This is a genomic window from Polaribacter haliotis, assembly GCF_014784055.1.
GTDB lineage: Bacteria > Bacteroidota > Bacteroidia > Flavobacteriales > Flavobacteriaceae > Polaribacter > Polaribacter haliotis.
Window position 1 is genome coordinate 1,733,015 of record NZ_CP061813.1, and the last position, 57,671, is coordinate 1,790,685.

At 29.5% G+C, this 57,671-nt stretch carries 54 protein-coding genes (2 of these 54 running past the window's edge); 17 read left to right on the top strand and 37 right to left on the bottom strand.

Annotated elements, in window-relative coordinates; translation table 11 throughout:
- From rplP to rpsL, 12 genes are all read right to left on the bottom strand, one after another.
- Positions 1–336 carry the 5' portion of a 50S ribosomal protein L16 gene (gene rplP / locus H9I45_RS07440; RefSeq protein WP_088354716.1) on the bottom strand. Its footprint begins 96 nt before the window's first position, so 336 of the gene's 432 nt are visible here — the first part of the coding sequence; the start codon lies at positions 334–336; its stop codon lies beyond the left edge, outside the window.
- A gap of 22 nt (positions 337–358) precedes the next feature.
- The gene (gene rpsC, locus H9I45_RS07445; RefSeq protein ID WP_088354717.1) at positions 359–1,081 is read right to left on the bottom strand and encodes a 30S ribosomal protein S3; all 723 of its coding nucleotides are present in this window, start codon (positions 1,079–1,081) and stop codon (positions 359–361) included.
- 11 nt (positions 1,082–1,092) lie between these two features.
- Positions 1,093–1,497 (bottom strand): 50S ribosomal protein L22, encoded by a 405-nt coding sequence (gene rplV, locus H9I45_RS07450; RefSeq protein WP_088354718.1) that lies wholly within the window; start codon positions 1,495–1,497, stop codon positions 1,093–1,095.
- A 6-nt stretch (positions 1,498–1,503) separates the two neighbouring features.
- Positions 1,504–1,782, bottom strand: coding sequence for a 30S ribosomal protein S19 (rpsS, locus tag H9I45_RS07455; protein WP_015482224.1), 279 nt, complete (start codon positions 1,780–1,782; stop codon positions 1,504–1,506).
- 6 nt (positions 1,783–1,788) lie between these two features.
- Entirely contained in the window at positions 1,789–2,613 is an 825-nt protein-coding gene (gene rplB / locus H9I45_RS07460) for a 50S ribosomal protein L2 (RefSeq protein ID WP_088354719.1), read from the bottom strand.
- 12 nt (positions 2,614–2,625) lie between these two features.
- Positions 2,626–2,916, bottom strand: a complete 291-nt coding sequence (rplW, locus tag H9I45_RS07465; protein ID WP_088354720.1) for a 50S ribosomal protein L23 — start codon at positions 2,914–2,916, stop codon at positions 2,626–2,628.
- A 9-nt stretch (positions 2,917–2,925) separates the two neighbouring features.
- On the bottom strand, positions 2,926–3,555 hold the full coding sequence (rplD, locus tag H9I45_RS07470) for a 50S ribosomal protein L4 (protein ID WP_088354721.1): 630 nt from the start codon (positions 3,553–3,555) through the stop codon (positions 2,926–2,928).
- Positions 3,555–4,172, bottom strand: a complete 618-nt coding sequence (gene rplC, locus H9I45_RS07475; RefSeq protein WP_088354722.1) for a 50S ribosomal protein L3 — start codon at positions 4,170–4,172, stop codon at positions 3,555–3,557. Before rplC ends, rplD begins: the two co-directional genes overlap by 1 nt.
- A gap of 285 nt (positions 4,173–4,457) precedes the next feature.
- A complete protein-coding gene (rpsJ, locus tag H9I45_RS07480) occupies positions 4,458–4,763 on the bottom strand; it encodes a 30S ribosomal protein S10 (RefSeq protein ID WP_075342599.1) in 306 nt (101 codons plus the stop codon).
- Between the two features lie 18 nt (positions 4,764–4,781).
- Positions 4,782–6,899 (bottom strand): elongation factor G, encoded by a 2,118-nt coding sequence (fusA, locus tag H9I45_RS07485; RefSeq protein WP_088354723.1) that lies wholly within the window; start codon positions 6,897–6,899, stop codon positions 4,782–4,784.
- A 3-nt stretch (positions 6,900–6,902) separates the two neighbouring features.
- Entirely contained in the window at positions 6,903–7,382 is a 480-nt protein-coding gene (rpsG, locus tag H9I45_RS07490; RefSeq protein WP_036825675.1) for a 30S ribosomal protein S7, read from the bottom strand.
- Positions 7,383–7,408: 26 nt separating this feature from the next.
- Positions 7,409–7,783 (bottom strand): 30S ribosomal protein S12, encoded by a 375-nt coding sequence (gene rpsL, locus H9I45_RS07495; RefSeq protein ID WP_018943587.1) that lies wholly within the window; start codon positions 7,781–7,783, stop codon positions 7,409–7,411.
- Between the two features lie 176 nt (positions 7,784–7,959).
- On the opposite strand from rpsL, the gene H9I45_RS07500 reads away from it, so the two are divergent.
- From H9I45_RS07500 to rlmB, 5 genes are all read left to right on the top strand, one after another.
- The gene (locus tag H9I45_RS07500) at positions 7,960–9,624 is read left to right on the top strand and encodes a ShlB/FhaC/HecB family hemolysin secretion/activation protein (protein ID WP_088354724.1); all 1,665 of its coding nucleotides are present in this window, start codon (positions 7,960–7,962) and stop codon (positions 9,622–9,624) included.
- 252 nt (positions 9,625–9,876) lie between these two features.
- The gene (locus H9I45_RS07505) at positions 9,877–12,987 is read left to right on the top strand and encodes a SusC/RagA family TonB-linked outer membrane protein (RefSeq protein WP_176397583.1); all 3,111 of its coding nucleotides are present in this window, start codon (positions 9,877–9,879) and stop codon (positions 12,985–12,987) included.
- Positions 12,988–13,005: 18 nt separating this feature from the next.
- Entirely contained in the window at positions 13,006–14,481 is a 1,476-nt protein-coding gene (locus tag H9I45_RS07510; protein WP_088354726.1) for a RagB/SusD family nutrient uptake outer membrane protein, read from the top strand.
- A 68-nt stretch (positions 14,482–14,549) separates the two neighbouring features.
- On the top strand, positions 14,550–14,993 hold the full coding sequence (locus tag H9I45_RS07515; RefSeq protein ID WP_088354727.1) for a hypothetical protein: 444 nt from the start codon (positions 14,550–14,552) through the stop codon (positions 14,991–14,993).
- A 127-nt stretch (positions 14,994–15,120) separates the two neighbouring features.
- On the top strand, positions 15,121–15,864 hold the full coding sequence (gene rlmB, locus H9I45_RS07520; RefSeq protein WP_088354728.1) for a 23S rRNA (guanosine(2251)-2'-O)-methyltransferase RlmB: 744 nt from the start codon (positions 15,121–15,123) through the stop codon (positions 15,862–15,864).
- Here rlmB and H9I45_RS07525 read toward each other — a convergent pair.
- Entirely contained in the window at positions 15,861–16,544 is a 684-nt protein-coding gene (locus H9I45_RS07525; protein WP_088354729.1) for a rhomboid family intramembrane serine protease, read from the bottom strand. The two genes, rlmB and H9I45_RS07525, sit on opposite strands and share 4 nt — an antisense overlap.
- Before the next feature lie 76 nt (positions 16,545–16,620).
- Between H9I45_RS07525 and H9I45_RS07530 the strand changes: the two genes are divergently transcribed.
- On the top strand, positions 16,621–17,892 hold the full coding sequence (locus tag H9I45_RS07530; protein WP_088354730.1) for a replication-associated recombination protein A: 1,272 nt from the start codon (positions 16,621–16,623) through the stop codon (positions 17,890–17,892).
- Here H9I45_RS07530 and H9I45_RS07535 read toward each other — a convergent pair.
- The 4 genes from H9I45_RS07535 to H9I45_RS07550 are packed head-to-tail and all read right to left on the bottom strand — an operon-like array spanning position 17,889 to position 21,284.
- Positions 17,889–18,656 carry a hypothetical protein gene (locus tag H9I45_RS07535; protein ID WP_088354731.1) on the bottom strand — a complete coding sequence of 256 codons (768 nt, stop codon included), beginning with the start codon at positions 18,654–18,656 and terminating at the stop codon, positions 17,889–17,891. The genes H9I45_RS07530 and H9I45_RS07535 overlap by 4 nt on opposite strands.
- A gap of 3 nt (positions 18,657–18,659) precedes the next feature.
- Positions 18,660–20,030 (bottom strand): DUF5723 family protein, encoded by a 1,371-nt coding sequence (locus tag H9I45_RS07540; RefSeq protein WP_088354732.1) that lies wholly within the window; start codon positions 20,028–20,030, stop codon positions 18,660–18,662.
- 1 nt (position 20,031) lies between these two features.
- On the bottom strand, positions 20,032–20,568 hold the full coding sequence (locus tag H9I45_RS07545; RefSeq protein ID WP_088354733.1) for a hypothetical protein: 537 nt from the start codon (positions 20,566–20,568) through the stop codon (positions 20,032–20,034).
- 32 nt (positions 20,569–20,600) lie between these two features.
- Complete coding sequence (locus tag H9I45_RS07550) at positions 20,601–21,284, bottom strand: YjjG family noncanonical pyrimidine nucleotidase (protein ID WP_088354734.1); 684 nt, start codon at positions 21,282–21,284, stop codon at positions 20,601–20,603.
- 76 nt (positions 21,285–21,360) lie between these two features.
- On the opposite strand from H9I45_RS07550, the gene H9I45_RS16420 reads away from it, so the two are divergent.
- Positions 21,361–22,494 carry a glycosyltransferase family 4 protein gene (locus tag H9I45_RS16420; RefSeq protein WP_088354735.1) on the top strand — a complete coding sequence of 378 codons (1,134 nt, stop codon included), beginning with the start codon at positions 21,361–21,363 and terminating at the stop codon, positions 22,492–22,494.
- Positions 22,495–23,751, top strand: coding sequence for an MATE family efflux transporter (locus H9I45_RS07560; RefSeq protein WP_088354736.1), 1,257 nt, complete (start codon positions 22,495–22,497; stop codon positions 23,749–23,751).
- On the opposite strand, the gene H9I45_RS07565 is transcribed toward H9I45_RS07560, so the two are convergent.
- The 5 genes from H9I45_RS07565 to radC all read right to left on the bottom strand — a co-directional run bounded on the left by H9I45_RS07565 (position 23,748) and on the right by radC (position 28,865).
- Entirely contained in the window at positions 23,748–24,851 is a 1,104-nt protein-coding gene (locus H9I45_RS07565) for a hypothetical protein (RefSeq protein ID WP_088354737.1), read from the bottom strand. The two genes, H9I45_RS07560 and H9I45_RS07565, sit on opposite strands and share 4 nt — an antisense overlap.
- Complete coding sequence (locus H9I45_RS07570) at positions 24,851–25,831, bottom strand: polysaccharide deacetylase family protein (RefSeq protein ID WP_088354738.1); 981 nt, start codon at positions 25,829–25,831, stop codon at positions 24,851–24,853. Before H9I45_RS07570 ends, H9I45_RS07565 begins: the two co-directional genes overlap by 1 nt.
- A gap of 7 nt (positions 25,832–25,838) precedes the next feature.
- Entirely contained in the window at positions 25,839–26,711 is an 873-nt protein-coding gene (locus tag H9I45_RS07575) for a hypothetical protein (protein ID WP_088354739.1), read from the bottom strand.
- 3 nt (positions 26,712–26,714) lie between these two features.
- On the bottom strand, positions 26,715–28,019 hold the full coding sequence (locus tag H9I45_RS07580) for a polysaccharide deacetylase family protein (protein ID WP_088354740.1): 1,305 nt from the start codon (positions 28,017–28,019) through the stop codon (positions 26,715–26,717).
- A 159-nt stretch (positions 28,020–28,178) separates the two neighbouring features.
- On the bottom strand, positions 28,179–28,865 hold the full coding sequence (gene radC / locus H9I45_RS07585) for a RadC family protein (protein ID WP_088354741.1): 687 nt from the start codon (positions 28,863–28,865) through the stop codon (positions 28,179–28,181).
- Between the two features lie 162 nt (positions 28,866–29,027).
- Between radC and trkA the strand changes: the two genes are divergently transcribed.
- The 5 genes from trkA (at position 29,028) to murI (ending at position 35,469) form a co-directional block, all read left to right on the top strand.
- Positions 29,028–30,374, top strand: coding sequence for a Trk system potassium transporter TrkA (trkA, locus tag H9I45_RS07590; RefSeq protein WP_088354742.1), 1,347 nt, complete (start codon positions 29,028–29,030; stop codon positions 30,372–30,374).
- A 1-nt stretch (position 30,375) separates the two neighbouring features.
- Complete coding sequence (locus tag H9I45_RS07595) at positions 30,376–31,875, top strand: TrkH family potassium uptake protein (protein WP_088354743.1); 1,500 nt, start codon at positions 30,376–30,378, stop codon at positions 31,873–31,875.
- 100 nt (positions 31,876–31,975) lie between these two features.
- Entirely contained in the window at positions 31,976–34,417 is a 2,442-nt protein-coding gene (locus H9I45_RS07600; protein ID WP_088354744.1) for a T9SS type A sorting domain-containing protein, read from the top strand.
- Between the two features lie 26 nt (positions 34,418–34,443).
- Complete coding sequence (locus H9I45_RS07605; protein WP_176397584.1) at positions 34,444–34,611, top strand: hypothetical protein; 168 nt, start codon at positions 34,444–34,446, stop codon at positions 34,609–34,611.
- 66 nt (positions 34,612–34,677) lie between these two features.
- Positions 34,678–35,469: a glutamate racemase gene (gene murI / locus H9I45_RS07610; RefSeq protein WP_088354745.1), complete on the top strand. Its 792-nt coding sequence runs from the start codon at positions 34,678–34,680 to the stop codon at positions 35,467–35,469.
- Here the strand turns inward: murI and H9I45_RS07615 are convergent.
- Positions 35,466–36,452 carry a PorP/SprF family type IX secretion system membrane protein gene (locus tag H9I45_RS07615; RefSeq protein ID WP_088354746.1) on the bottom strand — a complete coding sequence of 329 codons (987 nt, stop codon included), beginning with the start codon at positions 36,450–36,452 and terminating at the stop codon, positions 35,466–35,468. The two genes, murI and H9I45_RS07615, sit on opposite strands and share 4 nt — an antisense overlap.
- A 320-nt stretch (positions 36,453–36,772) precedes the next feature.
- Between H9I45_RS07615 and H9I45_RS07620 the strand changes: the two genes are divergently transcribed.
- The 3 genes from H9I45_RS07620 (at position 36,773) to H9I45_RS07630 (ending at position 40,953) form a co-directional block, all read left to right on the top strand.
- Positions 36,773–39,808 (top strand): sensor histidine kinase, encoded by a 3,036-nt coding sequence (locus H9I45_RS07620; RefSeq protein WP_088354747.1) that lies wholly within the window; start codon positions 36,773–36,775, stop codon positions 39,806–39,808.
- Positions 39,805–40,452 (top strand): response regulator, encoded by a 648-nt coding sequence (locus H9I45_RS07625; RefSeq protein ID WP_088354748.1) that lies wholly within the window; start codon positions 39,805–39,807, stop codon positions 40,450–40,452. Before H9I45_RS07620 ends, H9I45_RS07625 begins: the two co-directional genes overlap by 4 nt.
- Positions 40,453–40,587: 135 nt before the next feature.
- A complete protein-coding gene (locus tag H9I45_RS07630; protein WP_217896864.1) occupies positions 40,588–40,953 on the top strand; it encodes a response regulator in 366 nt (121 codons plus the stop codon).
- A gap of 315 nt (positions 40,954–41,268) precedes the next feature.
- Here H9I45_RS07630 and H9I45_RS07635 read toward each other — a convergent pair whose 3' ends face one another.
- The 12 genes from H9I45_RS07635 to H9I45_RS07690 form a co-directional block, all read right to left on the bottom strand.
- Positions 41,269–41,778 carry a hypothetical protein gene (locus H9I45_RS07635; protein ID WP_088354749.1) on the bottom strand — a complete coding sequence of 170 codons (510 nt, stop codon included), beginning with the start codon at positions 41,776–41,778 and terminating at the stop codon, positions 41,269–41,271.
- A gap of 229 nt (positions 41,779–42,007) precedes the next feature.
- Positions 42,008–42,439 carry a hypothetical protein gene (locus H9I45_RS07640; RefSeq protein WP_088354750.1) on the bottom strand — a complete coding sequence of 144 codons (432 nt, stop codon included), beginning with the start codon at positions 42,437–42,439 and terminating at the stop codon, positions 42,008–42,010.
- A 235-nt stretch (positions 42,440–42,674) separates the two neighbouring features.
- Complete coding sequence (locus H9I45_RS07645; protein ID WP_088354751.1) at positions 42,675–43,373, bottom strand: sulfite exporter TauE/SafE family protein; 699 nt, start codon at positions 43,371–43,373, stop codon at positions 42,675–42,677.
- A complete protein-coding gene (locus tag H9I45_RS07650) occupies positions 43,373–43,819 on the bottom strand; it encodes a FixH family protein (protein WP_088354752.1) in 447 nt (148 codons plus the stop codon). Before H9I45_RS07650 ends, H9I45_RS07645 begins: the two co-directional genes overlap by 1 nt.
- Positions 43,820–43,964: 145 nt before the next feature.
- A complete protein-coding gene (ccoG, locus tag H9I45_RS07655) occupies positions 43,965–45,386 on the bottom strand; it encodes a cytochrome c oxidase accessory protein CcoG (RefSeq protein ID WP_088354753.1) in 1,422 nt (473 codons plus the stop codon).
- Between the two features lie 38 nt (positions 45,387–45,424).
- The gene (locus H9I45_RS07660; RefSeq protein ID WP_088354754.1) at positions 45,425–46,348 is read right to left on the bottom strand and encodes a cbb3-type cytochrome c oxidase N-terminal domain-containing protein; all 924 of its coding nucleotides are present in this window, start codon (positions 46,346–46,348) and stop codon (positions 45,425–45,427) included.
- 11 nt (positions 46,349–46,359) lie between these two features.
- A complete protein-coding gene (locus H9I45_RS07665) occupies positions 46,360–46,527 on the bottom strand; it encodes a CcoQ/FixQ family Cbb3-type cytochrome c oxidase assembly chaperone (protein WP_088354755.1) in 168 nt (55 codons plus the stop codon).
- Between the two features lie 5 nt (positions 46,528–46,532).
- Positions 46,533–48,728 (bottom strand): cytochrome-c oxidase, cbb3-type subunit I, encoded by a 2,196-nt coding sequence (ccoN, locus tag H9I45_RS07670; RefSeq protein ID WP_088354756.1) that lies wholly within the window; start codon positions 48,726–48,728, stop codon positions 46,533–46,535.
- A 10-nt stretch (positions 48,729–48,738) separates the two neighbouring features.
- Positions 48,739–48,915: a cbb3-type cytochrome oxidase assembly protein CcoS gene (gene ccoS, locus H9I45_RS07675; protein ID WP_088354757.1), complete on the bottom strand. Its 177-nt coding sequence runs from the start codon at positions 48,913–48,915 to the stop codon at positions 48,739–48,741.
- 83 nt (positions 48,916–48,998) lie between these two features.
- Entirely contained in the window at positions 48,999–50,363 is a 1,365-nt protein-coding gene (hemN, locus tag H9I45_RS07680; RefSeq protein ID WP_088354758.1) for an oxygen-independent coproporphyrinogen III oxidase, read from the bottom strand.
- Positions 50,364–50,365: 2 nt separating this feature from the next.
- The gene (locus tag H9I45_RS07685) at positions 50,366–50,701 is read right to left on the bottom strand and encodes an AraC family ligand binding domain-containing protein (protein WP_088354759.1); all 336 of its coding nucleotides are present in this window, start codon (positions 50,699–50,701) and stop codon (positions 50,366–50,368) included.
- A 6-nt stretch (positions 50,702–50,707) separates the two neighbouring features.
- The gene (locus tag H9I45_RS07690; protein ID WP_088354760.1) at positions 50,708–53,083 is read right to left on the bottom strand and encodes a heavy metal translocating P-type ATPase; all 2,376 of its coding nucleotides are present in this window, start codon (positions 53,081–53,083) and stop codon (positions 50,708–50,710) included.
- Between the two features lie 103 nt (positions 53,084–53,186).
- On the opposite strand from H9I45_RS07690, the gene H9I45_RS07695 reads away from it, so the two are divergent.
- Positions 53,187–53,879, top strand: a complete 693-nt coding sequence (locus tag H9I45_RS07695; protein ID WP_088354761.1) for a Crp/Fnr family transcriptional regulator — start codon at positions 53,187–53,189, stop codon at positions 53,877–53,879.
- 55 nt (positions 53,880–53,934) lie between these two features.
- Here H9I45_RS07695 and tamL read toward each other — a convergent pair whose 3' ends face one another.
- Both tamL and H9I45_RS07705 read right to left on the bottom strand, forming a co-directional pair.
- Entirely contained in the window at positions 53,935–56,220 is a 2,286-nt protein-coding gene (tamL, locus tag H9I45_RS07700) for a translocation and assembly module lipoprotein TamL (RefSeq protein WP_455566649.1), read from the bottom strand.
- 18 nt (positions 56,221–56,238) lie between these two features.
- Positions 56,239–57,671, bottom strand: the final stretch of a protein-coding gene (locus H9I45_RS07705; RefSeq protein WP_088354763.1) for a translocation/assembly module TamB domain-containing protein. It continues 3,586 nt past the right edge of the window; only the last 1,433 of its 5,019 coding nucleotides appear in the window; its start codon lies beyond the right edge, outside the window — the gene reads right to left on this strand; it ends in the stop codon at positions 56,239–56,241.

Consider the following 57,671-nt stretch of genomic DNA (forward strand, 5'->3'; position numbering starts at 1 on the left):
TGGCACTCCACCAACTTCGAACAAAATCCTACCTGGTTTAATAACTGCAACAAAATGGTCTGGAGCTCCTTTACCCTTACCCATACGTACCTCTAAAGGTTTCTTTGTAATAGGTTTGTCTGGAAATATCTTGATCCATAACTGACCTTCTCTTTTCATATGACGAGTTGCCGCGATACGAGCTGCTTCAATTTGACGAGAAGTTAACAAGTTCTGATCGATAGATTTGATACCAAACATTCCATTAGAAAGTTGATTTCCTCTACCAGAAATACCTGTCATATTCCCTTTCGCCTTCTGTACCTTACGGTATTTTACTCTTTTTGGCTGTAACATTTTTAATTTCTAATTTTAAAAATTATTTTCTTCTACGAGGTTGACGTTTAGCTCTATCACCTCCACCTTTAGAACCTGATTGTTTCTTAGACAATCCAACTAACGGAGATAATTCTCTCTTACCATACACCTCACCTTTCATAATCCATACCTTAACTCCTAATCTTCCGTATGTAGTATGAGCTTCTACTAATGCATAATCGATATCTGCTCTAAAAGTAGAAAGAGGAATTCTACCTTCTTTAAAATGCTCTGAACGTGCCATCTCAGCTCCGTTTAAACGACCTGAGATTTGGATTTTAATCCCTTCAGCATTCATACGCATTGTTGCAGCGATTGCCATTTTAATAGCTCTCTTATAAGAAATTCTATTCTCAATTTGACGAGCAACACTAGTTGCAACTAATCTTGCATCTAGTTCTGGACGTTTAATTTCAAAAATGTTAATTTGAACTTCTTTACCAGTAATTTTCTTAAGTTCTTCTTTTAACTTGTCTACCTCTTGACCACCTTTACCGATAATAATACCAGGTCTAGCAGTAGTGATAGTAACGGTTACAAGTTTTAAAGTACGCTCAATAATTACTCTTGATACACTTGCTTTAGATAATCTAGCATGTATATACTTTCTTATCTTATCATCTTCAGCAATTTTATCTCCGTAGTCATTTCCACCATACCAGTTAGATTCCCAACCTCTGATGATTCCTAAACGATTTCCTATTGGATTTGTTTTTTGTCCCATATCTACTTCGATTAATTACTTAAATTTTTACTTCCTAACTCTAAAGTAACGTGATTAGAACGCTTACGAATTCTATGAGCACGCCCTTGTGGAGCTGGTCTTAATCTTTTTAACATTCCTGCGCTATCTACACATATAGTCTTAACGAATAGTCCAGCATCTTCAATAGTTGCATCTTCATTCTTAGCTTGCCAGTTTGCAATTGCAGACAATAACAATTTCTCTAAGTTAATAGACGCTTCTTTTGGACTGAATTTTAAGATTTGTAAAGCTTTTTCAACTTCAACTCCTCTAATTTGATCCGCTACTAAACGCATTTTTCTTGGTGATGTAGGGCAGTTAGTAAGCTTCGCGAAAGCACGTTGCTTTCTGTCTGCTTTTAACTGATCTGCCATATTTTTTTTACGAACTCCCATTGCCTACTATTTTTTTCCTTTATTTTTTGCACCAGCATGTCCTCTAAAAGAACGAGTTGGTGAAAATTCGCCTAATTTATGCCCTACCATGTTTTCTGTAACATATACTGGTACAAACTGACGTCCATTATGAACTGCAATTGTTTGTCCTACAAAATCTGGTGTAATCATACTTGCTCTAGACCAAGTTTTAATTACTGTTTTGTTACCAGCCTCTACATTAGCTAACACTTTTTTCTCTAATTTATAGTGAACGTAAGGTCCTTTTTTTAATGATCTTGCCATAACTTATTATTTCTTTCTACGTTCTAAAATATACTTATTACTAGCTTTGGTTTTAGATCTAGTCTTGAATCCTTTAGCAGGAATACCATTTCTTGATCTTGGATGCCCCCCAGAAGCACGACCTTCACCACCACCCATTGGGTGATCGACAGGGTTCATTCTTACTGCATTTGTTCTAGGTCTCTTTCCTAACCATCTAGATCTACCAGCTTTACCAGAAACTAATAATTGGTGATCTGAATTAGATACAACTCCAATTGTAGCCATACAAGTTAACAAGATTAATCTTGTTTCACCAGAAGGTAATTTTACTGTTGCATACTTACCATCTCTTGCCATTAATTGAGCAAAAGAACCAGCAGAACGCGCCATAACAGCACCTTGACCTGGACGTAATTCTATACAAGAAATTGTAGTTCCCAAAGGAATTTCATTCAACGTCATTGCATTTCCAATTTCTGGAGCAACATTCGTTCCTGCTACAATAGTTTGACCTACTTTTAAGCCGTTTTGTGCAATTACATAACGCTTTTCACCATCAGCATAACTAAGTAAAGCAATAAATGCTGTACGATTTGGATCGTACTCTATAGTTTTAACTGTTGCAGGAATACCTTGCTTATCTCTTTTGAAATCGATAATACGATATTTTTGTTTATGACCACCACCAATATTACGTGTTGTCATTCTTCCCTGATTGTTTCGACCTCCAGATCGTTTTTTCGGAGCAAGTAAACTTTTCTCCGGCTTATCAGTTGTTATGGTGTCGAACCCATTTACAACTCTAAAACGCTGACCTGGTGTTATTGGTTTTAATTTTCTAACTGACATTTTTGTCTTTTCTTAAAGATTGTTATAAAAATCAATGCTTTCTCCTTCTGCTACTTGAACGATAGCTTTCTTATACCCACTCTTTACTCCAGTTACTAAACCTTTTTTAGTAAATTTTGTGTTTCTTTGAATTGGATAATTTAAAGTCTTAACGCTTAAAATAGAAACTCCATATGCTTTTTCAACAGCATTTTTAATTTCTAATTTGTTAGCTTTCTTTTCTACAACAAATGTAAATCTATTAAATAACTCACTATCGTTTGTTGCTTTTTCCGTAATAATAGGTTTTATTAAAATACTCATTTTGAATCCCTATTTGCTTAAGTTTGAATTAATTCCTTCTAAAGAACCTTCAGTAATTACAACTTTATTAGCGTTTAAAACACCGTAAGTATTAATTTCTGAAGCTTTTACTACTTTAGAGTTTTTTAAGTTACGTGATGATAAATACACATTTGCATTTTCGTCACTTAATACAAACAAAGATTTTTTAGTATCCAACTCTAACGCTTTTAACACATCTACAAAGTTTTTTGTCTTTGGAGTATCAAAATTAAAATCTTCGATTACTACTAAATTCTTATCGTTTGCTTGAATACTTAAAGCCGACTTACGAGCCAAACGCTTTAAGTTTTTATTCAATTTAAAAGAATAACTTCTTGGTCTAGGCCCGAACATACGTCCACCACCTCTAAAAACACCAGACTTGATAGAACCTGCTCTTGCAGTACCAGTTCCTTTTTGTTTTTTTATCTTTCTTGTTGAACCTGCAATTTCTGCTCTCTCTTTAGATTTATGCGTTCCTTGTCTTTGATTCGCCAAGTATTGCTTTACATCTAAATAAATTGCATGATCGTTAGGTTCTACACCGAATACATCTTTAGAAAGTTCAACCTTTCTACCTGTATCTTTTCCTGTAATATCTAAAACTGCTACTTTCATTATTTCTGAATAGTTACAAAAGCATTTTTGTGTCCAGGAACTGCTCCTTTAACAACAAGTAAGTTCTTTTCAGCAACTACTTTTAATACTCTTAAGTTTTGTACTTTCACTTTATCTCCACCCATTCTACCTGCCATACGCATTCCTTTGAATACTCTTGCAGGATAAGATGCAGCACCAATCGAACCAGGAGCTCTTAATCGGTTATGTTGACCGTGAGTAGCTTGACCAACCCCAGCAAAGCCGTGGCGTTTTACAACTCCCTGAAAACCTTTTCCCTTTGATACACCCGATACATCAACAAATTCTCCTTCAGTAAAATGATCTACTGTGATAGAATCTCCTAATTTATACTCTTGTTCAAATCCTTGAAATTCAACGACTTTTTTCTTAGCAGTGGTGCCAGCTTTTTTAAAGTGACCGTCTAACGATTTGTTAGAACTCTTCGCCTTTTTGTCATCGAAACCAAGCTGCAACGCATTGTAGCCGTCAACCTCTTCGGTTCTGACTTGGGTAACAACGCAAGGACCCGCTTCGATTACTGTACAAGGAATATTTTTCCCGTTTTCGTCGAATAAACTGGTCATTCCAATCTTTCTTCCTATTAACCCAGACATTTTGTTAATTTTAAGACGATAGATTTATTTATCCAGCGCGTCTATTAATAAATTTTGTTTGAAACTAATGTTTCGATTTAAAATCCTTTGAATTTTGCTCAAAAAAAACAGCGCAAACAAATTCAACGCTGATTTTGTTTTTTCCGTTTTTCCGTTGCGAAACGCTCTGGACATGTATCTATTATTGAATTTAACTTCAAAAATAGGCTCACCCTACTCTATTTCGGGTTGCAAAAGTAAAAAAAACTTTCGGTTTAACAAAATTAAACCGAAAGTTAGTTTTAATTATACTTTAATTTCAACTTCAACACCACTTGGTAACTCAAGTTTCATTAAAGCATCGATAGTTTTCGAAGAAGAACTATAAATGTCTAATAATCTTTTGTAAGCAGATAATTGAAATTGCTCTCTAGATTTTTTGTTTACGTGTGGAGAACGTAATACTGTAAAAATCTTTTTATGTGTTGGTAATGGTATTGGTCCGTTTACTACAGCACCAGTACTTTTTACCGTCTTTACAATTTTTTCAGCAGATTTGTCTACTAAGTTGTAATCGTAAGACTTTAATTTAATTCTAATTTTTTGACTCATCTTAATTTATTTAGTAGATTATCCTTTTGCTTTAGCAATTACTTCCTCAGATACATTTGATGGAGTTTCTGCATAATGTGAAAATTCCATTGTAGATGTTGCTCTACCAGAAGACATAGTTCTTAAAGCAGTTACATAACCAAACATTTCTGATAATGGCACTAATGCTTTTACAACTTTAGCTCCAGCTCTATCTGACATATCGTTAACTTGACCTCTTCTTCTGTTCAAATCTCCAACGATATCTCCCATGTTTTCTTCGGGAGTTAACACTTCTAGCTTCATTAATGGTTCCATTATTTTAGCTTTTGCAGATTTCGCAGCAACTTTATAACCCATTTTTGCAGCTAATTCAAAAGATAATGCATCAGAATCCACAGCGTGGAAAGAACCATCTTTTAATGTAACTTTCATAGAATCCATTTCGTAACCAGCTAAAGGACCGTTTTTCATAGCTTCTTTGAAACCTTTCTCTACTGAAGGAACAAATTCTCTAGGAACATTACCACCTTTAATTACAGATTCAAACTGTAAACCTTGCACACCTTCGTCTGCTGGCTCAATCGTAAATACAATATCAGCAAATTTACCACGTCCACCAGATTGTTTCTTATAAACCTCTCTATGATCTGCAGATGCAGTAATAGCTTCTTTATATTCAACTTGTGGTTGACCTTGATTTACTTCAACTTTAAATTCTCTTCTTAAACGATCTACAATTACATCTAAGTGCAACTCCCCCATTCCAGAGATAATAGTTTGTCCTGAAGCTTCGTCTGAACGTACTGTAAAAGTAGGATCCTCTTCAGCTAATTTACCTAAACCAATACCTAATTTATCTACATCAGCTTTTGTCTTAGGCTCTACAGCGATACCAATTACTGGATCTGGAAAATCCATAGATTCTAAAACGATAGGATGTTTCTCTGCTGATAAAGTATCTCCTGTTTTAATAGATTTAAAACCTACGGCCGCACCAATATCTCCAGCTTCGATATAATCAATTGCATTTTGCTTATTTGCATGCATTTGGTAAATACGTGAAATACGCTCTTTCTTTCCAGAACGATTATTTAACACATAAGAACCTGCGTCTAAACGACCAGAATATGCTCTAAAAAATGCTAAACGACCAACAAAAGGATCTGTAGCAATCTTAAATGCTAAAGCAGCAAAAGGCTCCTTTACATCTGGTTTACGTAATTCTTTTTCATTAGTATCTGGGTTTACACCAACAATACCTTCCTTATCCATTGGAGAAGGTAAATAACGACATACAGCATCTAAAAGAAACTGAACACCTTTATTCTTAAATGCAGAACCACAAATCATAGGAATAATAGCCATATCCATTACAGCAGCCCTTAATGCTTTATGCACTTCTTCTTCCGTAATAGAATCTTCATCTTCCATGAACTTCTCTAAAAGGTTCTCGTCGTAACTTGCAACCTCTTCGATTAATAAAGCTCTATATTTTTTTGCTTCAGCTTTTAACTCTTCAGGAATTTCAATAACATCGAAAGTTGCCCCTTGAGTTTCGTCATGCCATACAATAGCACGATTCTTTACTAAATCTATAATACCCTTAAATTCATCCTCGTCACCAATGTTTAAAACGATTGGCACCGCATTTGACTTTAACATATCTTTTACTTGTTGACAAACTGCTAAAAAGTCTGATCCTTGACGGTCCATTTTGTTAACAAAACCAATTCTTGGAACCTTATAGTTATCTGCTAATCTCCAGTTCGTTTCAGATTGAGGCTCAACACCATCAACTGCTGAAAACAAGAAAACTAAACCATCTAACACACGTAAAGATCTGTTTACTTCAACAGTAAAATCTACGTGACCTGGAGTATCAATAATATTAAAGTGATATCCTTTTGTTTCTGGTGTTTTTTGAGCATTCTCTAAAGGGAATTCCCAAGTACAAGTAGTTGCCGCAGAAGTAATTGTAATACCTCTTTCTTGCTCTTGCTCCATCCAGTCCATTGTAGCTGCACCATCATGAACTTCTCCAATTTTATGAGAAACCCCTGTGTAATACAATACACGTTCTGTAGTTGTGGTTTTACCAGCATCAATATGAGCTGCAATACCAATATTTCTTGTATATTTTAAATCTCTAGCCATTTCTTAAAATCTAAAGTGAGAGAATGCTTTGTTAGCCTCTGCCATCTTGTGAGTATCTGTACGTTTCTTAACAGCAGCTCCTTCTTCTTTAGCCGCAGCTAAAATTTCAGCAGCTAAACGCTGCGCCATTGTTTTTTCGTTTCTCTTTCGAGTATACAAAATCATCCATTTAATAGCCATAGACACCTTACGATCTGGTCTAATTTGCATTGGAATTTGAAATGTTGCTCCACCAACACGACGAGATCTTACTTCTACGTGAGGCATTACATTAGACAAACCATCTTTCCAAATTTCTAAAGCCGATTTCTCTTCGTCTTCTCCTTTTCTTTCTTCTACGATCTCTAAAGCATCGTAAAACACTTTGAACGCTACTGACTTCTTACCACTCCACATTAAGTTATTAACGAAACGAGTTACTAACTGGTCGTTAAATTTTGGGTCTGGTAATAAGACTCTTTTTTTTGCTGCTCTTTTTCTCATGTCTTTACATTAAAAAAGTTACTAAATTACTTTTTTGGGCGTTTTGCTCCATACTTAGATCTACGTTGGGTTCTACCCTCAACTCCTGCAGTATCTAATGCACCACGTACTACGTGATATTTAACTCCTGGCAAATCTTTTACCCTTCCACCTCTAACTAATACTATCGAGTGCTCTTGTAAGTTATGTCCTTCACCTGGAATGTACGCGTTTATCTCATTACCATTTGTTAATCTAACTCTGGCAACTTTTCTCATTGCTGAATTAGGTTTCTTTGGCGTAGTAGTATAAACTCTAGTACAAACTCCACGTCTTTGAGGACAAGACGACAAAGCAGCCGATTTACTCTTCTTAGTTATTTTGGTTCTTCCTTTACGAACTAATTGTTGAATAGTTGGCATACTAAAAATTACTGTTTTACGTTTATATTAAACATTATCTCTTTTTTAAGAGTCTGCAAATGTACAATTAATTTCTAATTATTCAATTATCAGCAAGTTATTTTTTTTGAAATGAGTTATTAATTATATTCTTTTCAAGTTTTGAGTTACATTTGAACAACTATTAATCATAAGTTTTGAAGCAAAAAGTTACGCTATTTATTCTTTTATTTTCTACAACAATTTCCCTTAACTCTCTTTTTGCCCAAAAATACACCTTAACCTTATCCTCAAAGACAGCTGCTGAGCTTTCTGTATTACATAAAATCGATTATCAAAAAAAACACAAAGACAGTTTAAGTATATATAATGAGTTAGATAGAGTTTCTTCTTATTTAAAAAAAATAGGCTATTTCTCAAATACAATAAATAGTGTTTCGAAAGATTTAAATAATTTTACCGTAATATTTCAATTAAATGAAAGGATAGAGAATGCTGTTTTAATTTTCAAGAACCCTTCTTCTTCATTATTGAAAGAATTTAATTTTGAAGGCAATTCTATAACCATTCCTATTGAAAAACTTCAACAAATATTATCCACCTTTTCTAAAAATCTTGAAAAAGACGGAAAATCGTTTTCCAAAGTCCAATTAACAGATGTAAGCATAAAAAGCAAAAAACTTTACGGAACTCTAATTATTGAGGAATCTAAAAAAAGAATTATCACTAAGACAATCGTAAAAGGTTATAAAGATTTCCCTAAATCATATTTTAAAAATTATTATAATATAAATAGAAACACTATTTTTAATAAGCAGAAATTGGAAACTATTAAAAGACTCTCCAACAACCTATCTTTTGTTGAAGAAATTAAACCTCCTGAAATTTTATTTACAAAAGATTCTACCTACCTATATATATATCTAAAAAAAAGAAACTCTAGTAGCTTTAACGGACTAATTAATTTTTCTTCAAATGAAAGTGGGAATTTGATTTTTAATGGTCACATCGATTTAAAACTAAATAACATTTTTAATACCGGTGAAAATTTAAACTTATTCTGGAATAGTATTGGTGAAGAAAAACAGGAATTTGAATTATCACTTAACACACCTTATATATTAAACTCTAAAATTTCTCCAGATATTTCTTTTTCAATTTACAAGCAAGATTCAACTTTTATAAACACAAAGTTTAATACGAATATAAATTATTCTATAAATGAGAAATCAAAAATTGGATTAACCTTTAGTTTAGAAGATTCTGAAAAGTTAATTAATGACTCAAAAAACAATGTATATACGTTTAACAATTTCTTCCTTGGAACAACATTTCAATTTAACATTCCCAAAAATGATTTTTTTAGAAATGATAAATTTTCTTTTGACATTAATCCCTCAATTGGTAAAAGAACTAGTTTAATTGAAAGTTCTAATCAATTTAAAATCCACTTAAATACTTCTTATATTTTTGACATTAATAATAGGAATTCGATTTTTATTAGAAATAACACAGGTTATTTGAATTCTACAAATTTTATCGAAAATGAATTATTTAGAATTGGGGGATCAAAATCTATAAGAGGTTTTAATGAGCAAAGTATCTTTGCGAAAGATTATACGTTCTTTAACATAGAATACAGATACGTAACTTCTGAAAAATCCTATTTATATTCAATTACAGACATTGGAAAAATCAACACAACAATTAAAAGCGAAGACCTTTTAAGCATTGGACTGGGATACCTATTTACTTCAAGAAATTCTCAAATTAATCTAAGTGTTGCATCCATATTAAACACCAATACTAAGATTGACTTAAAAAGCACACAATTATCACTTAACTGGAAAAATTTTTTTTAAAAAAATAACAACCTCTGTAAGTTAACCATAAACATAACGACTTAGTTAATGAAAGATGTAGAGAAAATAAGGAAAGTAAAATTCTAATTAATAAATATAAAATTAAAAAATAACTCTAAACAACTAATTATTAAGTAGTTATGTAAATATTAGTTATCTGATTAACAAATTATTAACTTTTTTATGTTAAAAAATTGGTTAATTAAGTTTTATTTAAGACTTTTGGGATTAATTAATTCAAATAATTTTACAATGAAAACAAAGTTTAAAGGGATTTTAACGCTGTTATTAGCGTTTGTTATGCAAATGAGTTTTGCTCAGGAGAAAACAATTTCTGGAACGGTGTCAGATGATTCTGGCGTATTACCAGGAGTTAGTATTCTAATTAAAGGTACCAATAAAGGTACTGAAACAGATTTCGATGGTAAGTATTCTATTAAAGCAAAATCTGGAGACAGATTAGTTTATAGATACTTAGGTTACAAAGTTGTTAATAAGACTGTTGGTAACTCGAATGTAATAAATGTTACTTTAGTTCAAGATGCTAATGTCTTAGACGAGATTGTTGTAACAGGAGTTGCAAGAGGAACATCAACAAAAAAACTTGGATTTTCTTTAGCTAAGGTTAGCACAAAAGAATTACAAGAAGTACCTGCAGCAGATCCTGCAAATGCATTAAGAGGTAAAGTAGCTGGTGTAAGAATTGTTCAACCATCTGGTAACCCTTCTTCAGCACCTCAAATTAGATTAAGAGGATCTACATCTATTAGTGGTTCTCAAAGCCCATTAATTATTGTAGATGGTATTATTACAAATGGTAGTTTAAGAGATGTAGCAGTTGAAGACATTGCTAGTATGGAAGTTGTTAAAGGTGCTGCAGCAGCATCATTATATGGTTCATTGGCAGCAAATGGTGTTATACAAATTATCACTAAAAAAGGAAAAGGTAAATTAAATGTTACTCTAAGAAGTGAATATGGTTTTTCTGCTTTAACAAGTAACTACCCAGTTACAAATAAGCATTCTTATTTAAATGACCCTTTAGGTGTAAGAGATGGAGATTGGGATAATGATCCTGCAACACCAAATACTAGTAATTTTGGTTTTGATTTAAGTTCTGGAAATAGAGTTTTAGACCCAGATGGTCTTTTTGACAATAACTATTTAAGTACTTTATATGACAATGTAGATAATCTTTTTGAATCTCAAGATTTTACAGTTAATACTCTTTCTTTATCAGGTTCTGAAGATATTTATAATTATTATTTATCTTTTCAAGATATGAAACAAGGTGGGGCATTAGAGCCAGTACCTCCTTATAAGAGACAAAGTATAAGAGCTAATTTTGGTGTAAAACCATCAGAAAAATTTGAAATTAAATTTACAGGTTCTTTAACTAAAACAGATGGGCAGTCTATTACAGAACAAGGTCAAGGGGCTAACTATTTTTACAGTGCTTTAACTGTTGAGCCTTTTATTAATTTAACTGCAAGAGACGCACAAGGAAATTTTCAAAATTCTGGGATTCCTGGTTATGATGTTCAAGCAGGAAACTTCCAAAACCCATTATATGTGGCTCAGGAACAAATTAGAGATTTTTACAGAAACAGGACTTTGTTAGGTGTTGATCTTTTGTACGACTTAACTGAAGATATTCAATTTAGTTTTAGTCAAAGTATGGATAGAACAAGTATTAGAGGGTTTTCTTATAATCCAAAAGGATTTGAAACGCCTACTCCAAGTGCAACATTAAATAATGGATTTATTGGAGAGAGCGAAACAAAATTTCAAACAAATGTAACTGGTTTACAAGGTATATATAGTAAAACTTTTGGAGATTTAAATTTTGCTGCTACAGTAAAATATTTATTTGAAAGTAGAACTTACAATGCATTATCTGCTAGTGGTTTTGATATCATAGCTTCTGGAGTATTAAATGTAGAAAATACTTTAAGAGATAACCAAAGTATTAGTTCTCAAAATGAAAGAGAAATTGCAAGAAATTACTTTGTTAATTTAGATTTTGATTACAAAAACAAATTAATTTTAAATGTATTAGGAAGAAGAGATGAATCTTCTTTATTTGGTTCTGAAGAAAGATCTAAATATTATGGAAGAGGTTCTTTAGCATATAGGCTTACTGAAGATATTGAAATTAATAATGTTCAAGAATTAAAATTCAGAGCAGCATATGGTACATCTGGATTAAGACCTCCAGCTTGGAATGCACAATATGAAACTTACTCAGTAACAACGTCTGGAATTAGCCCAGGAGTTTTAGGTAACAACAAGTTAAAACCATCTGTTTCTGCAGAATTGGAATTAGGTTTAAACGCAGTTGTTTTTGATAAGATAAATGTAGAATTCAATTACTCTGATACTAAGACGAAAGATGCAGTAGTATTAGTACCATTACCAAGTGTAGCTGGTTTTTCTGCTCAATATCAAAATATTGGAGAAATATCTAGTAAATATTTTGAAGTTAGTATTAATGGAAACATAATAGATACTGAAGATTTTAAATGGAATTTTGGTGTTAATTTTGATACTGGTACTCAAGAAATCTCAAATTTAAATGGTGTTCCTGCTTTTACAAGAGGTGGTCTTGGAGCTGTTAATTTATTTAGAGTTGAAGAAGGTCTTCCTTATGGAACAATGTATGGACAAAGTTTTGTGACTTCTGTAGCGGATCTTTCAACAGATGCTAATGGAGAAGTTTTAAACTTCGGTGGTTCTGGAACTGTACCTGGTGGATCTACAGGAGATTACAGTGTTAATTCTGATGGATATGTTGTATTGACAAGCGCGATAGGAACAGCTGCTGAAACACCTGTGTTATTATATGATGAACAAACAAGCCAAAATAAAGTAAGTGCTATCGGAGATACAAATCCAGACTTTAATGTAGGATTTAATACTTCATTTAATTACAAAGGTTTTAGCTTGTATGCATTAATTGACTGGCAAAAAGGTGGAGATATCTACAATTATACAAAACAAAACTTATATTTTAATGAAAGACATAGTGATCTAGAAAGTTTTGGAGCTGCAGGAAAACATTTACAATATGCACAAAACATCTATAATAGAGCAGAACCAACAAGTTATTTTGTAGAAGATGGTTCTTATGTAAAAGTTAGAGAAATAGCATTAGGATATACTTTAAACACTAAAGAAATTGGTGTCGATTTTATCGATAGTGTAAAATTCTCTGTATCAGGTAGAAACTTATTTACTTTTACAGATTATTCTGGATGGGATCCTGAAGTTGCCATTGCAACAAACCCAACTAACTTTAGGTTAGATGAGTATGCATACCCTAATTTAAAAAGTTTCTCTTTTACAGCAGAAATTAAATTTTAATAAAAAAAAATACAAAAAATGAAAAAAATTATTAGTTATTTAGTTTTTTCTACAATGTTGTTTGTATCATTCACTTCATGTGAAGATTTAAATGTAGAAAATATTAACCAAGCAGATAGAGAAAGAGCTCTAGCTGAAGATTCTGACGTTATAAGTTTATTAGACGGAGCTACAACAAACGTGTTTGCACACATTATAGGTTTTTCTGGAATTTATATGGACAATTTGGCGGATCAGTCGACAACTACAAATGCATATGTAAGTTTTTGGAGTTTTGCAAACCAACCTAGGGAGCAAATTAACAATAGTCCTACAAATGCAGATTTAGGAAATCACGTAGGGAATTCATGGGGTAGTTTAAACTCATATATTAACTCAGCGAACACCATTATTACTTTAATTGAAATTGATGGAAAACAATTATTTAATGAAGGAGTTGATGTTACAAATCAAAAATTATCTGCAGCATACTTTGTAAAAGGTTTAGCTCAAGGTTATTTATCTTTAATTTATGATAAAGCATTTATCGTAAATCCTGATACTGATTTAAGTGCATTAGAGTTTTCTACATACCAAGAAGTAATGGCTGCTAGTATTACTAACTTAGAAAAATCTGTACAATTAGCAGGTAACTCTGCAACTTTAAGATTGCATGATAGTTATACTTTACCAAATGCTTTGTATAAACAAGTTGCAAACTCGTTTATGGCTAAAATTACAATAGGAAATGCAAGAACTAAAGCTGAAGCAGCAAATACTGATAAAGCTAAAGTTTTAGCTTATGTAAATGCAGGAATAACTGCAGACTTTACGCCTCCAACAAAACAAAGTGTTTTGTTTAATAACTTACAAGATTGGAGAACATTTTTTATCTCTGGGCAAGGTTATTTACCAACGGACATTAAAGTAATGCATTTTTTAGATTCTAACTACCCTGTAGATTATCCGACAGATCCAAACATTATTTTAGATCCAGTACAAAGTAACGACCCAAGAGTAGACTATTTTGAATATAATTCAGCATTTGGATTTTTAAGAGAATCTAGAGGAAGGTATTTATTTACAAACTATTTTAATGTTAGAAAATTCTCTGGAAATAATAGAAATGTTGAAGGAATTCCTTTAGATATATTTACTTTAGCTGAATTACAATATATAAAAGCAGAAGTTAGTTCTCCTGCAGATGCGGCTGCTATCTTAGATGCATCTCCTAGAGGAACTGTAGGTAATATAACTACACCAGGAACTGCTACAGAAGTAGAAAAAGCTTTATTGTATGAATATTCTGTTGAATTAGATTTAAATGCTTCAATTGGTACACATTGGTTTTACATGAGAAGAAATGATATGCTTCAAGAAGGTACACCTTTACATTACCCAATTCCAGCATCTGAACTAGAAATTATTGGAGAAGAGTTTTACACTTTTGGTGGAACTGCTAATATTGGAAGTGAAGGAACTGCATCTGGAGCGAATTCATGGAAAAATTTCTAATAAACTATTTTTAAAAATATTTAAAACTACCCTATTAAATAGGGTAGTTTTTTTTTACTTTATGATATATGAAAACTAAATTAATTTTATTAATACTTTTAACCTTATCTTTTGTAAACTGTACAACAAAAGAAAATAAAGAACATAAAACTATCTGTTTACAATATAATATCTTTAATATTAAAAATATAAAAGATGGAGATACTCTTAAAATAGACAGTTTTGTTTTTGTACATAAAGATAATATTACTAAGGAAAATAGTTCTTTTGTACTTCCCTCTTTCGAACCAACATTAATTTCTGAAGGAGATAAAAAATTAAAAGAAAAAATGAATAATATAGACATGGCAGTAATATTGGTAAAACACTTAAATACAACTGGTTTATATGAATTCTCTAACTTTAATCAAACAAATGTAAATGGTATTATAAACATAAAAAGAAAGGATGGCGAAAGAATTTCTATTGAAAAAAATGACGATTATCCACTTAAAATTTTCTGTTTAGACTAGCTTTTTTTTACATATAATTTAAATAAATAATACCCATAATTAAATAAATATTTAGATTTATTTTTAATATGAACCATCTCTTTTGAGATGGTTTTTTTTTGCTCTTTATTTAGCATACATTTGCAAAATGGAAAACGACATGACTAACATATTTGGGATTAGGGCTATAATTGAAGCTATTGAAAGTGGATCAACAATAAATAAAATATACTTACAAAAAGCATTAAGAGGAGATCTTTTTTATCAGTTAGATAAACTGATAAAACAACATCGCTTAACTACAAGTATTGTTCCTGTAGAAAAACTGAATCGTTTATCCAAAAACAGTAATCACCAGGGTGCAGTTGCACAAATTTCTCCTATCGAATTTCATGATTTAGAAACTTTGATTGAAAAAACTATGGAAAGTGGAGATGTTCCTCTATTTTTATTGTTAGACCAACTTTCGGATGTACGAAATTTTGGAGCGATTATTAGAACCGCAGAATGTACTGGAGTTCATGGAATAATTATTCAAAAAAATGGTAGTGCTCCAGTAAATGCGGAAACCATAAAAACCTCTGCAGGTGCTGCTTTTAAAGTTCCTATTTGTAAAGTAGATCATATTAAAGACGCCTTATTTTTACTACAAGCATCTGAAATTAAAACTGTGGCTGCCACAGAAAAAACAGAAGACTCTGTTTTCGATGTTAATTTTAAACAACCATTAGCAATTGTTATGGGATCCGAACATAGAGGTGTTAACCCTTCTATACTAAAAATGGTAGATTATAAAGCAAAATTACCCTTGTTAGGTGAAATAGCATCATTAAATGTTTCTGTTGCTTGTGGAGCCTTCTTATATGAAAGTGTAAGACAAAGAATTAGTTAAATATTATTAATTTCTTCTTCCTCAACTATTACATCTTCTTTGGGTGGAGAAAAATTTCCCTGTTCATCAAATAATAAATCAAATTCCGTTTCAGAAAATTGATGCTCTTTCTTTACTATTCCTTTTTTTCTATAAATAACAGCAAGAATAAGACCTGTTAAAAAACCTGATAAATGTCCTTCCCAAGACATACCATCTTTAATTGGTAAAACATACCAAATCATACTTCCATAAAGAAAAATGATAATAAAAGAAAGTGCAACTAGTCTGTAATGTTTTTTTATAATACCACTAAAAAAAACAAAACTAAAAAGTAAATACACAATACCACTTGCTCCAATATGATAAGATTCTCTTGCAATTATCCATGTTAAAAATCCAGTAAAAAAACCTCCAAGTAACAATATTTTATAGGCAGTATCTCTATAAAAGAAAAAAAGAGAAGACAGTAAGACAAAAAGAGGAATAGAGTTATTAAATAAATGGCCTGCATCACTATGAATAAAATGTGTTAAAAAAACACCTCTAAAACCAATTAAATTTCTTGGATATACACCCCATTTATTAAAATTATATCCAAAATAAATCTCTACCCAATATACCAACCAAATACAAACAATATAAATTGTTGGAATTAGAAACACATTTTTTGATAGCTTTAATTTATTGTCGATATCCATTACTTTAAAAATAGCAAAAATTCAACCAAAATAAAAAACTACAACTTCTGTCATAAATCTTTATTATTTTTACAAAATGAATGAACCTTTGGCAGAAAGAATTAGACCTAAAACTTTAGAAGATTATATTAGTCAACAACATTTAGTTGGTAAAAAAGGAGTTTTAACAAATTTAATTAAACAAGGGATTATTCCTTCTTTAATTTTGTGGGGTCCTCCAGGAATTGGAAAAACTACCCTTGCAAATATTATTGCCACAGAATCTAAAAGACCTTTTTATACTTTAAGTGCCATTAGTTCTGGAGTAAAAGATGTTAGAGAGGTAATTGAAAAAGCCAAAAAAAGTGGTGGATTATTTACAGCAAAAAACCCTATTTTATTTATAGATGAAATTCATAGATTTAGTAAATCGCAACAAGATTCTTTATTAGGAGCAGTAGAAAAAGGTTGGGTAACATTAATTGGTGCAACTACAGAAAACCCAAGTTTCGAGGTAATACCTGCCCTACTCTCTAGATGCCAAGTATATATTTTAAATTCTTTCGATAAAAACGATTTGGTGGCTCTTTTAGAAAGAGCTATGAGAACTGACGAATTTTTAGCTTCAAAAAAAATAATTTTAAAAGAAACTGAAGCATTATTGCAAGTTTCGAGTGGAGATGCCAGAAAATTATTAAACATTTTCGAATTGTTGGTTTCTTCTGAAGACGAAATAGAAATTACCAATGAATTGGTGCTTTCTAAAGTTCAAAAAAACACGGCTAGATATGATAAAACTGGCGAACAACATTATGATATTGTTTCGGCTTTTATAAAATCTATACGTGGAAGCGACCCAAATGCGGCTGTATATTGGTTAGCAAGAATGATTGAAGGTGGAGAAGATGTAAAATTTATCGCTAGAAGAATGCTAATTTTAGCTTCTGAAGATATAGGAAATGCAAATCCGACAGCATTAATTTTAGCCAATAATACATTTCAAGCAGTTTCTGTAATTGGAAATCCAGAATCTCGAATTATTTTAAGTCAATGTGCAGTATATTTGGCAAATTCGACAAAAAGTAATGCTTCTTATATGGCTATTGGAGAAGCGCAAAACTTAGTACGAAAAACTGGAGATTTATCTGTACCTCTTCATCTTAGAAATGCTCCAACTAAATTAATGAAAGATTTAGATTATGGTAAAGAATATATGTATTCACATAACTACCCTAATAATTTTGTAGATCAGGAATTTTTACCACATGAAATTTCTGGAACAAAAATTTATGAGCCAGGACATAACCAAAGAGAAAATCAATTTAGAGATCTTTTAAAAGAAAAGTGGAAAAATCGTTACGACTATTAAAATTTAACTTGATATTCTTCTGTAACTAAGCTTTCGTTTTTATAATATTCTGCAACCCAAATATTCCCTTTTTTATATAAAACTCCATTTTTATCCTTTAGTATATAAACATCTTTAACCTTAGTCTTAAATAATAAAAAAATTACTTCTGGTTTCGTGTTTATTAACTGGAAACCATTTTTATTTGGTTGTGCATACAAAACTTTGGTATTATAATTTGCAGTTTCTACAACAGGTTTTTTATTCTTTGCAATTACAGCAACAGCCCCATTAGTAGTTAATTCCTGTGGTTTTTCTTTTAAAATCTCTTTTTTTATTTCTTTATTCTTTGATAAAGGCATGTATTGTATATCACTCATATTACTATAAGCATCTCTAATTGCGTCTTGATATGATTTTTTGTATTCTTTCTCTCTACTTTCTCCTATTTTAGAAATATAAACTACTTTATTAAAACAATCTTTTAACCTTATTTTTAATTTTGTTTTAAACATACTAGACTCACTTACAACATCTACAAACAAAGCAGAACATCTATCCGCTTTTATCTCTAGAGGTAAACTTTCGGAACTTAAATACACATCAAATCCATTTTTCTTTAATAAAAACTTTGTTAAAGAGCTTGTTTGATATTGATCTGTTTCTTTTAAAAAATCGAATTTATCTGATACAATAATATATTTGTAGTTATTTACTTTTTTCTCTTGGCTGTTAGAATAAAGTGACACCAAAAAAAGTGCGATTAAAAAGATGTTTTTTTTCATTATTTAATTAAATATTAGATTAAACCCCAATTGAAAGGATATATTATTTGCTGATGATAAATTTTTATATTGAATAATATTATCAAAAATACCATAAAAATTTATCTTCCAAATTTGGGCGGAAAGTCCAAACCCAACATTATATGCAGAATAATCGTCTATGGTATAAGTTACTTTTGCATGCAAATTTTTATTGAACGATTTTTGATAAAAACCTGTGAGTGCAAATTGCTGACTCAATGGTCTAAAAACAGAATATAATTGTGCGCCAATAGCATCTGTATAAAAGTCTTTATAGGTATTATCGTAACAATATTTACTTCTTTTTTCTCCGAAACTATATTTTATTGCAGCATTTAGTTTTGCAGGTCTCCAGGAAGTGTAAGAATCATTATTTTCTTGTGTAGGTAGTTCTTCTATAAAACGATCGTTTATTTCTTCCCAATAATTTCTTGGATTACTAGAATCAAATTCAAAATCTACTCCTTCAAAAATAAAATTTCCTTTCGCTAATGTATTTTTAATATTTTTTTTATGAGTTACAAAACCAATATCTAAAAGGCTTCCAGATAATTGCAATTGAGGAGTAATATTGTAGGAAAATCCAAAATCAAAACCTAAACCTAAATTTCCTCCAAGAAATGTATTTTTTAAATATTCGTTTGGATCCTCTATATATTCGTTATCTTTTACCAAGCCAGATGTTCTAAAATTCACATCTATATTATCTAAATAATGGATGTAAATATTATTATTTCCTTCATTTGTAGTAAAGGTACCAGAATTATTAGTGGATTCTATATTTAATGCCGAAGAATAAATTTTAAATCGACCACCAATGGTTAGTTTTTCGTCTATTTTCCTTGTAATTCCAGCATGAAGTACTCCAGAAAAATCCACTTTATAAAGTAATTGAGAAGCACTAAAATTTGAATTTATATAAGCTCCATTACCCTCATTTAATAATCTAATGGCATCTTTAGGAAAGTAACCAATTCCGTCTATTTCTTCGTAAAAACCGAAACTAAAATAGGTTTTGTCGTCAAATCTAAAGCCTCCACTTAAAACTTCTATTTGTGTATTAATTTTTGTATAATCTCTGGAAGTTAATCTATTTAAAACCTCGCTAACTTTATTGTTTATAGTTCTACCATCTGATAAAAAAAGATCTGACAAATTAAAATTTGTAACACCAAATTCCGAAGATATTCCAGATAATAAAGGAACACCAATATGAAATTTATAGTTAGTTTCTATTGCAGGGTTTAATAATAATGTTTGTGGTAACTCTGCAAAATCGTATAAAACTTGTTTGTTTTGACTATTAGCGAAAAAACTTAACAAAATTGAAAAAAATAATAGTACATTTTTCATATTAAAAAGATCTTTCTAGATAAATAGTAGTCGCAGATTTTAACCTTATAGCGCCATTTTCTGATGTACTCATAGGAATCGTTGGATCTTCTAACCTAAGTAAAACCTCTACTTTTGTAAAATTTTTTACATTCGGGTTTAACGAAATATCAATGATTTCTGATTGCTTAAAGTCTCTTTGGTTTGCAGATATATTTAAATTTTCTAATGTGTAAATTTCTGAATTGTTTTTATCTAACAAGGTTAACTCTACTACAAAATTTCTATTAATTTCGTTAACTATCTCAAATTCAAAATCTAATCTAACCGAATTATTTTTAAAAAAACTATTTTTAAAAATTTCAAAAGTAGTGTTTTCTCTAATTTCTGTTACTGGAGGAGAGGTAAATACTAGAGCATCTACAGAAAAAGTAGCCAAAGATACAGTATAATTTGGGGTTATAACATATTCTTCCACTTGATCGAAATCTAAACTTTGGTAACAAGAAAAGAACAATAAAGAAATTATTAAAAAGGAAGCTCTCTTAAGAAATGCCATAATTGGGGATATTATTTTTATACTTTAAAGGTTTAAAGATATTGTTTTAATTCTAAAAGTGAAGTAACTGTTGGTATATTACTATTTATATTCTTAGAATTATTAAAATTACAATGTATTGCTTTTAAACCAATATTTAAAGCTCCTTGTACATCTGCTTCTAAATTATCGCCAATCATTATAGATTTTTCGATGTCTGCATTTGCATACTCCAAAGCATATTTAAAGACTTTTGGATTTGGCTTTTTTACACCCACAGAATCGGATGTAATAATTTTATCGAAATAATGGTATATTTTAGAATTGATCATTTTTTTACTTTGAATTTCCTCAAATCCATTTGTAATAATATGCAATTGATATTTCTCTTTTAAATAATCTAAAAGTTCGAAAGTACCAACAAATAAATGATTAAAATCGGCTAAATAATTGATATATTCTATAGCTATTTTGTCAATTACATCGTCAGAAACATCGTAATTAATAGCATCAAACGTATTTTTTAATCTACCATATCTCAAATCACTTTTAGATACTTTTTCTTCTCTATATAATTTCCAATATTTTAAATTTAAAGGCAAATAAACTTCTAAGAAATCAGAAATATTTATTTGAATTTTGTTTATCTCGAATACTTTTTGAAAAGTTAAATCGGAATTTTTATCGAAATCCCATAAGGTATGATCTAAGTCAAAGAATACATGTTCAATTTTCATTTGCTAAATGTAAAAAAAATATAAATAATAAATAGGAGATTAAGTTGTTATATTTGTTACAAATAAGAACCTTTTTTTGACTCAAAAATTACATATTCTATTTCTCTGTGGCTGGTTTCCATCTAGGGTTTCACCTACAAATGGCGATTTTATTGAACGCCATGCAAAAGCAGTTGCTACAAAACATTTTGTAACGTTACTGCATATTATTACAGATAAAAATGCGACAGAAAATATTGAAATTGTATCAAAAAAGGAATCGAATTTAACAACACACATTGCCTATTTAAAAAAAGCTGATAATAAACTACATAAGATTTCTCTTTTTATAAAAGCTTTTTTTGCGTTATTAAAAAAAATAGATATTATTGATGTTGTTCATTTAAACGAAATTTTTCCTTTTGGAATGTTTAGCATATATTTAAAATGGTTTCAGAAAAAACCGTATATAATTTCTGAACATTGGACAGGTTATCACCAACCTCAAGCCGAAAATATTTCTTTTTTTCAAAAGTTAATTTCAAAAAAAATTACTAAAAATGCTGCTTTTGTTTGTCCTGTAAGTGACAACTTAAAAACATCCATGCAAAAAATTGGTTTAAAAGGAGAATATAAAAAAGTTCCTAATGTTGTAGATACAGATCTTTTTAAACCTCTGAAGAAAGAAACAGAACTATTTTCAATTATACATATTTCCAATTTAATGGATGTTCATAAAAACATATCAGGAATGTTATATGTTGCCAAAGAATTAGAAAACAAAATCGGTGCCTTTACTTGGCAATTTATTGGTGGAACTTCTAAAAATTATTTACAACTAATAAATAAATTAAATTTTTCTTCTGCCAAAATTGAATTTATAAATCATATCCCTCAAAAAAAATTAGTAAATCATTTACAAAGCTCTAATGTTTTTACACTTTTTAGTAATTATGAAAATTTACCTTGTGTAATTTTAGAATCTTTTTCTTGTGGCGTTCCAGTAATATCAACCAATGTTGGTGGAATTAAAGAGTATTTTCCTAAAGATTTTGGTGAATTAATTGAACAAAATAATAGCGAAAAGTTGTTAGAAAGCTTGTTGTATTATTACAATAATCCAGAAATTGATAAAAATATAATGCACAATTATGCTGTAGAAAAATTTAGTAAAAAAGTAATTGCGAATCAATTTTCTGAATTATATTTTAAAGCTTTAAATAATTTTTAAATGCTCATAAAAAAATATATACAAAATTTCTTAAGTAGATCTGGAGGTCATATTTTTTTGGCTACTTTTTTCTCTAGATTATTTTCTTTTTTAGCCTCTTGGTTTGCCATACAATTTGTACCAAATAAAGAATTAGGTGTTGTACTATTTGCCTATAATATTATTCTTTTTTTAATTCCATTTGCTGGGCTTGGCTTACACCAAAGCTTAATTAGGTATGGTGCTCTATTAAAAACAGCAGAAGAAAAAAATAATTTATTTTCTTATGTATTTAAAAAGGGCTTTCTAATATCTATTTGTATTGTAAGTGTAACAATTGTTTTTGCATTATTGTTTCCTTTTCAATTTAATAAAACAGGTATTTATTTAGCTTTCTTGTCTCTTGTTTTAATTCCAGATTTTATAATGCAAATCATTAAAATTCAATTTAGACTGCAACATAATAACAAACTGTTTTCTTATGTAGATATTTTTCATAGCACAATTTTAGTCGTATTTGTATTGCTCTTAAGTTTTTTCTATCAAGAAAATGGTTATGTAATTGCCATAATAATTGCTCCTTTAATTACCTCTTTAGTATTCTTTAAAAGATTAAAAATTAATTTATCCTTTAAAATAAAACCAACCATTATTAATTTATCTTTTTGGAAATACGGCTTTTACTCTGGTTTAACTAGTGTAGTTTCTAATCTTTTATTAGTGATAGATATTTTATTAATAGGTTATTTATTAAAAGATCCTGAGCTAGTAACCTCATATAAATATATCGCTATTATACCATTAAGTATTTTGTTTTTACCCAGAATGTTTATGGCAACTGACTTTGTTGCTTTTACAGAAAAAATTAGCAATAAAAAATATATTTTTAATTACACAAAAAGTTACATGGCACTATTTACAGTAGTTAGTCTTTTCTTTTTTAGCTTTTTTTATTTTTTTGCTGAAACTACTTTAAGCTTAATTGACGAGAGTCTTATTAGATATTCAAGTAGTTTTATAATTTTATCTTTTGGTGTTTGTGGAGTTTTAATTTTTAGAGGTTTATTTGGAAATCTGCTTTCTTCGATAGGGAAAATTGAAATAAATTATTACATAAATAGTATTGCAATTATTATAAATATTGCTAGTAATTATTATTTAATACCTATTTACGGTATTAAAGGAGCTGCAATAACATCTGCATTTTTAATGTGGTTTACAGGTATTTTTTCAGCGATTTGGTTTCTATACTTATATCAGAAAAATTATGCTAACTAAGTAAAAACTACATCTCCATCTCCAGGTTGAAGTGCTATTTCTGATGTTTGTTTAATAGATTTCTCTAGTTTTTTTGTGATAAAATATTTTTGGGAAAACTCTTTTTTTGTTACAAATGACAGTTGTTCATTCAATTCTGTCTCTAATTTCAGATTATAAACAACAATAGTTTTTACTTTCTCTTTATTACATTTATCTATTATAATACTTGCAATCTCTTTACTATTTTCTTCAAGAAAAAAAGCATAAGGTATTTTTACATGTCCATCTCTAATTGTTATTAAAACACGTCCAATCAAGTTATTAGCACTATTGTAAATTGTATGAAAATTTGATTCAAAATTATTTGAATACAAAGAAAAGTTATAATTTTCTGATGCTTTTCTAGAAACCTCATCTGTTAAAACCCAAGGATATTTAAGTATCCAATTAAACTCTTTATCACTTCTTCTAAATAAATTCTGACTAGTAAAATTGTTTGTAAATGCTAAAATTGAAGTTGAACTATTTTCATTCATTTTTACAGAAAAGCTATTCTTTATTGATGAACTAAATAGATTCTTAAAATCTACAAATACATTCAGAATTACATCTAAAAATTGCCAGAGTATTTTTGTTTTTTCAAACAATTTGTTTTTGGTTGGTAAAATATCTGCCAAACAAAAACGATTATAATATTTTGTACCTTTTAATTCTTTTAAAAGTAAAAATTCGTCTGTTTTATCGTATACCAATTTAGAGGCTTCAGCATAATTTGTATACATTAATTTGCCTTCCCAATCTTTTAAAACCTCTTTAAAAAGTAACGTAGAAATTCCTTTTCTACGGTGTTTTCCTGCTACCCAATTACCACTTAACCAACCAAAAGAAGTTGGTTTATTTTCATCAAAAAAAATGTCAGGTAAAATAGTTCTGTAAGAAACCAATTCATCTTCTAGAAAACCCAAATACAAAACAACATCCTTCTTATTGGCTCTTGGATTGTTTACATAAGAAATTGCTCTAGGTTTAGAAATAGGTTTCTCTTTTAATGCTAAATAAACACTAGAACAAACAAAGTCTTCTAACTCTTGAATGGTTATTTTTTGGATGGAAATCATTAATTTCTTGGCATTGTATTTTTCTGAAAAGGTATTTTTAGAAAATATTTAAAATATTCTTTTAACAAATAGTTCTCTGCATTTTCGTTTCCAATTTCAAAGAATAATCTTTGGAAATTAGTATCGAACTTATCTTTTTTTATTCCTGACGTTCCAAAACTTGCTTCTATTACTTTTTCGTTCATTAAAGTTGTAAAAAACTCCTTAGAAACCTCTAAATCTGTAAACGGAAAAGAAAAAACTTTATAATCTAAATGAAACTTTTTAACCAACCAATCTACACATTCTTTTGTCTGATTAATTTGTGCTTCAAAAGAAATATCTGAATACAAAGGATGACTTTTAGAATGTGCGCCAATTGTAAAACCCATTGCTATCAATTCTTCTATTTGTGCTGATGATAAATAAGGTTTTTCAGTTTGTAAATATTCATCAAAAGAAAACTTTATTTCGTTTGCTAAACTGTCTAAAACTTCCTTATTATTAAAATTGATAGCAAATAGTTTTTCTCTAATTGCCTTATCTTCTTCAAAAAAATCATAAAATTTTGTTTTTTCTTTTTTTGAAGATTTCTCGTAAACTTGATACAATAAACTCGCTTTATACCTATAAAATAATGCTTTGTTATCTACAAAATCTGAATTTACAAAAACAGTAGCTGGTATCTTTTTCTCTAATAGAATGGGTGCAACTATTTTATAGAAATTAGACAAACCATCATCAAAAGTAATATGGAAATAATTTTTCTTTGGTTTTTCTTTCAATTTAGAAATCTCTATGAATTCTTGCATAGAAATTGGGTTATAAAATGTACTTAAAACAGTAATATCATTTTTAAAATCTATAACTTTTCTTGGTATGTATAAATCTTTTTCAAAGCTTTGTTTTGCATCAGAAACTTTATGATAAAAAGGAACTACCAATCGTTGATCAGAAGCAGATATCATTCTTTTTAATAAGTTTTCTAGAATAGAATTCATGCTTTTATTAAGAAATAGATTTTAACAAATGAATATAATTTAGGTGATAGTATCCTTCATTTTCCGCTCCAAAACTTTTAAAGAATGAAGCTACATTCGGAATATTACTTCCTTCAAAATCAAGTATAAAATTAGAATTTTCATGTTGTTTGATAATAGTGTTTAATAAAAAACTAGGTGCCTGTAATTTTTTTCCTTCAGCAGTATTTGAAGAAAATAAATATATAATTCTATTTTTAGATTTTAAAAACAAACTACCTCCTAACAAAACCTCATCATTATAAACACCTAAAATAAATCCTTTGTTGTTCTTTAAAACATAATCTGCTATATTCTTAATGATTTTTTCAGGGAAAATTATATCATTATAAAATTCTTTTTTTATTTCAATAAGTTTTTGAATAGAAGTTTCCTTAACCTGAAGATTGTTCTTCTCTCCTACTTTTACTGCGTGCTTTCTTCCTTTTGAAAAAGACTTAAAAATTTTATCATGTGAAGAATCTAAACGTAAAATATAATTCTTTTTTTCTATCATTTTTGATGATGAAAAATTACCGGAATTCATATTTATAGAAATCTTTACAAACTTATTAGGAATTTTATTTAAAAAACTTGCTTGTATTTCCTCAGAAATATTATGTAAAGAAAAAACTCCCAATTGCTGACAAAAATATGGTTGCGCTACATATTTTAAAAAATATTTCTTTTTCCAAGGTAATGGCATTACAGCTTCATAATCATTTAACACTAAAACATCCCAATTATCTGCAACAATATCTAAATACCAAGAAAACGCATAAATTCTAGATTGAATTGAGTTTTCAATACAAGCATCGTATTTTAAAACGTCTAAGTTTTCTCGTTTTATATACTGAATCATTCTTTAGTTTGTCGCTATTTTAATCATAGATTCATAAAGCCTTTTCCAACCTTTCCAACGTAAATAGTCACTTAAAGTTTCGTTATGAAAAAGTGTTATAAACATGCCATCTACAGCTCTTATTTCGTTTCTTAAATCTCTAATTTTACCTAAAGATTGTTTTGGTGTTATTTTTAGATAATCGTTTAAAGTTGTATCCATTAAAGCAAATGGAAAAATTTTTAACGGAGTTTGAATTTCGAAATCTAAATCATAAAAATAAAAAGGTGTACAGGTACCTGCTCTAAAACCAACATTACTTGCATAACCCATAGAATAGTCTTCCTCTATTTCTAAATCTATTAATTGCTGGTAAGTATCTGGCAAGTTAAAACGTAAATAATGCTGCCTAGATCTTAAAACTGGCATATTGGTAATACTCTCTAATCGTTCTTTTTCTTTCTTTAAAATTGTAAGATTTTGCATTGTAAAATAAGAAGGATGTAAGCCAACTCTTGCATAATCTACCAATTCTTTAATTTGTAATCTGTATTTACTTTTTGAAGCAGAAACATTGGTATCGAATGTATTATAATCGCCAACTGTACAAAAGAAAACAGTTCTTGCATTGTACTGCTTTTTAATTTTTAAAATTTCTGAAAAAGTATCATATGGATCCTTTTTCAATCGAAATACTACTGCCAAACGGTTCCAAACATTTAACAATCTAAACTTAAAAATATCGTTAAACAAACCACCAAAAGTTCTTATTAAACTTTTGTATTTATAAGCATATGCATTATCGATATCTATTGTAGAAACGTATTTATAACTTCTTCTTTTATATTCGTATTCTGGAAATTTATCTTTTAAAATTTTTAATAATTTATACGCCCAAATATCTACAATGGGTTTTTCTAAAAATCCGTTTTTATAAGCCAAACTTTGTTCTGCAGTATATCTTCCATGAACGTCTTTTACGTGTGGTAAATATTCTTCGTATCTGGTAATTAAATAAAAACTTGCTGCAAAAATATCGAAAGGAATTGCCGATTTTCCACCAGCTACAAAAAAACAAGGAACTTCTTCCCATTTTTGCATATTTATATCTAAATCATTTACACCTTGTTCGAACATTAAATCGTTACTTTTTATAAAAAACTCATTTCCAAGTGGTGTTTTTGTATAAGAAATCTTAGGTCCATTATGCGCAACAAACTCTTCAACTTTCGAAGTAAAACCAACAGGAATTAAAAGAGTTCGAGTTAGAATATGCTTAAAAATATAACGAATTCTAGGTGTAATTGTATGTGTATAAACTAATATCATTTTCTGGTGTTAAGTTTGCAGTATTCAGTCTACAGTTAGCAGTCTCAGTCTCAGTCTCAGTCTCAGTCTCAGTCTCAGTCTCAGTCTCAGTCTCTAAGATTAAACAATTATAAACTATGACTGCTTACTGCAAACTGATCTACTACCAACTAATTATTGCTAAAGAACTCCTTCATCTGCAAAGCTAAAATAATCTTTTTGGGTAATAATTAAATGATCTAACAATTTAATATCTAAAGTTGTGCCTGCATCTTTTATTTTTTGAGTTAATTGTTTGTCTGCATTACTGGGTTGTAATTTTCCTGAAGGATGGTTATGACACACAATAATTGCAACTGAAGCCAACTCCAATGCACGTTTAAATAGCAAACGAACATCTACAATTGTGGCTGTTAAACCACCTTTGCTAATCTGCGATTTTGCCATTACTTTGTTGGAATTATTTAAAAATAAAACCCAAAATTCTTCATGCTCTAAATCGCCAATTACAAGTTGCATAACATTGGCTACATCTTTACTGCTACCAATTTTCGGCTTTTCTAGAGTGTTTTCGAACTGTCTTCTTTTTCCTAATTCTAAAGCTGTAATAATCGAAATTGCTTTCGCCTCTCCTATTCCATTGAATTCGGTTAATTTTTCGACGGAAAGTTTCGCAAGTTCATTTATGTTGCCATTAACATAATTTAAGATTCTTTTAGATAAAGCTACTGCACTTTCTTTCTTATTTCCAGAACCAATTAAAATGGCAACTAATTCTGCATCCGATAAAGAGGCTTTTCCTTTGGCAATTAACTTTTCTCTAGGCCTATCATCTAAAGCCCAAGATTTTATAGTTAATTTTTCCATACATCTATTTTTAGTAAAAATACGAAAACGTTTTTTGATAGCAATTCTTTTAAAAAACCAATCTTAACAAACTCATTTACAGTTATTTTTAAATAATAAAAGGAATTTAAAAAAGTGTTTCCATTGTTTCGTATCTTTGCATACTATTTTCTAAATTTTAATATGAAGATTATTATAGCAGGTGCTGGAGATGTTGGTTTTCACTTAGCAAAACTACTTTCTTACGAATCTCAAGACACTTACATTATAGATTTTGACGCTGAAAAGTTAAATTACCTTAATAATCATTTAGATGTGATTACTAAAAGAGGTGATGCCACATCCATAAAATTATTGAAAGAAATTGGGGTGGAATCTGCAGATTTATTAATCGCGGTTACCGAAAGTCAGAATACAAATTTTACAATTTCTGTAATTGGAAAGTCTTTAGGTGCTAAAAAAACGATTGCTAGAATAGATAATCCCGAATTTTTAGATAATTGCGAAGTCGATTTTTCTAAATTTGGTGTCGATTTTATGATTTCCCCACAAGAACTGGCAGCTAACGAAATTAAAATGCTCTTAAACCAGTCTTCTTTTAACGATACTGTAGCATTTGAAAGTGGGGTTTTTAATGTTATGGGTACCTCTTTAACCTACAAATCGCCTTTGGTAGATTTATCTGTAAAAGAGGCAAAGCAAAAATTTAGTAATATCGATTTTATTACGATAGCTATTAAAAGAGAGAATGTTTCGCAAACTATTATTCCTAGAGGAGACACTAAATATCAATTAAACGATCAAGTATATTTTTCTGTACCAAATTATAGTATGAAGGATTTGTATCCAATTATTGGAAAAAAACAATTCAACATAAAAAATGTAATTATTTTAGGGGGAAGTAGTATTGGAGAAAAAACCGCTAGAAATTTATGTAAAGATAATTTTAGCGTAAAATTGATTGAAAAAAATAGAGAAAAAGCAGAAATTTTAGCAGAAGACTTAAGCAATGCTTTAGTAATTAATGGAGATGGAAGAGATTTAGAATTATTGGAAGAAGAAAACATTAGAGAAACAGATGCTTTTATTGCAGTTACAGGAAATTCTGAAACAAATATTATGTCTTGTCTCGTTGCAAAATCTAAAGGCGTAAAAAAGACGATTGCGTTGGTAGAAAATATGGATTATATCGATATTTCCCAGACAATTGGAATTGAGTCTCTAATCAACAAAAAATTAATTGCTGCAAGTAATATTCTTAGACATATTCGTAAAGGTGAAATTTTAGCATTGGCAAACTTACACAACATAGATGCAGAAGTTTTTGAGTTTGAAGTAAGACCAAATGCAAAAGTAACTCAAAAGCCAATTAAAGATTTAAACTTTCCAAGAGAAGCTGTTTTTGGAGGAATTATTAGAGATGGAAAGCCGTTAATGTCTTTTGGTACAATGCAAATACAAAATGGAGATAAAGTAATTGTATTTTGTTTACCAGAAGCTATTAGTACTGTAGAAGGACTATTCAAATAAAATGGGAGCTTTAAACACAAAAATAATTTATCGTTTTTTAGGTATTACTGCCATTCTAAATGGACTGTTTATGTTTTTGGCTGTACCTTTTAGCATGCATTATAACGAACCTGAAAAATGGGGCATTTTAAATGCTGGTATTATAACCGTTTTTATAGGAATTCTTTTCTATTTTTTAAATAAACCTACCAATACAAATATTCAAAAAAAAGAAGGATATTTAATTGTTACTTTAGGATGGCTAACCCTATCTTTTACAGGAATGTTACCTTATATATTATCTGGATCTATACCAAGTATTACAGATGCTTTTTTCGAAACAATTTCTGGATATTCTACAACAGGTTCGTCTATATTAACAGATATAGACAATATGCCAAAAGGAATTTTATTTTGGCGAAGTGCAACACATTGGATTGGTGGAATGGGAATTATAGTTTTAACAATTGCAATTTTACCTTTATTAGGAATTGGAGGAATGCAATTGTTTATGGCAGAAGCCCCAGGACCATCTGCAGACAAATTACACCCAAGAATTACAGATACTGCAAAAAGACTATATTTAATTTACGTTATACTTACGTTAACCGAATTCTTTCTATTAAAATTTGCTGGTATGACTTGGTTTGATGCCATAAACCATGCAATGGCAACTATGAGTACTGGAGGTTTTTCTACAAAGTCGGATAGTGTTGCATTTTACAATGGAAATCCATTAATACAATACATTATAATTGCATTTATGTTTATTGCAGGAACCAATTTTGTTTTGACATATTTTGCTTTGAAGGGAAAAATTCAACGTGTTTTTCAAAGTGAAGAATTTAAATATTATTTATTTGGTGTTTTAGGAGTAAGTGCAATTATTTCAATCATAATTATCTTTTTTCAGGACCCAAATTTAGAAAGTGTTTTAGCTCATCCACAAGTTTTAGGAGAAACAGAAAGTGCGATTAGACATTCGTTATTTATGGTAACCTCAGTAGTTACAACTACAGGTTTTGTAACTGCCGATTTTACCATGTGGAACTTTTTTGCAACTGGAATTTTCTTTGCGCTATTTTTTACTGGAGGTTCTGCAGGTTCTACAAGTGGTGGGATTAAAGTTGTTAGACATATTATAATGCTGAAAAATAGCTTTTTAGAATTCAAAAAAGCATTACATCCAAATGCAATTATTCCTGTAAGATATGATGATAAAACTGTAAGTCAGACTATTGTATTTAACATACTATCGTTCTTTATAATATATATGTTAATATTTATTATATCTTCTGTAGTACTTACTTTATTAGGTTTAGATTTTATGTCTGCTTTAGGAGCTGCAGCTTCTTCTTTAGGTAATATTGGACCTGCAATTGGCTCTGTAAGTCCTATAGATAATTTTGCACATTTATCGAATGCTGCAAAATGGTTTTGTTCTTTTTTAATGCTAATTGGTCGTTTAGAATTATTTACAGTTTTAATTTTATTTACACCATTCTTTTGGCGTAAGAATTAATTAACTTATTATAATTATATATTATCTTATTGTTAATTCCTTTTTTAAAAGTTATTATATCTTATTTTTTAGTATTTTAGATGTCTCAAAAATCTTAATTATGAAGAAAAAATACTTTTTAAAGACAACTTTATTACTAATCATCTTTTTATCAGCATTAACAATTAATTCACAAACGACTGGAGATATTGCTTTTGTTGGTTTTAATGTAGAAACCTCAGAAGGTGACAAAGATTTCTCTATTGCAATATTATCAGATTTAGCAACAAACTCAATAATATATATTACTGATAATGAATCAAATGGTACTGGAGGTTTTGTTTCTGGGGAAGGAGCTTTGGCATGGAATTCTGGTAGTTCAATAATTAAATCCGGCACAATAGTAGTTTTTTCAGATGTAAATAATGACACTTCAAGAACTGTTTCAATTGGAAATGTAACAGAGCCAGATGCAGGTTTTAATCCAACAGATAAAGATGGTTTGTTTATTTATACTGGTACAGATGAAAATACAGTAACCACATTTATATATGGTTTACAGATTGGAAATGACCCAACACAAACTGGAGATTTAACTGGAACTGGTTTAACAACTGGAACTTCACATGTAGTTATTGATAATAGTGCGTCACCTGATGGAGGTTTTTATAATGGATCTAAATTAAATCAAACTTCATACAGTGATTATTTATCCTTAATATCTGTTAAAACAAATTGGTCCACAACAACAGGAAATGGAGAAACATTCGCAATTCCTTTCTCCCAAGAGTCATTCACCATAAATACAACAAATTGGACAGGAAGTGATTTAACAGATGGTAATGATTGGTCATTAGCCACAAACTGGAGTAATGGTGTACCAACATCAAGTTCTTTAGTTACCATTCCAGATGTTACAAATGCCCCAGAAATAAGAACTAGTACAAATGCAATAGTTGGTAATATGTCTATTTCAGAAACTGATGGTTTATCAGTATTAAGTGGTTCTTTAACGATTTCTGGAAACTTAACAATTAATTCTGGTAGTTCTTTATATTTAGAATCTAAAATGACAGCCTCAAAAACGATTGATGCAGCTTCTGTGATTTTAAATGGAAGTTATACTTCTGCAGATGCAAATAGCTTTTTTTATTTTACGGAAACTTATATTAATGATTCAATTGGTTGGACTTTAATTTCTTCTCCAACTGTTAATGAAAGTATTCAAGAATTTACAACTTTTAATAAGATTTTAACTAGTACAACAGTTGGTAAAGAAAATAATTTTGGAATTGCTCCTTACAATAACGATGGTACTGCATGGAATTATTATACAGGTGCCACAGATGGTACAACATATGGAACTGGAACTTATCCATTAAACGCATCTAATAATTTTATTTCAGGAAAAGGATATACAATCTTACAAAACTCTGCATTTGGTTCAAATACCGCAAAAGGAAATATAGGTTTTAAAGGAAATATTAAAACAGATTTTGTAGAAATTCCAATAACAGATAAAAGTCCTCCTGGTGGAACTGGAAATGCATTTAATTTAGTTGGAAATCCATATCCTTCTTTTATTCCCTTTAACACAAATGGTGGTGCTGTAAACCTTCTAACTGCAAATACAGATATCTTAGAAGAAGAAACGATTTGGCTATGGGATAAAAAAGATACAGAGATTCAGTCGTCATATATTACAGTAAATCAAACAACAACTGTTGGAACTGGAGTAAACCAAAGACCTTCTTTACATATTGCTCCAGCACAAGGTTTTTTTGTAAAATCTAAATCTACAGGAGGTAATTTTAATTTTACAGAAGGAATGCAGAGTCATCAAAGTTCTGGAACCTTTAATAAGTCTGTAAATTTACGCCCAGAAATTCAATTAAGTATTGCTTCTAAAGACGTTTTAAAAAGTACTTCAATTTATTATTATAAAAATAAAACGATTGGTTTCGATAATGGTTATGATAGCTCAACCTTTGGTGGAGTAGGTACTTCTTTCTCTGTTTACACAAAATTAGTTTCTAATGAAGATGATAGGAATTTGGCAATACAAACATTACCAACTTCAAACTACGAAAACATGGTAATTCCTGTTGGTGTAAAAGCAACAAAAAATTCGGAAATTACATTTTCTGCAAACTCTTTAAATTTACCAGATGGATATATGGTTTTTCTAGAAGATAAATTAACAAAAGCGTATACACGTTTAGATAACACTAATAGCGAATATACTGTTACCATAGACAACAATGTTGTTGAAAACCGTTTTTTTATTCACACTACAACCTCTTCTGTCTTAAATAACGATACAGAAAATTTAAATAATGTTGTTATTTTTAAAACGAATAATTCTAATTTAAAAGTTACAGGTTTAAATGTAGCAAAAGCAAAAATTAGCTTATTTAATGTTTTAGGTAAACAGGTATTTACAACTACTTTCGATGGAAATTTAAACAATACTATATCTTTGCCAAATTTAGCTACTGGTATGTATATTGTTAAATTAAAAACAGCAAACAGCACAAATACAAAAAAAATAATTATAGATTAATTTACGATAAATAAAATTTTAAAAAGATGAAAAAACAAATAGAAAATAATAAAGATATTTCTCGTAAAGATGCCATTAAAAAAATTGGTAATTATGGAAAATATGCTGCATTGACAGCACTTGGAACTTATATGATACTAAATCCACAAAAGGCACAAGCACAAAGCCCAGAAGCTCCTGGAGCCGGTTTTTAATACAACTCACAAGAATTCATAAATTAAAACCTACTTTTTTAAGTAGGTTTTTCTATTTTTACATAGATGGCAATTAACAAATATCCTATTGGTTTTTTCGACTCTGGAGTAGGAGGTACTTCTATCTGGAAAGAAGTAATTTCTCTTTTACCAAATGAAGATTCTATATATCTTTCTGATAGTAAAAATGCGCCTTATGGCGAAAAATCTAAAAATGAAATTATAGATTTATGTATAAAAAATACCGATTTTTTATTAAAACAAAATTGTAAATTAATAGTTGTAGCTTGCAATACAGCTACCACAAATGCAATTGACTTTTTAAGAGAAAGGTATTCCATTCCATTTATTGGAATAGAACCTGCAATTAAACCAGCAGCATTAACTACAAAAACAAATACAATTGGCATTTTAGCTACAAAAGGTACATTAAACAGTTCTTTGTTTGAAAAAACTTCAAGCAGTTTTAGAAAAGACATTTACATCGAAGAAATCATTGGAAAAGGTTTGGTTGAGTTAATTGAAAATGGAAAATTATATTCCAAAGAAATGACTTCTCTCTTAAAATCTTATTTACATCCATTATTAGAGAAAAATATAGATTTTTTAGTTTTGGGTTGTACTCACTACCCATATCTAATTCCTCAAATTAGAGAAATTATTGGCGGTAAAATAAATATTATAGACTCTGGAGAAGCTGTTGCAAAACAAACTAAAGCTATTTTAAACAAGTTTTATTTATTAAACTCTAAAGAAAATATAGCAAAACATACGTTATATATCAATAAAGAAAAAGAAGTATTAGAACAATTAATAGCAGAAAAAGAAAACATAAAAATTATTCGAAAAAAATTTTAGAAACTTCCGTAATTAGAATTAATATTAGGGCAAGCCGCTGCTCTTGGCTCTCTTGTCCATAAATTAATTCCTAAAGTAATTTGGTGGAAACCAGAATTAGATAAAACAATATCATTTAATTGATTTGTGTAAGTGTAAGAAAACATTAAGTTTTTATAATTTAAACCAACAATTGGACTTATAAATTGTGAATTTTCTATGGAATTAGAATCAAAACTTCTTCTATAAGATAACGCTGCCCAAAGTTGAGATTTTGAAAATCTTTTGTAGGCTTTTATATTTACATCTGCAATTGTTTCTCCAAGACTTTCTTTATATTGAAACATAATCGAGGGTTCCCACTGTACAAAGTTTTCTTCTTCCCCAAAATAATAACCTGCAGATAAAATATAGTTTCTTAAATCTAAAGGCTCTTGCACGTTTAAATTGTTTTTCGCTGTTAATAATAAATTTTTAACAGTAAAGTAAGTTGCCAAACCTCCTCTATGATAAGCAACACTAAAATCTGCATTATAATAACTTGTGCTTTCTATAATAGCTGCTACACCAGTATCTCCTGTAAAAGTTCTTTGATCGGATTGATTTTGAACAAACGTAAATGCCAAACCAAAAGAAAGTTGCTTAAACATTTTGCTATTACTCATTGGTAAATGGTATGCATAAGTTCCTTGCAAACCTTTCTGAGAATGGAATCCGTTTTCATCATTAAACAAAATTAAACCATAACCAGCATTCGATTCTTCTCCAAATTTTGTATGAAAACTTAACGTTTGTAATTCTGGAGCATTTGGTACACCTGCCCATTGCTTTCTTGCAGTTAATCGTAATTTACTAGAATTACCAATACCTGCAGCAGATGGATGCAATAAAAAAACATTATCAGATAAATAATCTGTATAAATTGGTAACGTTTCTTGTGCTTGATTATTTATCGTAAAGAAAACGAGAAGTAAAAAGCAAAACCTAATGTAAATTAACTTCATTAAATCTAGATGAGTTTTAAGTTTTCAAATATATTGTTTTTAAAAGAATAAATTGTTCTCTAAATAAAGATTTAACACAGTAATATAAACTCAAAGATGAAACAATTATTATCCACTTTTTTTATTTACTTATTATATTAGAACAAATAAGTATAAGTTTTCTATTTACTGATAAAGAATTCAGTTAATTACTACAAAAGGATATTATATTTTTCTTACTTTTATATATTATAAATTTTAAATACTAATAATTTAGTGATACCAAATTAAATATTTTAAAATATAAAATTAGTTTATAACATCTTATTACCCTAGAAAAAATGCTACACTCAAAAGAAAAAGAAAATAAGTTTCAAACTCTATTTGAAACTATGAATTTAGGTGTCTCTTACCAAGATCATAAAGGCAAAATAATAAATGTTAACCCTGCTGCTTTAAAAATTTTAGGCCTTACATTAAACCAAATGGAGGGTAAAACTTCTATAGATCCTAGTTGGAAATGTATACATGAAGATGGTTCTGATTTTCCAGGAGAAACACACCCTAGCATGATAGCTTTAAAAACAGGCATTCCTGTTCTTAATAAAATAATGGGAGTATTTAATATTACTAAAAAAAAATACTGTTGGATAAAGATAGATGCAATTCCCCAATTTAAAGAAGGAGAAAAAAAACCATTTCAAGTATACACTACTTTCGACGACATAACTATTATTAAGGAAACAGAAATTCAATTAAAAGAGAATGAAAGACGTTATATAGGAGCCCAAAAAATGGGTAAGGTAGGAAATTGGGAATACAATATTAAAACTGGTCTTTTATGGGGTTCAAATGAAACTCTTCGGATTTTTGGGCTAAACCCAGAAAAAAATAATTTTAGTTTAGATTATATAGAAAAAAATATACCAAAACTAAATTTTGTAAGACAAGCTATGATCAATTTAATTGAAAAAGGAGAAAAATATGATATCCAATATGAAATTAATGTTCAGAAAAAAATAAAGATAGTTCACTCAAAAGCAAAAATAATATATAACATTAATGGTGAAATTTTTAAAATTGCTGGTGTAATACAAGATATTTCTAAAAAGTATAAAAACAAATTAGAATTAAAAGAAAGTGAAGATAAATTTTTTAAAGTATTTAAAAATAGTTCTAACTCCATTATACTTTCTCGATTAAGCAATTTTGAAATTATAAATATAAATAAAGCAACATTTAAAGTAACTGGCTATACAACTAAAGAATTAAAAGGCTTAAAAATGTTTGAAATTGGTATTTGGAAATCTAAAAAAGATTATAAAAAATACGTAAAACAAATATTAAAAAAAGGAAGAGTTAAAGGTTTCGAAACCACTTTTTTAAAAAAATCTGGAGAAAGTAGAATCTGGAAAATATCTGGAGAAGTAATTCAAATTAAAAAAGAAAAATTTACACTTACAATTATAGAAGATGTTACAGAAATAAGAAACGCAGAAATAGAATTAAATAAACAACGAAATTTCACATCTGCAATGACAGAAAACCAACCAGCTGGTATTGTTGCATGTAATGCAAAAGGCAAATTGGTGTTATTTAATAAAGCTGCAAAAGAATGGCATGGTATAGATGTAATGACGTTTCCAAAAGAACGTTGGGCAGAAAATTATGGTTTATACAAAAGCGATGGGAAAACATTGTTAAAAGCAGATGAGATCCCTATTTTACAATCATTTCTTGGAAAAAAAATTGTGAATTTTGAAATGGTTATTAAGGCAAAGAATCAAAAGCCTAGATATGTAATTTGTAACTCTGCCCCCTTTTATGATTCTTTGGGAAACAAACTAGGCGCACTAGCTGTAATGAACGATATTACACACCAAAAATCTATAGAAGAGAGCTTAAAAAAAAGCCAGGAAGAAATTAAAAAAGCCCTTTTAGAATTAGAAAGAAGTGAATTTCTTTTAAATGAATCTGGAAGAATTGCTAAAGTTGGTGCTTGGGAATTTAACATCATTACACAAAAATTACGTTGGTCTAATCAAGTTTTTAAAATTCATAAAATTCCTATTGGAGAGGTTCCTCCAATTGAAGAAGCTATAAATTATTACATAGATGGTTCTGCAGAAATATTAGAAAAAGCAATTAATAATAGTATTAAAAATAATAAAAAATACGATCTAGAACTAAGGTTTCAAAATGCGCTTAAAGAAAAACTTTGGGTAAATGCAATAGGTTACCCTATATTAAATAAAAAAAATGAAGTAATAGGTATAAGAGGTGTAATACAAGATATTACTGAAAACAAATTAATAAGGGAGAAAATAGAAAAAACTCAAGAAATGCATAGTCTACTAGCAAATAACACTAATGATTTAATTTGCTTACAAGAACCAGATAGCACATTTAAATACATTAGCCCTTCTATAAAAAATTTGTTAGGCTACGAACAATCGGAATTTATTGGTAAACAAGTATTTAGTATTGTACATAAAGATGATGTTTTACCTTTAAGAAAGGTAATGAAAGATAAGATATTCAATAACAACTCTGCAGAAGCTTATCCTTTTAGAGCACTTCACAAAAATGGCCATTTTGTTTGGTTAGAATTCTTATCATCTCCTGTTCATAAAGATGGCGAAATTAATTACTTTGTTACTTCTGCTAGAGATATTACACAATGGGTTTTAGCTAAAGAAGAAATTCAAGAATACCAGACATCTCTACAAAAACTTACTACCGAAATTACCATGGTAGAAGAAAAGCAAAAAAAACAAATTGCTTCTAATATTCACGATCACTTAAGCCAATCTTTGGTTATTTCTAAAATGAAAATTTTAGAATTAAAAGAGAACCCAAACTTAACAGTAATAGATGAAGATTTAAAATTTATCGAAGCTCATATTTCTGACGCATTAGAGAATAGTCGTAAAATTACATATGAACTTTCACCAACGATATTGTATCAATTAGGAGTTATAGAAGCCATAAATTGGTTAATTGAAGATTTACAAGCGAAGTATAAAATTAAATTTAAATTTAGTACAAACCTAACAAATATTAATCTTAGTGAATTAAATTCTATTATTCTTTATAGAAGTATCCAAGAAATACTAACAAATGCTATAAAATATGCAAATGCTTCTCTCGTAAAAATAGAAATAAAAAAAACAAACAAAGGAGTAGATCTTTTTATAATAGATAATGGTATTGGGTTTGATACATCTATATTAAATAATTTTAAAAATCAATCTGGTTCTGGTTTTGGTTTATTTACTGTTACAGAACGTATTAAAACCATACAAGGTCAATTTTCTATTACATCAAAAATTAATTCAGGCACCAATATTAAAATTTTTATCCCCCTTTTAAAATGAATAAAACAAACGAAATAAAAATAATTTTGGTAGACGACCACAACCTATTAAGAGATGGTTTAAGAAATATTATTGAAAAAAAAGCTAATTTACATGTTATTGGAGAAGCTTCAAATGGTAGAGATGCTGTAAAAATATGTTCTAAATTATTGCCAGATATTGTACTTATAGACATAGCAATGCCAGATTTAAACGGAATGGAAGCTACAAAACAAATCCTAAAAGCACATCCAAAAACAAAAGTAATTGGACTCTCTATGCATTCTAGCAAACAATTTATACAAGGTATGTTTAATGCTGGTGCTTTTGGTTATTTATTAAAAGATGGTGATGCTAAAGAATTAATTGTAGGAATTAAAACAGTTATGGAAAACAGAAAATATCTATCAAAAGATATTAACCAAGAATTTCTTACGTTGCTTAAAAATGGAGATGAATTAGAAAATACAGTATTAAGCTCGAGAGAGAAAGAAGTTTTACAGTTAATAGCAGAAGGTAAATCATCTAAAGAAATTGGTGAAACATTATTTTTAAGTCCTAAAACTATTGATGTTCACAGGAATAATATTATGAAAAAAATAGATATACATTCTATTCCAGAATTAACAAAATACGCTATTAGAAAAGGGCTAACATCTCTTTAAATTAGTAAATTAAAACCTAATGCTTAAAAAAACTTATACTTTATTAAAAGATTAAGAATATTGCTTAGTTATTCAAGCTAAAAACCTTATATATTTACATATACTAATATAAACCAGCATAATATAAACAATATATTGAACTCTAAATTAAACAATTTATTAGTAATTGAAGATAACCCTTACATAGGGGAAGAAATAGTGAATGCTGCTAAAAAAGTATCTGGAATAAAAACGATACGTTTAACAAAAACTTTACAAGAAGCAATTTCTTCTTTAGAAGAAAATGAATATGAATTAGTTACTTTAGACTTAAATTTACCAGATGGAAATGGTATAGAGCTTTTAAAGTGGTTTACAGAAAATAAGATAAAAAAGAAAGTTTTTGTGTTTTCTACAAGTACAAACCTTAAAGAAATTTGTTTAAAATATGGCGCTTTTGCTTTTTTTGATAAATCTAAAGGTTTTAAAGATTTAATTGATAATATTAAAAAAGCATATTAAATAATAAGCTTTTTTAAATACTCTTCATTATCATATTATTTAATTAATAATGCACAGTAAGTAGGCAATTAAGTTAATTTCTACAATCATTAGCTACCTTGTATATTTTATATTAAAACTGTTTTTAAACAGATTCCACAAGCTAAAATGAATACAATTTAAATATTAAAAGGCATCTATTCATAATTTTATTTAACCTTCTAAATATTCAAATTATAAAAAAATTACTAACACGAGTTTTTTATAAAATATAAAAGAGCAAAACATTAGGGGTATGATTTCGCTCTTTTAATTATACAAAAATTTAAAAGTTGGTTAGAAATTATATTTTAAGCCTAAAAATCCACTAATTATAAATTCCTTTTTAGAATTATAAAGCTTCATTAAATCTTTTCTTTGTGTTACCTGCTGTGTAACTATAAGTTTTATATTATTACCTATTTTAAAGTTTAATTCTCCACTAAAACTGAAACTATAAAAACCCTGTGTTTGTCTATAAATTTTTCCAAAATCTACATAAGCTACAGCTCCTAGCTTTCGATAAATACTGTTTATTCCAAAACCAGATCCAATAGCATATCGTTGGTAATTTTTAAAATTTAGATCTGCATACTCCACAGAAATATGTGTTAATAAATAACTGTTTTCGAAATTATAGATTGGTACTTCTAATTTAGAAAGTAAGTTAACTGTTAATGCATCATTACCTTTCTTGTCTCCAATTAAAAGCAATCTTGCATCTTGTTGAAGAGAAATTTCTATATTATTTTGTCCGTAAATAGAAATCGTTAGTAAAAAAGGAATAATTAAAAATATCTTTTTCATGTTTTGGGGGAATAGTTATAATTAAATATTTAGTATAAATTCATTTCAAATATATTAAAGAACCTAACTAAACAAAATAGGTAATTTTCTTATTTTCAGAATATTAAATATTTTATTGTACTATAAAACAATAAAAAACGTTAGAAAAAAAATAAGTTTTTAAAATGATAAGAGCTTGTTTTTTTTAAACAAGCTCTTTTTAATAAATGTTAATTTGAGAAATAAAATATTAGATTTTTTTCATTTTGCCTTCCCAAGTTAAACCTCCTAAGGTAGACTCATAAAAAATATATCCTCTTTTTATTTTTATAATTTTCATACTTAATTTTGTTCCACTTCTAAATGGAAAATTAGGTAAATTAGACTCTTTTAATGTCATAAAACATTCTTCTTCAGAAGTCCATTTAATATCAGATTTAATAAAATATTTTTTATTTTCGAAATATTCTATGTGTTCTTTTTTTGAAAATATTACCACAACATCTTTACCTTTATATTTATAAGTGTAAGTAGTTTCTTCTAATAGAGGAATAATTTCATCATCAGAAATTTTAGTTATGTTATTTTCATTAAATTTAACTGGAGTAATCATTGCTACATCTTGAGCTTTAATAGAAAATGTTAGCAGAATTATTGCAAGTAGTAAATGTATTTTTTTCATAATATTTAAATTTCATCAATTTGTAAATGCCTTTATTTTACATATACATATTGAAGGGGGGTTAGTAAAAAATTATTATAATAACTGTACACTACAAAGATATTTTAGAATGCAAGCTTTTACAATAGGTAATTTTCTTAATTTAAAAATTCTATAAAAAAATATGGATTATCATCTAATTTTAATTAGCTATAGTCAGTTAATTAAAACAATAAATTATAAAATAAAAGAGGTCTTAATGGCAAGTATTGTTTGAAGAAACCATTTCTAAAATTGGAGTTGGAGAAACATAAGGAATTCCCAAACCTAAACCTCTTAAAATAAATAAAGCACCAATACAAACTACAACTACAGGAATCGCTTTTTGAATGTTTTTTTTAAAAGTTCCTTTTGTGAAATTTCCTAAATAAACAACGGCTGTCATTAAAGGAATTGTTCCTAAACCAAATAAAAACATATACAAACTTCCTGAAAAAGCATTTGTAGTTGCTAATGCTCCAAAAACAGCCATGTAAACTAATCCACAAGGTAAAAAACCATTTAAAAAACCAATGGTAAAAAAAGTATCATTTCCTTTTTTCTTTAATTCCTTTCCCAAAGCATTTTTCACCTTAAAAATTAGGTTACTTATTTTTGAAGAAAAATTCACTCGTTTAAAAATTCTTGGGAATAATATAAATAAAATCATACTTATTCCAACTACAATAGATAATTGTTGTTGAAAACCAAAGAAGAAAAATCCTTTTCCTAAAAACCCAAACAACAAACCTATTAAGCTGTAAGTAAACAACCTACCTAAATGATAACTTAAAATTTGGAAGAACCTTTTAACTGGTTTTTGTCTATCTACTGGCAACATAAAAGCGATTGGTCCACACATTCCTATGCAATGGAAACTACCCAATAACCCAAAAATTAGTGCCGATAAAAACATTAGTACACAAGTTCTTTTTTAAATAAATACTCCTTATTTTTGTATTTCCATGATACAGTCATGTTCCAACGACCATCTACTAAACGTTTCTCAGGCACGAGCAAATATGTTTTAGAGATCGAAATAGGTATTTCAAAATCTAAATGTTTATTAGATGGTCTATACAGGAACACTTTTCCTTGAATATCTTTCGGAATAAAAGCTTCTGGAAAATCCACTTTTAAACCTTCTTTAACTCTTGTTATTTTAATGTTTTCTTTTAAAGCGAATGCATTTTTCTCTGCATTAATTTCATCTTGAAATTCTAATTCTTTTTGATAATATTTATCTGTTACCAAATCGTGTGTAAACGATTTATCTGTACTCATTGTAATAACTAGATATAAGATAAAACTCATAAAAGCTACAATTGCAATAACAATACCTGTTCCCCAATTAATTTTCATAACTTAAACTTTTATAATTAATGTCGTTGAGATTTCTACTTACGTCGAAATGACATTAACAATATTTTATTAATAACTCGCTACCTTCAACTCCCAGATTCAAACTTCAAACTTCCATCTTCAAACTTCCAACCTCAACCCCCAACTACTTATAACTTCTTGGTCCTAAAAAGTTGGTTCTTGTAGTTTCAATTAATTTATCACCACTATAAACACCAATTTCTATTTTATCTTTATCGCTTTTTAATGCTGCTGCATTTAGTTCTATAAATAAAGTTCCTTCTGCCAAACCTCGTTTTGGAACTATAAAATTATGATTCGAAACTAACTTGATAGTTCCTTTATGTGATAATAATTTATAACTTACATCTTTAATATCTTCACTTGTTTTATTGATTACTTTATACGTATAAACGTTGCTAATGATATTATTTTCCTTTTGCTGATATAATTGTCCTGGCAATCTTAAGATATTCGCTTCAACATCATTTCTTAAAAACAACATTCCTATTAGAATTCCTGTTAAGATTAATAATACTGCAGAATATCCTTTCATTCTAGGTGTAAACTGAAAAGATTTTTTCTTTATAATATTGTCCTCACTTTCATAACGAATCAATCCTTTTGGTAAATTAATGCTTTCCATAATATGGTCACATTCATCTATACATGCTGTACAATTTACACATTCTAATTGCGTACCATTTCTAATATCTATTCCTGTTGGGCAAACAACAACACATTGTTTACAATCGATACAATCTCCTTTACCTAGAGCTTCTCTATCTTCATTTTTTTTGAATTTAGACCTTCCCTCTTCTCTTTCTCCTCTTTTATAATCGTATGCAACATTTATGGTTTTATTATCCAACAAAACGCCTTGCAGACGACCATAAGGACAAGCAATAATACATACTTGTTCTCTAAACCACGCAAAAATGAAATAGAAAACACAGGTGAAAATTGTTAAAGAAATAAGTGTACTAATATTATCAAAAGGATTTCCAGTAATGTATTCAATAACTGTATCTCCACCAATCAAATACGCTAAAAAGACATTTGCAATTATGAAGGAAATCACAAAGAAAATAAACCATTTTAAAAACTTTTTTCTAATTTTTTCTGCGTTCCAAGGTTGTTTGCTTAATCTTATTTGCTTTCCTCTATCTCCTTCAATTAAATATTCTATTTTTCTGAAAACCATTTCTAAAAAAATAGTTTGCGGACAAATCCATCCACAGAAAATACGTCCAAAAATAACAGTAAATAAGATAATAAAAACAACACCAACAATCATAGAAACCACCAACAAATAAAAATCTTGTGGCCAAAATGGAAAACTAAAAATATTAAACTTTCTTTCTAAAATATTAAAAAGCAAAAACTGATTCCCATTAATTTTGATAAATGGCGCAGACAATAAAAAAGCCAATAGAAAGTAACTTACGTAACTTCTATATTTATAGAATTTCCCACTTGGTTTTTTTGGAAATACCCAAGAACGTTTTCCTTCTGAATCTACAGTAGCAATACTATCTCTAAATTTTTCGTCCTTGGGAGTTTCCATAACTACTAACTATTAAAAAACTAATTAAAATTAAATTTTTACTCTGTTTTTGTTGTGTTTTCAATTTCTTCTGCTCCTTCTTCGGCTTTTTTTGGTGCTTCCGCATTTGGATCTACCCATTTTTCTCCTTGTGGAGCTTTTGCATTTGCAGGTGTTGTACCTTGTAAAGAAATTACGTAGCTAGAAACCTTTGCAATGTCTGCCGCTTTTAAGGTTTTATCCCAAGCAATCATTCCTTTTCCATCTCTACCTCCATTATGTACAGTATTAAAAACATTTTTAATTCCTCCACCTAAAATCCAATATTCGTCTGTTAAATTGGGTCCAATTTGCCCTCCTCCATCAGCTAAATGACAAGATGCACAGTTTAAATTAAAAACTGCTTTACCTCTCGCTAAATCTTTAGCATCTGTTAAAAGTGTAACATTTTCTGCAGTAATTAAATCTGTAGCTGTTGCTCTGTATTTATTTACTTCTCTTCTTGCCTCTGCAACAGCCTTGTCATACTCAACAATTTGGCTATCTCCATCTAAAACTTCAAAACGAACTAAATAAACGACAGCAAAAATAATGGTTGCATAAAACATATACACCCACCAAGGTGGAAGCGAATTATCTAATTCTCTAATTCCGTCGTAATTATGGTCTAGAATAATATCCTCCTCTTGGTCAACTGCTTTTGCTCTTGTCCATTTTGTAAGAAATTTCTTAATCCAAAGATTTGGATCTTCAGGAAGAATACCATCTTTTTCATTTTGTAAATCTGTTGCTTTTTTTAAAGCATATACATTTACCATTTCTTTTAAGACAACTACTAAAACAAAACCAATTAAAGCTAACCAGACTAATGGGTTTTCATAAATATTAAATGGGTTTTCGTACACCATAAACGCTTTGGCAAGTGCTATAAACGTAACAATTACAAAGATTACATAAACTGTAGATTGAAAAGATCTTTTCATTTTAAATAATTTTATTGGTCTAATGGAATATTACTAACCTTATTAATATACTCTTTCTTCGCTGTAAATACCCACCAAAATAAGATGACAAAAAAAGTAAAGAATATTAATAATGATATTAATGGGTAAATTTCTATTCCTGTAATACTCTCTAAATGGCCTTTTATAAACTTAAACATAGTTTCTAATTTTTAGCGGTTTTCTGTTCGTCTTTTACTTTAATATCTGTTCCCAAACGTTGTATGTATGCAATAACTGCCACAATTTCTCTGTTTCTCATTTCTACAAAAGCTTCTCCATTTTCTTGTGCATATTTTTTATCTGCTTCGTAACTTTTTGCAAAATCTGGATCTGCATATAAATTCTCTTCAATTTTAGTTCCTTGCTCCAACATATGTTGTTGTGCATTTGCTATTTCTTCTTCAGAATATGGAACACCAAGACTTACCATTACTTCCATTTTGTCTTGAGTATCCGATTTGTCAAGCTCATCTTTTATCAACCATTTATAAGAAGGCATAATGGAACCTGGAGAAGTACTTTGTGGATCCCACATATGATTTAAATGCCAACTATCGTTGTATTTTTGACCAATTCTATGTAAATCTGGCCCTGTACGTTTACTTCCCCATAAAAATGGATGATCGTACACAAATTCCCCAGCTTTAGAGTATTCTCCATAACGTTCTACTTCACTTCTAAATGGTCTAATCATTTGAGAGTGACACCCCACACAACCTTCTCTAATATAAATATCTCGTCCTTCTAATTCTAAAGGAGTATAAGGTTTTACACTACTAATGGTAGGGATATTCGATTTTACCAATAAAGTTGGCACAATTTGAATAATACCACCAATTAAAATAGCAATCGTAGCAAAAATTGTTAATTTAATTGGTTTTCTTTCCAACCAAGTATGCCAACCTTCTCCTTTTGTTCTGTATTTTGGTACTTTCTTTAAAGCTACTGCTTCTGCTAATTCATCTGTAACTTCGCTTCCTGAAGCTACTGTTCTAACCACATTATACAACATAACAATTGCACCAATAATAAACATAGTACCACCAATTGCACGCATCCAATACATTGGAATAATTTCGTTTACAGTTTCTAAAAAGTTACCATAAGTTAAAGATCCATCTGGGTTGAATTGTTTCCACATAGAAGCTTGAACAAAACCTGCAACATACATTGGTAAAGCATATAAGATAATTCCTAATGTACCAATCCAGAAATGTACATTTGCTAATGCTGTAGAATATAATTTCGTTTTAAACATTCTTGGAATTAACCAATACAGCATTCCAAACGTAAAGAAACCATTCCAAGCTAACGCACCAACGTGAACGTGTGCAATAATCCAATCGCTATAATGTGCAATCGCATTTACATTTTTTAAGGATAGTAAAGGTCCTTCGAAAGTTGCCATACCATAGCCAGTAATTGCAACAACCATAAATTTTAAAACAGGATCTGTACGAACTTTATCCCAAGCTCCACGTAAAGTTAACAGTCCGTTTATCATTCCTCCCCAAGAAGGTGCTAATAACATTACAGAAAATGCAACTCCTAAATTTTGAGCCCATTCTGGTAAAGATGTATATAATAAATGGTGAGGTCCAGCCCAGATATACAAGAAAATTAAGGACCAAAAGTGTACAATAGAAAGTCTGTAAGAATATACAGGCCTATTTGCTGCTTTTGGTACGAAATAATACATTAATCCTAAAAATGGTGTTGTTAAGAAAAACGCCACAGCATTATGTCCATACCACCATTGTACAAGTGCATCTTGTACACCTGCATAAGCCGAATAAGATTTTAAGAAACTAACTGGTAATGCTAAACTATTAAAAATATGTAAGACTGCAACCGTTACAAAAGTTCCTAGATAGAACCAGATTGCAACATATAAATGACGTTGTCTTCTTTGTAAAATTGTCCAAATCATGTTTACACCAAAAGCTACCCAGACTAAAGCAATGGCAATATCTATTGGCCACTCTAATTCTGCATATTCTTTTGATGAAGTATAACCTAATGGAAGTGTAATTGCAGCTGCAACAATAATTGCTTGCCAACCCCAAAAATTGAAGTTACTTAAAAAATTACTTGCCATTCTTGCTTTTAACAATCGTTGCAAAGAGTAATAAACTCCTGCGTAAATTGCGTTACCAACAAAAGCAAAAATTACTGCATTTGTGTGTAATGGTCTTAAACGTCCAAAACTCAACCAAGAAATTCCTTCTGTTAAGTTTGGGAATAAAAACATTAACGCAAGTAATAAACCCACACTAAAACCTACGATACCCCAAAGTAGTGTTGCGTAGATGAATTTTTTTACGATTTTATTATCGTAATAAAATTGTTGCATTTCCATAATTTAAAATTTAATCTTTAGTTAATTTCTCTTCTTTTACTTTAACAAGTTCATCATCAAACAGCATACGAACAGATGGCGTGTATGAATCGTCATACTGCCCTTTTCTTACTGAATAAATAAATGCGATAAAGAATACAATTGCCACTAAAATACTTAGTGAAAGTAGTAGGTAAATTACGCTCATATCTTGCCTGATAATTGATACCTCAAAAATAATATTGATTCACTTCTTAAAATATGACATTTGTCATATTTCTTAAATAATTGTTAAATAGTCATCGAAAATAATTGTGTTTTTGGTTTATTTTCCAATAAATGAAGATCGAAAGCCATACAAATGTTACGCACATAAGGTCTTGCTTTTTCAGGAATTGATAGTGAGTTTTTATGCACCTCAACCAAACCATCTTTCTCCATTTCTACTAATAATTCTAGATGTTTTTCTACATTATTGATTTTCATATGGTCTGCTTCCCAAGAAGTAGTGAAATTACACATCATATTTAAAATGTGTTTTCTTATAATTCTATCTTCTTCAGATAATAAATGTCCTCTAAAAATTGGTATTTCACCTTGATTTACTAGTTTTTGATATTCCTTGACCGTTTTTACATTCTGTGCAAATGCGTACCAAGAATCGGAAATTGCAGACATACCCAAACCAACCATTAATAAGGTTTTATTGGCTGTATACCCCATAAAATTTCTATGGATTGTTTTGTTGATAGTTGCTTCATACAAACTATCTGTTTTTAATGCAAAATGATCCATTCCTATTTCTTCGTAGCCTAATTCTGCAAATAATTCTTTTCCGATTTCATAAAGCTCTCTTTTTTCGTCGTTTTTTGGTAAATCTTCTTCGTTAAAACCTCTTTGACCTACTCCTTTTACCCAAGGAACATGAGCATAGCTGTAGAATGAAATTCTATCTGGTTGTAATTCTTTCGTTTTATTAATTGTGTGAATTACAGCTTCCTTCGTTTGAAATGGCAAGCCAAAAATTAAATCGTGACTCACAGAATCGTAGCCAATTTCTCTTGACCATTTTGTTACTTGTTCTACAGCTTCAAAAGGCTGAATTCTATGAATCGCTTTTTGTACTTTTTCATTATAATCTTGCACTCCAAAACTGACTCTTGTAAACCCACAATCGAACAATGTTTGTAATTGTTCTTTGGTTGTATTATTTGGATGACCTTCAAAACTAAACTCGTGATCTGGATGTTTTTCAGCAATTGAAAAAATACCATCCATTAAATATTTCAAGTTTTCTTTAGAGAAAAAAGTAGGTGTTCCTCCACCTAAATGCAACTCTTTAACAATTGGCTGTTCGTCTACCAAAGCAACATATAATTTCCATTCTTTTAAAACGGTTTCTATATACTCTTCTTCCACTTCATGACGTTTTGTAATGTGTTTATGACACGCACAAAACGTACACAAACTCTCGCAAAATGGCAAATGAATATAAATACTAATTCCTTCTGAAAAATTGCTCTCTATAAACGATTTTTGAAACGAAGCAATCCAATCTTGTTTGTCTATGCCTTCTTTATTCCAATAAGGCACTGTTGGATAACTGGTATATCTTGGTCCTGGAATATTGTATTTTTGAATGAGTGATTTTTTCATAATTACAACACTTCTTTTACACGTTTTACACTATCGGTTTTCGATAAAGTTAGGCGTACAACACTGTCTACAATTGCAGTTAAATTATGAACTTCATGAGGTTTTAATGATAAAATATGCCCAGAATCTAATCTTCTAACTTCACCACTAACTCCAAAATCGATAATTCCTTCAACAATATGAACAATTATTGCAAAAGGCGCTTGATGGTCTTCCATGGTTTGGCCTTCCTTAAACACAATTCTTATTTCTTTTGAGAAATCTGTTTCTAATAAAAGAGACAAAGCTGGTTTTTCATCATTGAACTTAATATCTTCAAAAAACGAGGCTATATTCATAATTTTTTATTTTATTTTTTTTCCTAATATATTTGTTGAAATTGTTGTAAAAACAACAATACTTATAGAACTTAATGGCATTAAAATCGCTGCAATAACTGGCATTAATTGTCCTGTAACTGCAAAATACAATCCAACTACATTATAGCATAAAGAGAGCATAAAACAATATTTTATTATTTTGATTGCCTTTTTAGATGCGTTTATATAAGTTCCTATTTTATTGAATTTTACTGCATCTAAAATTCCGTCACAAGCAGGAGAAAAAACGTTTATGTTTTCTGATAAAGCAATACCAACATCACTTTGTGCCAAAGCACCAGCATCGTTTAAACCATCGCCAATCATAGCCACTTTTTTATTTTCTTTTTGAAGTTTTGCAACAACCTCTAATTTATCTTCTGGTTTTTGATTGAATAATAAATTCGTTCCTTCAGGTAAATTTTCTTGCAAATATGTTTTTTCACCTTCATTGTCTCCAGAAACAACAGATAAATTATATGTTTTCTCTAAAGATGAAAACAATGCCTTCACTCCTTTTCTATAAGCATTTTTAAAAATGAATTTCCCTTTGTAATCCTCATTAAAACTTACGTGAACAGCTGTGTCTAAAGTTACTTTTTCGTTATTATTATTTACAAAAAATGCAGATCCTAATTTTATATTAGTTTCATTGTAATTTGCTATAATTCCTTTACCTGTAATTTCCACATAACTCGAAATAGGAATGGTTTCAACTTCACCAAAAGTGTTATACAAACTTCTACTTAAAGGATGATTTGAAGCCCTTAAAGTACTTTTTAAAATACTTTTTTCTTGCTGATTTAAAACAATACCTTCATAATTAATTGTACTTTCTTTATTTGTGGTTAAGGTTCCTGTTTTATCGAAAATTAGCGTATCTATTTTTGCCAATTGCTCAATTACAGTGGCATTTTTTAAATAGAATTTCTGTTTACCAAAAATTCGCAACATATTCCCCAAAGTAAATGGTGCTGCCAAAGCAATTGCACAAGGACAGGCAATAATTAAAACAGCTGTAAATACATTTAATGCTTTGCTGGCATCAAAAAACAACCAATAAGCTGTAGAAATAAATGCGGTTAATAAAACTGCAATTGTAAAGTTTTTACTGATATTATCTGTAATGGTTTTAAAATGCGATATGTTGTCTTTCTGAAAAACATCATTACTCCATAATTGTGTTAAATAACTTTGAGAAACTGAAGATAAAACCTCCATTTCTATCACTCCAGATAATTGTTTTCCTCCTGCAAATAGTTTATCTCCAGATTTTTTATGAACTGCATTTGCTTCACCAGTAACAAAACTGTAATCTATTTCTGCATTTCCATTGATTAAAATTCCATCTACAGGAATTAATTCTTGGTTTCTAATTAATAATCTGTTTCCTTTTTCAATATCATAAATTTGTACATTTTTTTCTTTTCCTTCGGATGAAATTCTAGTAACTGCAATTGGAAAATAAGATTTGTAATCTCGTTCGAAAGACAAAAAATTATAGGTTTTCTGCTGAAAAAATTTACCTAATAATAAAAAGAAAACCAAACCTGTTAAACTGTCGAAAAAACCAGTTCCTAAATCGAAAATAATTTCTACAGAACTTCTTATAAATAATACAGATATTCCAAGTGCAATAGGAACATCAATATTTAAAATTTTTGAGCGTAAACCTTTGTATGCCGAAATAAAATAGTCTTTTCCTGCATAAAAAACAACTGGTAAAGAAAAGGTAAACATTAACCATCGAAATATATTTTTATATTCTTCTATCCAATAACCATCTACTTCAAAATATTCTGGAAAAGATAAAAACATTACGTTTCCGAAAGCAAAACCAGCAATACCTAATTTGTATATTAAACTTCTATCGACTTTCTTTTTTCCTGCTTCATAATCTTCTAAACTAATGTAAGGTTCATAACCAATGGAGCTTAATAATAAAACGATTTCTTTTAAAGTAGTAGTTTCTGAATTAAAAGTAATTCGAACAGTTTTCTTCGGAAAATCTACTTGAGAAGTAGAAATTTCTGACTTTAATTTATGTAAATTTTCTAAAACCCAAATACAAGAGCTACAATGAATGTGTGGAATGTATAGGGTTATTATTTTCGTACTTCCATCATTAAAATCGAGTAATTTTTCGGCAATCGTTTCTGTGTCCAAAAAGTCGTATTTTCCTTGGATTTCAGTTGGAATTGCTCCTGGATTGTCTTGAAAATTATAATAACAAGTTAAATCATTATCAGAAAAAATCTCGTAAACGGTCTTACAACCATTACAACAGAAATGTTTTTCATCAAATTTAATTAAGTCGTCATCACAAGAATCACCACAGTGATAACATTGTGTCGATTTCATATTTACTCTTTTGCCTATTGCAAATTTCCAATAAGAGTTGCATATAAAATATGATATATGTCAGCTTTTTAATATATTTGGAATACCAACTATCATTATAATTATGAACAAATGTGAACAGTGTATTGTTCGTCAATTTAACACCTTAAAACATCTTTCTAAAGAAGAATTGGCAAGGATCTCTTCCTGTAAAACTTCTTTATTTATAAAAAAAGGGGAACCTATTTTTGAGGAAGGAGAACATTTAAACGGTGTTTTTTGCATTAAAGATGGTGTTTGCAAGGTCTCTAAAATGAGTGAGAATGGGAGAAGTCAAATTATAAGCCTCGTTAAAAAAGGCGAAATTTTAGGAGAAAGAAGTTTAGTATTGGAAGAAGTGGCCAATTTAAAAGCGGTTGCTTTGAGTGATATGGAAATTTGTTTTGTTCCAAAAGATGAAATAATTAAAGATTTAGAAAAAAACCCTGGTTTTTCTATGGCAGTTTTAAAAGATATGGCAAGCATGCTTAAATCTGCAGACAATGTTATTGTAGATATGGCTCAAAAAACGGTAAAACAACGTTTGGCGGAAACACTTTTAAATTTAAAAGAAAAGTTCGATGTCGATAACCATGGTAATATAGATATACAGCTCTCTCGTGAAGATATTGCGAATATAATTGGAACTGCAACTGAGTCTGCAATTCGTTTATTATCTGAATTTAAGAAGAATAAAATTATTAATTTTAAAGGTAAAAGTATTGCTATTTTAGATTCTTCTGGTTTGGAAAGAATTGCACAAGGTTTTAAGGAGTAACTTAAAATTTAGATTCCCTTTTAATTATCTATTTATTAATTATTACAATTATTTTCTAGAAGGAATACCCAATAGCAAAATTTAAAACGGGTTCGTCTATTCTAAAATCCCATCGTTCGCCTTCTTTAAAAGATGGGTCGTGAAAAGGAGCTGCTAAATCGAAACGAATTACAAATCCTTGTACATCTACTCTCAATCCAATTCCTGCACCCATTCCTAATTCATTTATAAAATTAGAAGTAAATTTATCTTTTCCATTAAAAGCTGGATTTGATTCTGAATTCCAAACATTTCCTGCATCTGCAAATACAGCACCTTTAAAGAAAGAATAAATTGGAAAACGATATTCGATATTTGCTTCTAAACGAATGTTTCCTGTTTTATCGAAGAACGTTCCATTCGTATTTGGGTCTTCATCTTCGTTATAAGTTCCTGGTCCTAAAGAACGGATTTTAAACGCTCGAACACTGTATGGACCTCCAGAAAAATATTGTTTTACAAAAGGTACAACATCCGAATTTCCATAAGCATAACCATAACCTGCAAACAATCTTGTTGCAATTGTCTGTTCGTTATTTCTTCCAAAATTGTAATGATATCTAAAATCTACATCTGCTTTTGCATATTGTGCATATTGCAATCCTAAAAATTCTTTTGGCATTCCTGCCTCTGTTTCTTTACCAAATAAGCTTATAGAATTTCCAGCGACATCTAATGTAGAGTTTGCAAAAAATTGATGCGTTTTATTAGAACTTACCATTTCGTTATAAGTAAACGAAAAAGTTAAGCCAGAGATAAATTGTTGATCGAAACTTCGCTTTAAAAACGGGTTATTATCTAAAATATCTTCAAAAGTTTCTGTGGTGTTAGACAAGCGTGTATAATTTACCGAAATCGGATTTATCTCATAGGTTATATATCTATTGGCATTCCAAACATAACCGAAAAATAAATTTCCTGACAATAGAGTGTACAGTTTACTTCGACTTAAATAAGTTGCACTTAAACTTGTTTTTGTTTTTGGTATTGAATATTCGAAAAAATCTTCTTTAAATGAAAATGGTGCAATTACTCTTGGAAAAATAAGTTCTGTTTTTAAACCTAATTCCAAGCTACTTAACCCTAAATTATTTCCACTAGAAATTTGCGTTTCATAACCAATATTCGAACTTATATTTAATGTTTCTCCTCCTTTAAATAAATTTCTGTTGCTATAAGTTAATCCTAATTTTGGGCCAGCGAAATTATTAGATTTTGTAACTGCTTGCAGTTCTGCTCTAATTGCACGTTTTGTTAATGGTGAAAGAAAAATATTTGCTTCTAAACCTCCCATTTTACCAGTTACAGAAGTATCTAATTCTTTGTACTGAATGTTTACATATTTATAAGCCCCAATTCCAGAAAGTCTTCTTGCAGTGTTTTTTGAAGTAATTGGATTGTAAAATTCGCCTTCTTTTAAAGTGATAAACTCATCTAAATATTTTGGTTTAAAATACACAGAATCTTGATGATAACTTTTTTCGTTATAACGTGCTACTTTTGTATTTGTACTATCTTTTAAATCGTAATCTGGATAGATATTTATTTTCTCTATTTTATAAGGAACAATTGCTTTTTCTGGAACATCTGCTTTCAACTTTAAAAATAAATCGAATCTTTTATTTTTATATTGATTTGTATCTGCTTCGAAAAGTAAAAAATTAGAGTTAAAATTATAATATCCTTTCTTTTTTAATTCTGAATCTAATCTTTGACGCTCTAATTTTAAATTCTGTAAATCGAAACGCATGTCTTTTTTAAAAATAGCATTTTTAGACAAATCTTTTACATCCGCATAAATTGGAGAAACCATGCTATCTACTTTATAAGTTTCCATTTTATATGGAGCAGGTACTTTTAAATTGTATGTTACAGATGCTTCCTTTTCTTTTTCTGTAAATGATGAATTTACTGTACTGTAGAAAAAACCATGATTTTCGAGTCTGTTTCTTAGAATCTCTTGCATATCATACACTTCTACATCCGATTGATAAACAGGTTTTTGCCCAAGTTGTTTGTACAACCATCTGTTTATAAAATTCGGATTTTCTTTCTGGTTTTTATAGTAATAATACAAACCCAAATGCATTCCTAAGAATTTGGAATTGGGTTCTGGACGTAAAACAGTTTTTAAATCGGTTTTTAATTCACTAACTTTTTTAACGGCAGAATCTGCTTTTAATTCAATTTTTGCGCCAGTATACAAGCGTTCGTCTTCAGGAATAAATTTTTGAATGCTACATGAATACAGCATTATTCCTAAGAAAAATAAAATTACGATATGTTTTAATGTTGTTTTCAAAAACTTAGTTTTTTTCCTCTATTTTTTTAGAACCGATTCTTTCTCTTTTATTTTGTCGTCAGTTTCCTTCTTTTTTGCTTTTGCTTCTTCTTCTTTTTTCTTTGATGAGCGTAAAATCGCATTCCAAAGCTCGCTAAACTGATTGAATTCTTGTGTAAAAATTAATGCAATTCCACTTACAATAGTTTGCCCATCAATTACATTTTCGAACTTACTTTCTCTAAAACCTTTTAAGCGATATCTACCATTTTCGGTAATTTTATATTCTAAACTTACATTACCAATTAATGGCGCTTTTTCTCCTGTTGTACTACTTCCTTGAATATCTACTTCGCTTCCAACTCTAACTGTAAGTCTATCATTAAACAATTTCTTTTGTGCAGCAATATCTAGCTGAGTTCTGTCTGTTGGAGCATCTCCTTGATAATCTGTAAAACTATTTAAACCAAAATCGAGTTCAATACCAGAACCTCCTAAAATTTTGTTTGAAAAAGCATTTAATTGCCCAGAAACTGCATCGTTTAAATTATCTCTAGCTACAGTTGCAAAACCTCCTGAACTTCCATCACTACCTGCATCTGGATAAAAACGATTTAATACCAATAAAGAAAAAACTTGTTTATTTAATTCTGCTTCTTGCTGATTTACTTGTTGCACTCGACCATAAACTTGGCCACCAATAGAACCACGATCTTCTTCTGGCATGTCTAAACCAAAAGATATTTTTGGTTGTAATAATTCGCCATCGATATTTAAGGAAACTTCAAAAGGAAGTACTTGTTTGTATTTACTTTTTACAGATGGTTCTGCTCCAGAAATTTGTGGAGCCATTAAAGGAGAAGCAGAAGTTTCTAATTTGTAAATTGCTCTTACATCTAAATCTGCATCAAAAGGATCTCCAGACCAACTAACTCTACTTCCTGGCGCAATTAAAAATTTTCTATCTACTAAATTGTATAAGTTCAATTCGTAATGACCATCCCAAATTTCGTAACCTCCTGTTAGATTAATTCTTCCATTTGGAACCATTGTAAATATAAAATTTCCATCTCCAGAGGCTTTAAAATTATCGCCAGTATCTTTATTAATTACCACTGTAACTGCTGCTTTCCTATCCACTTTTAAAGATGCAGAAATATCGAAACCAGTTATTGTAGCTGTTTGTTCTTCGGTTCTTGTTAGAATTGCATCTGGATTTTTTCTATTTACAAAAGCGACAATACCATCTCTTTCTTCCACATTTGCATAAACAGAAGGCATTACATAGGTTACATCTGTTCCAGCTCCCAATGTTAGTTTTGCATCTAATTTTGGAATTTGTAAATCTCCTGTTAATTTTGCGTTGGCGTTAAATGTGGCAGTTCCATATAAAAATTCATTGTCTTCTTTGGTCGCATTTAAAACTCGAAAGTTTTTTGCATCTACATTTAAATCGAAAGTTGGATTTACAA

Coding starts and splice junctions, on each gene's coding strand:
- H9I45_RS07550 (WP_088354734.1), bottom strand. CDS start 21,284: ATGAAAATTGAACATGTATTCTTTGACTTAGATCATACCTTATGGGAT.
- H9I45_RS07635 (WP_088354749.1), bottom strand. CDS start 41,778: ATGAAAAAGATATTTTTAATTATTCCTTTTTTACTAACGATTTCTATT.
- H9I45_RS07605 (WP_176397584.1), top strand. CDS start 34,444: ATGAAAAAACAAATAGAAAATAATAAAGATATTTCTCGTAAAGATGCC.
- H9I45_RS07665 (WP_088354755.1), bottom strand. CDS start 46,527: ATGTTTAAGTTTATAAAAGGCCATTTAGAGAGTATTACAGGAATAGAA.
- H9I45_RS07560 (WP_088354736.1), top strand. CDS start 22,495: ATGCTCATAAAAAAATATATACAAAATTTCTTAAGTAGATCTGGAGGT.
- radC (WP_088354741.1), bottom strand. CDS start 28,865: ATGGAAAAATTAACTATAAAATCTTGGGCTTTAGATGATAGGCCTAGA.
- H9I45_RS07660 (WP_088354754.1), bottom strand. CDS start 46,348: ATGAAAAGATCTTTTCAATCTACAGTTTATGTAATCTTTGTAATTGTT.
- H9I45_RS07625 (WP_088354748.1), top strand. CDS start 39,805: ATGAATAAAACAAACGAAATAAAAATAATTTTGGTAGACGACCACAAC.
- ccoG (WP_088354753.1), bottom strand. CDS start 45,386: ATGGAAACTCCCAAGGACGAAAAATTTAGAGATAGTATTGCTACTGTA.
- H9I45_RS07565 (WP_088354737.1), bottom strand. CDS start 24,851: ATGATTTCCATCCAAAAAATAACCATTCAAGAGTTAGAAGACTTTGTT.
- H9I45_RS07595 (WP_088354743.1), top strand. CDS start 30,376: ATGGGAGCTTTAAACACAAAAATAATTTATCGTTTTTTAGGTATTACT.
- H9I45_RS07685 (WP_088354759.1), bottom strand. CDS start 50,701: ATGAATATAGCCTCGTTTTTTGAAGATATTAAGTTCAATGATGAAAAA.
- H9I45_RS07530 (WP_088354730.1), top strand. CDS start 16,621: ATGAATGAACCTTTGGCAGAAAGAATTAGACCTAAAACTTTAGAAGAT.
- rplB (WP_088354719.1), bottom strand. CDS start 2,613: ATGTCAGTTAGAAAATTAAAACCAATAACACCAGGTCAGCGTTTTAGA.
- rplD (WP_088354721.1), bottom strand. CDS start 3,555: ATGAAAGTAGCAGTTTTAGATATTACAGGAAAAGATACAGGTAGAAAG.
- H9I45_RS07640 (WP_088354750.1), bottom strand. CDS start 42,439: ATGAAAAAAATACATTTACTACTTGCAATAATTCTGCTAACATTTTCT.
- H9I45_RS07580 (WP_088354740.1), bottom strand. CDS start 28,019: ATGATATTAGTTTATACACATACAATTACACCTAGAATTCGTTATATT.
- fusA (WP_088354723.1), bottom strand. CDS start 6,899: ATGGCTAGAGATTTAAAATATACAAGAAATATTGGTATTGCAGCTCAT.
- rplV (WP_088354718.1), bottom strand. CDS start 1,497: ATGGGAGTTCGTAAAAAAAATATGGCAGATCAGTTAAAAGCAGACAGA.
- rplW (WP_088354720.1), bottom strand. CDS start 2,916: ATGAGTATTTTAATAAAACCTATTATTACGGAAAAAGCAACAAACGAT.
- H9I45_RS07575 (WP_088354739.1), bottom strand. CDS start 26,711: ATGATTCAGTATATAAAACGAGAAAACTTAGACGTTTTAAAATACGAT.
- rlmB (WP_088354728.1), top strand. CDS start 15,121: ATGGAAAACGACATGACTAACATATTTGGGATTAGGGCTATAATTGAA.
- H9I45_RS07615 (WP_088354746.1), bottom strand. CDS start 36,452: ATGAAGTTAATTTACATTAGGTTTTGCTTTTTACTTCTCGTTTTCTTT.
- H9I45_RS07650 (WP_088354752.1), bottom strand. CDS start 43,819: ATGAAAATTAATTGGGGAACAGGTATTGTTATTGCAATTGTAGCTTTT.
- rpsL (WP_018943587.1), bottom strand. CDS start 7,783: ATGCCAACTATTCAACAATTAGTTCGTAAAGGAAGAACCAAAATAACT.
- H9I45_RS07505 (WP_176397583.1), top strand. CDS start 9,877: ATGAAAACAAAGTTTAAAGGGATTTTAACGCTGTTATTAGCGTTTGTT.
- H9I45_RS07600 (WP_088354744.1), top strand. CDS start 31,976: ATGAAGAAAAAATACTTTTTAAAGACAACTTTATTACTAATCATCTTT.
- H9I45_RS07535 (WP_088354731.1), bottom strand. CDS start 18,656: ATGAAAAAAAACATCTTTTTAATCGCACTTTTTTTGGTGTCACTTTAT.
- rpsG (WP_036825675.1), bottom strand. CDS start 7,382: ATGAGAAAAAGAGCAGCAAAAAAAAGAGTCTTATTACCAGACCCAAAA.
- H9I45_RS07570 (WP_088354738.1), bottom strand. CDS start 25,831: ATGAATTCTATTCTAGAAAACTTATTAAAAAGAATGATATCTGCTTCT.
- H9I45_RS07540 (WP_088354732.1), bottom strand. CDS start 20,030: ATGAAAAATGTACTATTATTTTTTTCAATTTTGTTAAGTTTTTTCGCT.
- rpsS (WP_015482224.1), bottom strand. CDS start 1,782: ATGGCAAGATCATTAAAAAAAGGACCTTACGTTCACTATAAATTAGAG.
- trkA (WP_088354742.1), top strand. CDS start 29,028: ATGAAGATTATTATAGCAGGTGCTGGAGATGTTGGTTTTCACTTAGCA.
- hemN (WP_088354758.1), bottom strand. CDS start 50,363: ATGAAAAAATCACTCATTCAAAAATACAATATTCCAGGACCAAGATAT.
- rpsC (WP_088354717.1), bottom strand. CDS start 1,081: ATGGGACAAAAAACAAATCCAATAGGAAATCGTTTAGGAATCATCAGA.
- ccoS (WP_088354757.1), bottom strand. CDS start 48,915: ATGAGCGTAATTTACCTACTACTTTCACTAAGTATTTTAGTGGCAATT.
- rpsJ (WP_075342599.1), bottom strand. CDS start 4,763: ATGAGTCAAAAAATTAGAATTAAATTAAAGTCTTACGATTACAACTTA.
- H9I45_RS07695 (WP_088354761.1), top strand. CDS start 53,187: ATGAACAAATGTGAACAGTGTATTGTTCGTCAATTTAACACCTTAAAA.
- H9I45_RS07545 (WP_088354733.1), bottom strand. CDS start 20,568: ATGGCATTTCTTAAGAGAGCTTCCTTTTTAATAATTTCTTTATTGTTC.
- murI (WP_088354745.1), top strand. CDS start 34,678: ATGGCAATTAACAAATATCCTATTGGTTTTTTCGACTCTGGAGTAGGA.
- ccoN (WP_088354756.1), bottom strand. CDS start 48,728: ATGGAAATGCAACAATTTTATTACGATAATAAAATCGTAAAAAAATTC.
- H9I45_RS07645 (WP_088354751.1), bottom strand. CDS start 43,373: ATGTTTTTATCGGCACTAATTTTTGGGTTATTGGGTAGTTTCCATTGC.
- H9I45_RS07510 (WP_088354726.1), top strand. CDS start 13,006: ATGAAAAAAATTATTAGTTATTTAGTTTTTTCTACAATGTTGTTTGTA.
- H9I45_RS07515 (WP_088354727.1), top strand. CDS start 14,550: ATGAAAACTAAATTAATTTTATTAATACTTTTAACCTTATCTTTTGTA.
- H9I45_RS07525 (WP_088354729.1), bottom strand. CDS start 16,544: ATGGATATCGACAATAAATTAAAGCTATCAAAAAATGTGTTTCTAATT.
- H9I45_RS07690 (WP_088354760.1), bottom strand. CDS start 53,083: ATGAAATCGACACAATGTTATCACTGTGGTGATTCTTGTGATGACGAC.
- rplC (WP_088354722.1), bottom strand. CDS start 4,172: ATGTCTGGGTTAATAGGAAGAAAGATTGGAATGACCAGTTTATTCGAC.
- H9I45_RS07620 (WP_088354747.1), top strand. CDS start 36,773: ATGCTACACTCAAAAGAAAAAGAAAATAAGTTTCAAACTCTATTTGAA.